The sequence below is a fragment of the Lentzea albidocapillata subsp. violacea genome (genome assembly GCF_900100275.1).
Taxonomy (GTDB): Bacteria; Actinomycetota; Actinomycetes; order Mycobacteriales; family Pseudonocardiaceae; genus Lentzea; species Lentzea violacea.
In genome coordinates this window covers 169,099-224,226 of record NZ_FNET01000003.1, presented here as the reverse complement: position 1 = coordinate 224,226, position 55,128 = coordinate 169,099, and the positions used below count along the sequence as shown (strand labels likewise).

The window sequence follows — 55,128 nt, the reverse complement described above, 5'->3', positions numbered from 1 at the left end:
GACAGTGGCTCGTCCAGCAGCATGACGTCCGGGCGAGAGCCCAGCGCCAGCGCGAGCGTCACGTGCGTGCGCTGGCCGCCGGACAGGTCACCGATCTGGAGCCTGCGCGGCACCTTGAACCGGGTGAGCCACTCGTCGGCGCGTTCGTCGTCCCAGACGTCGTTCATGCGGCGGCCGAACTGCAGCACGTCCGCGACCTTGAACGACCTGTACATCGGCTTGTGCTGCGGCACGTACGCCACCCGGCCCGCGATCGACGAGTGACCCGAGTCCGGTGGCAGGTGCCCGGCCAGCACGTTGAGCAGCGTCGACTTGCCGGAGCCGTTGGCCCCGACCATCGCCGTGACACTTCCCGGCGGCAGCTCGAAGGAGACGTTCCGCAACGCCCACTTCGACACTTCGGCCGCGACCACGCTCATTGCGCTCCCCCACTCAGCACCTCGCGCATCAGCGCGTGGATGTCCTCGTCCTCCAACCCGGCGGAGCGTGCCTCCGCGACCCACGTGGCGAGCTTGGCGCGCAACGGGTCCAGGTCCTCGGGGGCGGCGGACCCCAAGGTGGCCTTGACGAAGGTGCCGGAGCCCTGACGGGCTTCGACGAGGCCGGCGAGCTCCAGCTCGCGGTAGGCCTTGAGCACGGTGTTCGCGTTCACGCCGCTCGTGGCGACGACGTCGCGGACCGTCGGCAGCCGATCACCCGGCTGCAACCAGCCGAGCCTCAGAGCCTCCCTGACCTGCTGCCCCAGCTGCAGGTACGCGGGAAACCCGCTGCCGCGGTCAACGTGGAACTCGACCACGCACGCTCCCCAGATTGTTCTAGTGAGCTAGCACAATAGAACACTTCTGGGAGTGTTGGGAAGCGACCCCGGTGGGGACATGGGGGGAGAGCCGCCGGGCGCGGGACAGGGGGGTCAGCGCCCGAGGGAGGTGAGCAGCGCACGCGCCTCGGCGTGCGTGTCCGGCAACTGTTCGACCCAGACCTTCGCGGGCCCGACCGGCCGGACGTGGGGGTCGTCGGCGAGCCGGTCGGCCGCCAGGACCCTGAGGTTCGAGACTCTTCGGGCAAGAAGTCCGTCGCGCCGGACCAGCACCGCGGCCACGCACGGGCCGAGGGACGCCAACGTCTCGCCGCCGTCGAAAACGGTGCGCAACGCGTCCGACGCGAGTGTCATCGCGACGACACGGGACCAGCCTGACGCACGGTGCACGTCGAGCCGCAGCAGGACGAGGGCGTAGTCGAGGGAAGCGACCGGCGTCTCCCGGTACACCTCGCCCAGCCGTGTCCGCAGGTAGGCGGCAGTCGCCAGCCCGGTCAGAGGATCTTCGGCCGCGCAGTCGCCTGCCTGCTTCGTCACCACGTCCGCCCATCCCAGTGCCGTCATGCGCACCATCTGCGAAGGGAGCGCGTCGACGTCCGGCGACACGACGTGCGACACCTCTGTCAGCACGGCGTACAGCGCGGCCAGGTCCAGCAGCGTCTCGCTCAGGCCCGCTCCGGCCTCGGCGCGTGCGCGGCCCAGCCGGACCAGCGCGTCGCCGGGGTCGGCGTTGTCCAGCATCGCCGCGCACACGTCGTCGACCTCGGCGAGCGGCCAGTCTGCGGGGAACGCCCAGCCGGCGGCCATGGTGGCGGTGCGCCACCTCGACTTCAGCAGGCGTTCCGCTTGTGCGACACCCACCCGGTCTCCCTTCAGTTCGCCCGATTCCAGCTGGGAGACGCAGCCGTCGCTCATTCGTGACGCAACCCGCGCGGGGGATTGAGATGACTCCGCCAGGCGTCGTAAGTCACACTGGGCGCCGCGTGGGAGGGAAACAAAGACTGTGGCGATCGTTCCTGCAGACGTTCAGGGACCGAGCGACGCGGAACTCATCGAGTCCGTGCGCGGCGGGACCATCGACGCCTACGGCCAGTTGTACGAACGCCACGTCTCGGCGGCCTACAACCTCGCGCGCCAGCTGGCGCGCTCCCCGGCGGAAGCCGACGACCTCGTCTCCGAGGCGTTCGCGAAGGTCCTCGACACGCTCCGCGGAGGTCGCGGCCCCGACGCGGCGTTCCGCGCGTACCTGCTCACGGCGTTGCGCCACACCGCGTACGACAAGACGCGCCGCGACAAGAAGATCGACCTCACCGAGGACATGACCGACGTCGCGCCGGCCGTGCAGTTCAGCGACACCGCGGTGGCCGGGCTGGAGCGCTCGCTCGCCGCCCGCGCGTTCGCCGCACTGCCCGAGCGCTGGCAGATGGTGCTCTGGCACACCGAGATCGAGGGCCAGTCGCCCGCCGAGGTCGCCCCGTTGCTCGGGCTGACGGCCAACGGCGTGTCCGCGCTCGCCTATCGCGCCCGTGAGGGCCTCAAGCAGCAGTACCTGCAGATGCACCTGGCCGACACGGAGGGGGAGCGCTGCAGGGCGACCGTCGACCGGCTCGGCGCCTGGACCCGCGCGGGCCTGTCCAAGCGCGAGGCGACCCAGGTCGAGGCGCACCTCGACGAGTGCGGCCGGTGCCGGGCGCTGGCCGCCGAACTCGCGGACGTCAACGGCGCGCTGCGGATCTTCGTCGCCCCGCTCGTGCTGGGCGTCGGTGCCACGACGTACCTGGTGGCCGCCGGCACGACGACGGCCGTCGTCGGTGCCGGAGCGGCCGCGGGTGGTGCGGGCGCCGTGGGTGCCGCGATCCCCCGCCAGCTCGTCACGGTCGGAGGTTCCGCGGCCGCCGTGGCCGCAGCCGTGATGATCGCGCTGGCGGCCGGCGGCGAGCAGCAGGCGCCGGTGGTGCAGGCCGTCCAGCCCCCGCCGGCGCAGACGCAGGTCCAGTCGCCGAGGCCACCGGTGCCCCCGGTTCCGCCCGCTCCCGCCCCCGCTACGGAACCGCCGCCGACGACGGAGCCGCCGCCCCCGGTGCCCCCGCCCGCGCCGCCGGCACCGGCACCGGCACCCGCTCCGGAACCTCCCGCGCCCGCACCGCCGTTGCTCACGCCGACCACGCCGAGCGGGTACTCGCTGACGCCGGGCGAGGAGCCCAAGGACTTCCCGATCAGCGTCCGGAACACCGGCGGCACCGCGTCGCCGCCCGCGAACATGGTGCTGAACCTGCCGCCGGGCGTCGTGTCGACGGGCGGACCGTCGCGCTTCGGCGCCGCGCGCCTGCTGCAGCCGGACGGCTCCGCCGACCAGACCGTGAACTGCCCCGCCGGCACCGGCACGATCACGTGCGAGACGCCGCAGGGCATCGCACCGGGCGGGCAGGCGACGTTCCACTTCTGGCTGCAGGCCACCGACACCGCCGTGCCCGGCACGATCACCGGTGTCATCAGCGCGGGCACGGCGGTCACGGTCGACATCAGCGTCGAGGTCAACGTGCCGCCGGTGAACGACGACATCGACCTCTTCGTGAAGACGTGGAGCCAGGTGTGGTGGCACCACCCGCGTGCGGACGTCGTGGTGCGCAACAAGGGCCCGCGCGCCGGCACGCTGAAGCTGGACATCTCGTCGACGAAGGACCTGGTGATCTTCGCGCCCTACCGGCAGTGCACGCAGGTGGACAAGAGGTCGATCCGCTGCGTCGCCGACCTGGACAAGGGCGACAGGTTCCGGATGTCCTTCTGGGCGTTCGGACGCCACGGCGGGGACGTCACCGTGACGGCCGCGCTGGGCAACGCGACGAAGTCCGTGACCGTGCCGATGAAGGGCTGGCCGGAGCACCCGCCGGGCGAGGAACCGCCGAACCCGCCGACGTCCAGCACGACGGTGCCGCCGACGACCACGACGACGGAGCCCACGAAGCCGACGCGGCCGACCGAGTCCACGAAGCCGACCGTGCCCACCGAACCGACGAAGCCGACCGTGCCGACCCAGCCGACGGAGCCCTCGACGCCGCAGGCCCCGCCGTCGACGACGCCGCCACCGTCCCTGCCCCCGTCGACACCGCCGTCGACACCACCGACGACCACGCCGCCGCCGAGGACGGAAGCGCCGTGCGAGCCGAGGCGCGGTCTGCTGCCGCCGCTGATCCCCGATCTGCCGCGGTGGCCCTGCCCACCGGCGCGAAGTTGATCAAAAGTTGATCTTTGATCGTCACTGAACGTGCAGGTCATGCACCTCTGTGTCGCGGTATGTAACACCCGGCGGCGGGCACCGTTACCTAGATCCGTAAGCTGGCGCGGTGCTGCCAGTCGTTCGCCGCGCCATGAGCCGGCTGCCGGAACCGGTCCAGTTCCTGATGCACAAGCACCGCGAGTTGCTCCGGTTCGCGCTGGTAGGCGGCACAACGTTCATCATCGACAACGGTGTCTGGTACGCGCTCAAGCTCACCGTGCTGACCGACAAGGTCGTCACCGCCAAGGTCATCGGCGTGCTGGTGGCGATCATCGCTTCGTACGTGCTGTCGCGCGAGTGGTCCTTCCACACCCGCGGCGGCCGCGAACGCCACCATGAGGCCGCCCTGTTCTTCCTGGTGAGTGGCGTCGCCGTGGGCATCAACATCGCCCCGCTGTGGCTGTCGCGGCACCTGTTCGGCCTGCAGGCCCCGTTCGTGTCGGTCCTGACCGAGGAAATCGCGGACTTCGTCTCGGGCTCGATCCTCGGCATGCTGCTCGCGACCGGCTTCAAGTTCTGGGCGATGCGCCGCTGGGTCTTCCCCGACGCGGGCGCTCGGCCGGACCGGCGTGTTCACCCGATCTCCGTAGACTCGTCGCGTGTCCCTAGCCGAAACAGTGGTCTCGCGGTTCCCGGAACCGATCCGGTCGATCGCGCTGAAGCATCGTGAACTAGTCAAGTTCGCCCTGGTCGGGGGCACCTGCTTCGTGATCGACACGGTCCTGTTCTTCGGGATCAAGACGGTGGTCCTGCCGAACAACCCGGTGACGGCGAAGATCATCGCGACGCTGGTCGCCACGATCGTGTCGTACATCCTGAACAGGGAGTGGTCGTTCCGCACCCGCGGCGGCCGCGAGCGTCACCACGAGGCGTTGCTGTTCTTCCTGGTCAACGGCATCGGCATCGTGCTGAACTCGATCCCGCTGTACATCGCGCGGTACGCGTTCCACCTGCAGGAACCGCACGTGTCGCGGCTCACCGAGGAGATCTCGGACTTCCTGAGCGCGCAGATCATCGGCACGCTCATCGCGATGGCGTTCCGCTGGTACGGCTACAAGAACTGGGTCTTCCCCGAGGAGAACGGCCGCAAGGGCCGGTCGATCGAGGAAGAGAAGGAACTCGGCCACTCCTAGCGGGCTCGCGCCACTAACGCGGCGTGTTCGGCTGCTTCCAGGAGATCCCCACCACGTCCTGCGCCTTCGGCACCGGCAGGAACACGGCGAACGTCGCCGGCCGCGCCGTGGACAGCTCCAACCGGCCGCCGTCCGCGTCGACCAGCGCCCGTGCGAGCGCCAGGCCCACACCGGTCGAGCCGCCGCCGGAGACACCGCGCTCGAAGATGTGCGCCGCGAGCTCGTCCGGCACGCCCGCTCCGCCGTCGCTGACCTCTACGACGACGGTGCCCTCCTCGCTGCGTGCGGAGACCACGACCGACCCCTCGCCATGGCGCAGGGCGTTGTCCAGCAGCACCCCGATGGCTTCGCGAAGGCGAGCGGGGGTGGCGCGGGCCAGCAGGCCGTCCGGGACGCGGACGCGTAGCGCCCGGCCCTGGCTCTTGACCTGCTCGCGCCACTCGTCGGCGATCAGGTTCAGCGCGGGCCGCAGCTCCAGCGGCTCGGCGTCGACGGCTCGGGCCGCGCGGGCGGCGGCGAGGAGTTCGTCCAGCACGGCGGCGAGGCGTTCGGCCTGGTCCAGGGCCGCGCGCGCCTCGGCGGCCGTCTCGGGTTCCGGGTGCTCGGCGAGGGCTTCCAGGCGCAGCTGGAGGGCCGTGAGGCGGCTGCGGAGCTGGTGGGAGACGTCACCGACCAGTTCGCGTTCGCGCTGGACCAGCCTCGCCAGCGCGGTGGCGGACGTGTCGAGTGCGTCGGAGACCGCGTCGAGCTCCTGGATGTGGTAGCGCTGCTCGTCGGCGCGGAAGTCGCCGGCTCCGAGCCGGGACGCGCGGGCGGCCACGTGACCCAGCGGGCGGGCAAGCGTTTGCGCCGTCACCAGGGCGACGACGGTGCCGGTGCCGACGGAGAGCGCCAGCAGGAGCAGCACCAGGCCTGCCACCTGAGCCTGCGAGGTGTGCATCGGGCCGGAGGGGATCTCCAGGCGGACGGTGCCCTGCTGGGCGATCGGCAGTTCGACGGTCAGCGGGTCGTTGCCCGGCGAGGGACCCGTGACCTGGGTGGCGCCTGCCGACACGACGGTGAGACGGCCGTCGGTGGGGATGGCGATCCGGACGGCCTCGATGTCGAGGCTCTGCTGCTTGGCCAGCTGGTCGTCGAACGTCGTCGCGATCCGCTGGGCGCTTTCGCTCAGGTCGGCGCGGGCCGTGTCCTCGACGAGCTGCAGCGCGGTGTAGCCGAGCGGGAGGCCCAGCACGATCCCGGTGACGGCGACGGCGAGCAGGATCGCCCGCAGGATCCGGCGGCGCACTAGTCGGCGTTGAAGCGGAAGCCGCGGCCGCGCACGGTCGCGATGTGCTTCTCGGCTGAGTTCGGGGTGCCGTCGCTGAGCTTCCTGCGCAGCCACGACATGTGCATGTCGAGCGTCTTGCTGCCCTTGAGGTCCGGGTCGTTCCAGACCTCCGACAGGATCTCGTCGCGGCTCACGACCTGGCCCGCGCGCTGGATCAGCACCTTGAGCAGCTCGAACTCCTTGTTCGCGAGCTGGATCTCGCCGCCGTCGACGGTGACGCGGCGGGCGGCCAGGTCGACGCGCACGCCGTTGACCTCCAGCGTTCCCGGCGCGCGGCGACGCAGCAGCGCCCGGATGCGGGCCATCAGCTCGGCCAGGCGGAACGGCTTGGCGACATAGTCGTCCGCGCCCGCGTCGAGCCCGACCACGAAGTCGACCTCGTCGGCCCGGGCCGTGAGCATCAGCACGGGCACGCCCCTGCCGCTCTGGCGCAGCCGCCGGCACACCTCCAGCCCGTCCATGCCCGGCAGGCCGAGGTCCAGCACCAGGAGGTCGATGCCCCCGGCGATGGCGGTGTCGAAGGCACTTGGCCCGTCACTGACGACCTGCACGGAATACCCCTCCCGCGTCAACGCGCGGGAGAGAGGTTCCGCGATGGCCGGGTCGTCCTCGGCCAGCAACACCACGCTCACGGGCCCCAGCGTATTCGTGGAACGATCGCCGCGTGTCACGCCACGATGCTGATCTCGAACTCGCCCTCCGCCTCGCCGACGCCGCCGACGCGATCACCGCGACCCGGTTCCGCGCGCACGACCTCGCCGTGGAGCGCAAGCCGGACCGCACGCCCGTCACCGACGCCGACGTCGCCGTCGAGGACGCGGTCCGTGCCGTGCTGGCTGCCGAACGTCCGGACGACGTCGTCATGGGCGAGGAACGCGGCGGCACGCTGGACGCGTCCCGCGTCTGGGTGCTCGACCCGATCGACGGCACCAAGAACTTCCTGCGCGGTGTGCCGATCTGGGCGACGCTGATCGCCCTGGTCGAGGACGGCGTGCCGGTCGTGGGCGTCGTGTCCGCGCCCGCCATGGGCCGCCGCTGGTGGGCGGCCGCCGGCGGTGGCGCGTTCGCGTCGGACGCCTCCGGTGAACGCGCGATCTCCGTGTCCGGTGTGCGCTCTCTCGAAGACGCCTACGTGTCGACGACGGACATCAAGTCGTGGGTCGAGTACCACTCTCGCGAGGCGTACCTGCGTTTGGTGGACGCGACCTGGGAGAGCCGCGCGTTCGGCGACTTCTACCAGCACTGCCTGGTCGCCGAGGGCGCCATCGACCTGGCGCCCGAGTGCGTGGCGAACCCGTGGGACATCGCCCCGTTCCAGGTGCTGGTGACCGAGGCGGGTGGCCGTTTCACCTCGCTGGACGGCGAGGAGCGCTACGACGGCGGCAGCGTGCTGACGTCGAACGGCCACCTGCACGAGGCCGCGCTCAAGCTGTTGGCACGGTGAGGCTTCCGCGCGCGACCTGGGCCCAGGCCAGCCGGCCGAAGAGGTAGTGGCACGCCACGCTCTCGTCGTCGAACCGGGCCCAGTCGTAGCGGTTGCCCTGCTCCTGCCAGAACACCTCGTGACCCTTGCCGTCCTCATCGGTGAGGAGGCACCAGCGCTGGTCCGCCTCCTCGCCGATGCTGACGACGTCGTCGGGCACGCCGATCCTGGTCAGCCACTCCGGCAGCGACTCGACGTTCATGCGGTGATCTCCGTGAGGTAGCCGAGCGCGACGAGGTCCGCGACGGGGTGGGTGGTCCGGTACCGGCTGCCACCGCCGGGCTGACCGAACCAGGGCGCGCTGATCGTGCGGTGGACGGGCAGGTCCCTGGTGACGCGGTACCTGCGGTAGCCCTCGTCCGCTGCCTGGGGCGGCAGGGACCGTTGCGCGAACGGGGTACCCGCCGTGCTCAGGACGCGGCCCTCCGGCGTGCCGAACCTGTCGAGCTCGGCACCTGCCTGGAGGACTTCTGGCTGGCTGTCCTCGTAGCCGCCCTCGCGTTCCGCGGGCCAGCGCGGGGTGCCGTCCTCGTGCTGGAACAGGCTTTCCCAGTCGCGTTCGTGCATGCCCGCGAGCGGGTCGTGGCCGGCCAGGAGTTCCTGCACGACCGGGTGATCCTTGCCGAGACCGGTGCTGGCACGGACCGGCTGCGCGGTGGACGTGTCGATCGGCTGCGGGTGGTCGTCCGGGGCGAACCTCGGGACGGCCTGCTCCTCCTCCCGCGGGGGCGGCGGGAGCTGGCGGGCCGGCTTGGGGGCGAGGGACGGGGCCCGTCCGGCGCTCAGGAAGACGGCCATGAACCAGCTGCCGGCCGCGGCCGCCGTGTAGGTGTGGCGGGCGATCTCGCCGGCGATGCCGGGATTCGCCAGCGCCAGGTCGTTCCTGTTCTCGAGGCGGTCGCTCAGTGCGTGCGAGCCACCGAGGTCCACCGTCGCCAGCGGGCCCGAGGTGGTGGTCAGGGCTCCGAGGTCGACGTCGGCGCCTGGCGCGGCCGGGCCGGCGATGGTGTCGCCGACCTGGCGCTCGCCGCGTTCCTCGACGGCGTCGCCGTCCAGCAGTGCGTCCGCGGTGTCCTTCGCCAGGTCCTTGGCGGCGGCGTCCTTGGCCGTCACCGCCGCCGGCGAAGTCTGCCCCTGGGCGGAGACCTGCGTGCCGGACTGGGTGTGGCCCGGCCCCTGCGCCTGGCTCGGCTGGATTCCGGCCTGGCCGCCGAACTGGGTGGGCTGGCTCGGTACCGCACCGGGGAAACCGGTCTTGGCCGCGGCTGCCTGCGCACCCGCCTTGGCCTCGCCGGACTTGAGTTCGGCTGCCTTCGCGTCGGCCGCGGCCTTGGCGGCCTGCTGGCTCTGCTGAGCGGCCTGGCCCTGCTGACCGGGTGCCTGCGCGGCACCCTGCTGGCCCACGACCGCACCGACCTGGGACGCGGCCGCCGGAACACCACCGGCGGCGCCACCGATCGGACCGCCCACCGGGCCACCGGCCGGAGCCGCGCCCATCGCCGGGGCAGCGGGTGCGGCCGGGGCTGCGGGCGCCGCGGACTGAGGTGCGGCCGGAGCCTGGCTCGGCAGTTCGCCACCTCGGACCAGCGGCGGGTCGAGCACGGCGGCGGACGCCTGGGTCGTGCCTTCGGTGATGGGGCCGAGGGTGCCCGCGACGCTCGGGATCGCACCGGCCACCGGCTGCGCGACGGGCGCGGCGACCTGGCCCACCGCCTGGCCCACGTCGGCCACCAGGCCCTTGCCCTCGCCTCGACCGGGGCCTTCACCACGGCCGTGTCCGTCACCATTGCCCTGACCGTCACCCTGGCCCTGGCCGTCACCCCGGCCGTCGAACACCGGACCGGCGGCGTCGCGGCCACCGGGCACCGCGTCCAGCACCGGCTGCACGACTGCGGCGGCGGGTGCGGTCGCGGGAGCGGCGGCGTCGAGGACCGGCGCGGCGGCCTCGGTCACGGCACCGACGACAGGTGCGAGAGGGGCCGTCACGGCACCGACGACGGGCGCGACCGGAGCGGTCACGGCGCCGACGGCCGGGGCCACCGCTTCGGTCACGGGGGCGACCACGGCGGCGACGGGCTCGACGATCGGAGCGACCACGCCCGCCACCGGGGCAACCACGCCACCGACGAGGTTCGTGACCGGCGACAGCAGTCCACCGCCGGGCCCGTGGGCGCCGGGTGCGGTGTTGACGGGAGGCGTGCCCTGGCTCATGTCGATGCCGCTGTCCAGGCGGATCGCGGAGGTCAGCGTGTTCTGGAGGTTCGCGACGTTGGCCGCGGCACCCTTCGTCAGCGTGTCGAGGCCGAGCAGCGCGGTGGGGTTGCCGGCGCCGGCCGAGATCGTCGCGGCGTCGTTGTTCTTGGCCAGCGCCACGAGCTCGCGGACGATCTCGACCTTCGCGGCACCGACCTGCTTGGCGGCGTGGTCGAGACGGTCGGCGGCGGCGTGGCAGCCGCTGGCGGCGCGGTGGAAGTCGCCGTCCGGAGCCACGACCTTGGCCCAGCGACCGCGTGCCGCGTCACCGGTGCCACCGGTCATGCCGTCCAGTGCACGGTTCGCGGCGCCGTCGGACGTGGTGCCGAGGCTCTTGATCTTGTCGCCGGCCTCGCGCCACGCGGTGGCGCTGGAACGCATGGCGTCCTCGTCGGCCTTGGGCCACGAGACACCGGCCTTGGCCGCGACGGCGGTGAGTTCGGCGGGAAGCTCGATGCCCATGTCAGCCTTCCAACCTTCTCATCCCGGACGCGTTCTGCTCCTCGACGTGCCGGTACGTGGAGGCCGTCGCGGCGAGCTTGTCGCTCACGTCCCCCAGCGTCGTCGCCAGTCCCGACAACGCCCCGGTGGCGTCCCCGGACGGCTTGTCGTGCGAGGCGGCGAAACTCTGCCCGACCGCGTCGTCACCCCAGCAGGCACCGAACGAGGAGAGCGCCCGGTCGAGCGTCCCCGCGATCTCGCCTGCCTGCCCCGCGAACCCCTTGAGCTCGCGCGCCCCGGCGTCCAGCCGCTCGAGGTCGGCCGAGTACCCGGTCATCGGACCCTCCTGTCGATGAGCTCGGAGTCGAGCCAGCTCTCCCGCTGCTCGTTGTCCTCGTCGTCGTCCCTGCGCCCGCGAACGGGCCGGCGCCCGAGATCAACGGTCTCGGTGTCGTCCACCGCGTACTCCGAGGGCAACAGGTCGGCGGTCCCGGCGACCAGCGCGGCCGGATCCGTGGAAGCGGGCAACACAGCACTCAACGTCTGATATGTGTCCTCGGCAGCACTGGCCGCGGCCGCGGCCACGGTCCGCACGATCAACTCGGCCAGCTGCTCCGGCCGATGCCTGCGATAGGCCGACTCGGAAAGCTCCAGTCCCACGAGCTTGCCGCCGGACCCCACGGTCGCTTCGACCGTCCCGTCAGGACTGGAGGCCCGCCCGGACACAGCGGCCAGCTCGCGCTGCACCGAAGCAAGCTGCTCGCGGCTACGCCGGTAGTCAGCGAGCAACTCATCGACCTGCGCACGGTGGTCGTCCACCGAGTCCCCCTCACACGCATAGCCCTGGGCCCTAGGACGCCGTCGCACCTAGATCGGTTCCCAGCGGATTCAGTTACGTAGAATCAACGAGATGATCGCCTTCGAGGATCTGCCCGCAGGCCGCATCATCCCGCTTGGCGAGGTCATCGTCGACCGGGACGACATGCTGGACTTCGCGAAGAAGTTCGACCCGCAACCGTTCCACCTGGACGAGGAAGCGGGCAAGAACTCGATTTTCGGCGGTTTGTCCGCCTCCGGCTGGTACACGGCCTCGCTCTGGATGCGCCGCTGGGTGGACGAGGTGTTGGCCGACTCCACCTCACAGGGCTCGCCGGGCGGCCGTGAACTCTCGTGGCTCGCCCCGGTCTACCCCGGCGACAGGCTCACCTTCGAAGCCGAGGTGCTCACCGCACGACGCTCGAAGAAGCGGCCGGAACTCGGCCTGGTGGAGTTCGAGGGCAGGGCGAAGCGTGGCGACGAACTGGTCTACCGGTTCATCGCCACGGGCATGTTCACCGCACGCGGCTGAACTACTTCGACAGCGCCCGCACCACCCGCGAAGGACTGGGCCGCCCCAGTTGCTCGGCCATCCACACCGACGTCTCGACCAGCTTGTCGAGGTCGACGCCGGTCTCCACACCGAGACCGTCGAGCATCCACACCAGGTCCTCGGTAGCAAGGTTGCCGGTGGCCGACTCGGCATACGGACACCCGCCCAGCCCACCGGCGGAAGAGTCCACAGTCGTCACACCGCAACGCAAAGCGGCCAGCGTGTTCGACAACGCCTGGCCATAGGTGTCGTGGAAGTGCACGGCCAGCGGGGAAACGTCGCGGAAGCCCTCGAGGAGCGCCTCGACCTGGCCGGGGGTCGCGACGCCGATGGTGTCGCCCAGCGACAGCTGCGAGCAGCCCATCTCCAGCAGCCGCTCGCCGACGGCCACGACCTGGGACCGGGCGACCGGGCCCTCCCACGGGTCGCCGAAGCACATCGACACGTACCCGCGCACGTCCAGACCTGCTGCCAGCGCACGGGAAACGGTCGGCTCGAACATCTCGAACTGCGAGTCCAGCGTGCGGTTGAGGTTGCGCGACGCGAACGTCTCGGTGGCCGAGGCGAAGATCGCGATGTGCGTGACGCCGGCCTCCAGGGCACGGTCCAGGCCGCGCTCGTTCGGCACCAGCACGGGATAGACCACGCCCGGCCGCTGCGTGAGCCCGGCCAGCAGCTCGGCGGCGTCGGCCAGTTGCGGCACCCACTTGGGGTGCACGAAGGAGGTGGCCTCCAAAACGGACAGTCCCGCCGCGGCCAGCCGGTCCAGGAACTCCAGCTTCACCGCCACCGGCACGACGACCGACTCGTTCTGCAGTCCGTCCCGGGCGCCGACCTCCCAGATCGTCACCCGCGAGGGCAGCGATCCGGAGCCGACGACGTCCGGCAGCCCTACCTCACGCGCGCCCATCGACGGTCCCGGGGTGGAAGTCGTCATCGGGGTTGTCGTTGACCTCTCGGTACAACATCGTGTGCACCTTCTCCACGGACGGGATGTCGTCGAACTCGAGCGGCTCGTCCGAGGCCGACTCGATGATCAGGGTGCCGCAGCCGAGCAGGCGGTCCAGGAAACTGTGCTGGAAGCGGACGCTGTTCACACGAGCCAAAGGGATGTCGAGGCCTGTGCGCTTGAACACGCCCTCGCGGTACATCACGCGGTCCGACGTGATGATGAAGTGCGTCGTCCGCCAGCGCACCACCGGCGCCACCGTCAGCCACAGGATCAGCACGGCACCGACCACGGCCAGCACGATCCACACGATCGTGGCCCACGACTGGTCGCCGAGGAGCCCGGCGAGATAGGTGCCGAGCGCGACCACCACCAGCAGCCAGAACACCGGGAAGATCAGCATCTTCCAGTGGGGGTGCTTGTGGATCACGACGTGCTCGCCGGAGCTGAGCAGGTCGTCGGGATAGGCCATGGAGCAACCCTAACTACGCCGGGCGCAAATGCACCACGTCACCAGCGGACACGCCGTGCTCCACCCCGTCGGCGCCGCGCACGACCAGCGTGCCGTCGGCCTCGATGCGCTGCGCCACGCCGAGAAGCTCGACACCGGCCGAGAGTTCGACTCGAACCTGCGACCCCACGGTCGACGAGTGCTCCTCGTACTCCTCCAGCACGCCGGACTCGACCGCGTCGCCGCCGTTCTTGCGCCACACGCCTTCCAGCCCGGCCAGCTCGACCAGGAGCCGGAACGCGAGCTCGCCGCGGTCGAGCTCCGCGGCGCCCAGGTCCTCCAGCGACGTCGGCGCGAGCCCACCGGGTGCGGGCTGGACGTCGGACGGCAGCTTCGCCACGTTCAGGCCGATGCCGACCACGACCGAGCCGTCGGCGGTGATCTCGGACAGGATCCCCGCGCCCTTGCCCGGCCCGGAACCGAGCAGCAGGTCGTTCGGCCACTTCAACGTCGCCTCGACACCGGCCGACTGGGCGACGCGCACCAGGGCCAGCCCGGCGATCAGGTTCAGCCACGGCAGCCGCTCGGCGGGCACACCGGCCGGGCGGAACAGCACGCTGACGTAGAGGCCGCCCGCGGGCGACGACCAGCTGCGTCCGCGCCGGCCCTGTCCCGCGCTCTGCTCCAGCGCGATCAGCACGGTGCGGTCCGCGGCGCCGGAGGCGGCCAGGTCCGCGTTGGTGGACGCCGTGGTCTCGACGACGTCGAGAGCGGCGTACGGGCCGTTGGGTGCGACGAGCCGTGAGCGCAGCTCTTCGGCGTCGAGTGCGATGGTCATCGCGTCAGGTTATGGGAACGGAAGAGGGTACGTGCGATCGGAGATTGCCGACAGGTTGCCGTGACCTGGACAACTGCACGGGGCAGTTCAGCAATGGTCTCGTTAGGCTGCGAGCCCATGAGCAGTGCGACCGAGCCGATCGGGCACGTCCCCACCGGCGCTTCAGGCGTCCCGGACGTCCACACCACCGCGGGCAAGCTCGTTGACCTCTACCGGCGCAACGACGAGGCGGTTCACGCCGGCTCGGCACGCGCGGTCGAAAAGCAGCACGCGAAGGGCAAGAAAACAGCCCGCGAGCGCATCGACCTCCTGCTCGACCCCGGATCGTTCGTCGAGCTCGACGAACTCGCCCGGCACCGTTCCACGAACTTCGGGCAGGAGCGCAACCGCCCGTACGGCGACGGCGTGGTGACGGGCTACGGCACCGTCGACGGCCGCCCGGTGTGCGTGTTCTCCCAGGACGTCACCGTCTTCGGCGGCTCGCTCGGCGAGGTGTACGGCGAGAAGATCGTCAAGATCATGGATCTGGCGATCAAGACCGGCCGGCCGATCGTCGGCATCAACGAGGGCGGCGGTGCGCGCATCCAGGAGGGCGTAGTCTCGCTCGGCCTCTACGGCGAGATCTTCTCCCGCAACGTCAAGGCCTCCGGCGTGATCCCGCAGATCTCGCTGATCATGGGCTCGAACGCGGGCGGGCACGTCTACTCCCCCGCGCTGACCGACTTCGTGGTGATGGTCGACCAGACCTCGCACATGTTCATCACCGGCCCCGACGTCATCAAGACCGTCACCGGCGAGGACGTCACGATGGAGGAGCTCGGCGGCGGTCGCACGCACAACACCAAGTCCGGCAACGCGCACTACCTCGGCAGCGACGAGGAGGACGCGATCGCGTACGTAAAGGAACTCCTCTCGTACCTGCCGTCCAACAACCTCTCCGAGTCGCCCACGTTCGAGGGCACGCTGACGGAGGGGTCGATCTCGGACGCGATCACGGACGAGGACCGCGAGCTCGACACGTTGATCCCGGACTCCGCGAACCAGCCGTACGACATGCACGAGGTCATCAACCGCGTGCTCGACGACGGCGACTTCCTGGAGGTGCAGCCGCTGTTCGCGCCGAACATCCTCGTCGGCTTCGGCCGCGTGGACGGCCACTCCGTCGGTGTCGTCGCGAACCAGCCCACCCAGTTCGCCGGTTGCCTCGACATCAACGCCTCCGAGAAGGCCGCGCGGTTCGTCCGCACCTGCGACGCGTTCAACATCCCGGTGCTGACGTTCGTCGACGTGCCCGGCTTCCTGCCCGGCACCGACCAGGAGTGGAACGGCATCATCCGGCGCGGCGCCAAGCTGATCTACGCCTACGCCGAGGCCACCGTTCCGCTGGTCACCGTCATCACGCGCAAGGCGTACGGCGGCGCGTACGACGTCATGGGGTCCAAGCACCTCGGCGCCGACATCAACCTCGCGTGGCCCACCGCGCAGATCGCCGTCATGGGCGCGTCGGGTGCGGCGAACATCGTGCACCGCAAGACCCTCGCGGCCGCGGCTGCCAACGGCGAGGACGTCGACGCCCTGCGCGCGCAGCTGCAGCAGGAGTACGAGGACACGCTGTGCAACCCGTACGTCGCCGCTGAGCGTGGTTACGTCGACTCGGTGATCCCCCCGGCGTACACCCGCGGTTACGTGGCGCGGGCGTTGTCGATGCTGCGGGACAAGCGCGAGACGCTGCCGCCCCGCAAGCACGGGAACATCCCGCTGTGACCGCGCCGGAGGAGAAGCCGCTGCTCAAGGTCGTCAAGGGCGCGCCGGACGACTACCAGTTGGCCGCGCTGACCGCGGTCATCGCGGGGCTGGCTTCGGCCGCGCCCGCCGAGGACAAGCCTGCACCACGCTCGGAGTGGGCGAACCCGGCTCGCCGGGTCCGCCGGCCGTTGCAGCACGGACCGGGTGCCTGGCGCGCCTCCGGTTTCCCCGGCTAGGAACACTCGACTCGGCGGCTGGTCACGTTCAGGCCGACGGCGACCTCGCGACAGCGGGTCTCGCCGTCGACCTCCAGCCGCAACGTCCAGAACGCGCTGCCGTAGGCGTTGGTCCGGCGCAGCACCTGTACACCGGCGTGGTCGAGCGGCAGGTTGGCGCGCACGGCGGGCACGATCTGCGTCAGCAGCGCGTGCTCCGCGCGATCGGCGGTGTCGGCGAACGGCCAAATGGGCACTCCATAGCCGATCGGGTCACTCGCGAGCACGCTTCCAACGCCGAATGATCCGATGAGCCCGCCGAGCACGACGAGCAGTGCCGCGATCCGTCTGCGCTTGCCTTCGCGATCGGAGCCGCGTTCGGTGAGGACAAGCACCCAGCGCTTCACTCTTCCGAGAGTGCCGACCGAAGAGGTGATCGCGCATCAGCAGTACTACTCAAACGGACCGCGCGAACTGGCGGACCGTGTACGCGCTGTGCATCGGCTTCTTCATGACGCTGCTGGACACGACCATCGTCAACGTCGCGCTGCCGTCGATGATCACCGACCTGAACGCGTCCCTGAACGACGTCATCTGGGTCGTCAGCGCCTACCTGCTCGCGTTCGCGGTGCCGTTGCTGCTCACCGGACGGCTGGGCGACCGGTACGGGCCCAAGCGGCTCTACGGCATCGGGCTCGTGCTGTTCATCGGGGCGTCGCTGGCCTGCGGTCTCTCCACGAGCGCGGAGGCGCTGATCACCGCGAGGGTGTTCCAGGGCCTCGGTGCCGCGGCCATGACCCCGCAGACGATGGCGTTCATCACGCACCTGTTCCCGCCGGTCAAGCGGGGTGCGGCCCTGGGCATGTGGGGCTCGGTCGCCGGGCTCGCGACGGTCTCCGGGCCGTTGCTCGGCGGCGTGCTGGTCACGCACCTGGGCTGGGAGTGGATCTTCTTCGTGAACCTCCCGATCGGTGTGCTCGCGGTGGTGCTGCTGTTCCTGTGGGTGCCCGACCTGCGGCCGGACCGCGCGCCGAAGTTCGACGTGCTCGGCGTCGTGCTGTGCTGCCTGGGGCTCGGCCTGCTGGTGTTCGGGATCCAGAACGGTGAGCACTACCGGTGGGGCCGGGTCGCCGGACCCGTCACGATCACCGAGATCATCGCCGCCGGGGTGCTGTCCCTCGCGGGGTTCGTGCTGTGGCAGGCGTCCTCGCGCAACCCCGAGCCGCTGATGCCGCTGCGGATCTTCCGCAACCGCAACTTCTCGCTCGGCAACGTCGCGAACATCGCCATCGGCATCACCGTGACCGGGGTGTTCGTACCCCTGGCGCTGTTCCTGCAGACCGTGCCGAAGCTGTCCCCGCTGATGACGGGCCTGGTCACGGCCCCGGCGTCGCTGATGTCCGGCGTCGTCGCGATCTTCGCGGGCCGGCTGTCGAACCGGGCCGACGCCAAGTACCTGCCGATCACCGGGTTCGCCCTGATGGCGCTGGGCATCGTGGCGATGACGTTCCTGCTCGGTGACGGGTCCCAGTGGGTGCTGCTGCCGTCGATGGTCGCCCTCGGCATCGGCATGGGGCTGGTGTTCTCGCCGCTGACGAACATCTCCACACGCACGCTCGACAGGTCGCTGCTCGGTGCCGGTTCCGGCATCTACAACACCTCGCGGCAGTTCGGGAACGTGCTGGGCAGCGCCGCGACGGCGGCCGTGCTCCAGGTCGTGCTGGCGGCCACCGGCGACTTCACCTCGGCCGTGCGGGCGGCGTTCTACCTGCTGCTGGGAGTGCTTGCGGTCGGCATCGCCGCCGCGTTCGCCTTCCGCCGGGTCGCCGCGCCGGGCGTGACAGACTCGGCGCGTGCGTCTGATCCTGGCCTCCCAGTCACCCGCCCGTCTTAGTGTCCTGCGGTCCGCGGGCATCGAACCCGTGGTCCGGGTCTCCGGTGTCGACGAGGACGCGTTGGTCGAGTCGCTCGACAACCCGACGCCGGAGGAGACCGTCGTCGCGCTGTCCGCGGCCAAGGCCGAGGCGATCGAGCACGACGACGAGTGCGTGGTCGTCGGCTGCGACTCGATGCTGCTGTTCGAGGGCGAGCTCGCAGGCAAGCCCGGCACGCCCGAGGTCGCGCGCGAGCGGTGGCAGCGGGTGGCGGGCAAGAGCGGCGTGCTGATCACCGGGCACACCGTGCTGCGGGTCTCCGGAGGCGCCGTGACCGGCCGTGCCTCGGCCGCCGAGTCGACGACCGTGCGGTTCGGCACGCCGTCGGAGGAGGAGCTGGAGGCCTACATCGCGACGGGTGAGCCGTTGCACGTCGCCGGTGGCTTCACGATCGACGGGCGCGGCGGCTGGTTCATCGACGGCATCGACGGCGACCACACGTCCGTGATCGGCATCAGCCTGCCGCTCACCCGCAGGCTGCTCGGCCAGGTGGGCGTTCCCGTGTCCACCCTCTGGTAGTCCTGGTCACAGTTCACCCAATCGGGGAAGACCGCCCTCAACGCCGGCGTTGAGGGCATCGGTGAACGAGTACTTGACGCGTCGCAGGCACATCGACCTGGCACGCAGGACGAGCACGGGCTGTCGGAGCTAACCGCTCCCGACGCCCCGTTTCGCTCATCCCTGCCCAGGAGATGTTCCAGTGTCGTTCGTCCAGACATACCGCAAGCCCAAGGTCTTCGGCTTCACCGTCCTAGGCGCGCTCGTGCTCGGCGCGCTCGCCGGCTGGCTCGGCAAGGGCACGTGGCTCGCGCCCGTCCTCGCCAAGATCGGCTCCACCTTCACCGCGCTGCTGCAGCTGACCGTGATCCCGCTGGTGTTCACCGCGATCGTCGTCGGCATCGCGTCGCTGCGGAACCTCGGCGGCGGCCGCACCGCCGCCCGCCTCGGCGGCAAGACGTTCCTGTGGTTCGCCATCACGTCGTTCGTCGCGGTGCTGATCGGCATCGCGGTCGCCACGGTCCTCAAGCCCGGCGCGGGCCTGCAGATCGAACCCGCCGCGGGTGCCGTCGACAAACTCGCCAAGCGCGCGTCCGGCTCGTGGCAGACGCTGCTCGACAACCTGGTGCCCACCAACATCTTCAGCGCGTTCACCGAGGGCGAGGTGCTGCAGGTCGTGTTCGTCGCGGTGCTGGTCGGCTTCGCCGCCTACGCGCTCGGTGACAGGGCGGCGCCGTTCACGAACCTGGTGAAGTCGTTCTTCGAGATCGTCCAGAAAGTCGTCGGCTGGATCATCCTGCTGGCCCCGATCGGCATCTTCGGCCTCATCGGCAACGCCGTGGCGTCCTACGGCAACTCGTTCGTGCAGCCGCTGTTCTCGCTGATCCTCGCCGTGTACCTCGGTACCGCGCTCGTGCTGTTCGTCGTCTACCCGGTCCTGCTGAAGTTCGTCGGCAAGACCTCGCCGGTCGAGTTCTTCCGCAAGGCGGGCACGGCACTGCAGTTCGCGTTCGTGTCGCGCTCCTCGGGAGCCACGCTTCCGTTGTCCCGCAAGGCCGCGGCGGACCTCGGCGTGCCGAACGAGTACGCGAACTTCGCCGTGCCGCTGGGCACCACGACCAAGATGGACGGATGCGCCGCGGTCTACCCGGCCGTCGCGACGATCTTCATCGCGAACATGTTCGGCATCCAGCTCTCGGTGTGGCAGTACGTCGGCATCGTGCTCGTCGCCGTGTTCGGCGCGCTGGCCACGGCAGGGACGACCGGCTGGTACACGATGCTCACGCTGACCCTGAGCGTCATCGGCCTGCCGCCCGCCGTGATCGCGACCGGTGTGGCCGTGGTCTACGCGATCGACCCGATCCTCGACATGATGCGCACCGCGACCAACGTGGCCGGTCAGATCACCGTGCCGGTGCTGGTGGCGCGCAGCGAGAACCTGATCGAGGAGCCTGCGGCTTCGGCCGAGAAGGACCTCGTCAACGCCTAGTGCGCTAGCCGTTTGCGCAGGGGCGCAACTGCGACAACTTCGGCGCCGGTGCGGGCCAGCCAGCGAGCTGCTCCCGTGCCGGCGCCGGCGTCGTACAGCCGATGATCGGCCCGAGCGCCGAGAACACCTGCACGAACGAGTCGTTGCACTGACCGTCGCAGCCGCGCTGGGCCGAGACGACGTCCGCCGTGCCGTCGTCATTGACGTCGTGCAGCCCGAGGTATCCGGCACTGGAGAGATAGGCGGCCTGCGCGCGCGACCACGTGCCGTCCTTGCGGATCAACACCTCGCCGAGCGCCTTGCCGTTCTGCTCGCCGCGCACGAGGCACACGCTGATGGTCGCCTCCGAGCACAGCAACGACTTGTCGTTCACCGTCGCGCCGGACTCGGCGATGGTCATCTCGAAGACGAACGGACCCGACTCGCCGGTCACCCTGATCCGCCCGCCGCCTGTTCCGGAGAGCAGCTCGACGAGGTCCCCGCCGACCGATCTGCCGATGACGACCTGGCAGACGGTGGTACCGCAGCGCATTCCGGGATCGATGCCGGACTGACCTGAATCGGTGTTGTCAGGCCTCTGGAAATAGGCGAACACCAGCCCCGCTGCGAAGACCACGGCGGCAACGACGGCGACCACCTGCACGGACCTGGTTCCACCCACATCGCAGATTGTGCTCGATGGGCTCACGATGGGTGTGAAGTGAGGCGTCTCTCCCTCTCGGAGTTCACTGATTTCCGTAGACTGCGGCACCAGCCAGAGCCGTAATTAACCGGTCCAGCAGGAGGTACGACGCCGTGTCGCTGCGCAAGGTCCTCATCGCGAACCGCGGTGAGATCGCCGTCCGGGTCATCCGCGCCTGCCGTGACGCCGGTCTGACGAGCGTCGCCGTCTACGCCGATCCCGACCGCGACGCACCGTTCGTGCGGCTCGCCGACGAGGCGTTCGCGCTGGGTGGCAACACCCCCGGTGAGAGCTACCTGTCGTTCGAGAAGGTGCTGGCGGCCGCCGCCCAGTCCGGTGCCGACTCCGTGCACCCCGGCTACGGCTTCCTGTCCGAGAACGCCGAGTTCGCGCAGGCCGTGCTCGACGCCGGGCTGGTGTGGATCGGCCCGACCCCGCAGGCGATCCGCGACCTCGGCGACAAGGTGACGGCACGGCACATCGCGATGCGCGCGGGCGCGCCGCTGGTGCCCGGCACCAAGGACCCGGTCAACGGGCCGGACGAGATCATCGCGTTCGCCTCCGAGCACGGGCTGCCGGTCGCGATCAAGGCGGCGTTCGGCGGCGGCGGCCGTGGCCTCAAGGTCGCGCGCACCCTCGAAGAGATCCCCGAGCTGTTCGACTCCGCGGTCCGCGAGGCCGTCACGGCGTTCGGCCGCGGCGAGTGCTTCGTCGAGCGCTACCTGGACAAGCCGCGCCACGTCGAAGCGCAGGTTCTCGCCGACACCCACGGCAACGTGATCGTCGTCGGCACCCGCGACTGCTCGTTGCAGCGCCGCCACCAGAAGCTCGTCGAGGAGGCGCCCGCGCCGTTCCTGACCGACGAGCAGCGCGCCACGATCCACTCGTCGGCCCGCGCGATCTGCCTCGAGGCGGGCTACCACGGCGCCGGCACCGTCGAGTACCTCGTCGGCATGGACGGGTCGATCTCGTTCCTGGAGGTCAACACGCGCCTGCAGGTCGAACACCCGGTGTCGGAGGAGACGACGGGCCTCGACCTGGTGCGCGAGCAGTTCCGCATCGCCGCCGGCGAGAAGCTGCGTTATACCGAGGACCCGGCGCCCCGCGCGCACTCGATCGAGTTCCGCATCAACGGCGAGGACGCCGGCCGCGGCTTCCTGCCCGCGCCCGGCACCGTCACGACGTTCGTCGCGCCGTCCGGCCCCGGTGTCCGCGTTGACGCCGGTGTCGAGTCGGGTTCGGTGATCGGCGGGCAGTTCGACTCGTTGCTGGCCAAGCTGATCGTGACCGGCGAGACCCGCGAAGAGGCCCTGGCCCGCGCCCGGCGCGCGCTGGACGAGATGGTCGTCGAGGGCATGGCGACGGTGCTGCCGTTCCACCGCGTGATCGTGCGCGACGCGGCGTTCACCGCCGAGAAGCCCGAGGGCTTCACCGTCCACACGCGGTGGATCGAGACGGAGTTCGACAACCAGATCGCACCGTTCGCGGGCGCTTTCGAGACTGCGGACGAGGAGACGCCGCGCCAGACCGTCGTCGTCGAGGTCGGCGGGCGTCGCCTGGAGGTGTCGCTGCCGGGCGATCTCGCCGTCGGTTCACGGCCTGCTGCCGCCGCGAAGAAGCCGAAGTCGAAGCGCGCGGGTGGCAGCGGCGCGGCCGTGTCGGGTGACGCGGTGGCGGCGCCGATGCAGGGCACGATCGTGAAGGTGGCCGTCGAGGACGGGCAGATCGTCGAGGCGGGCGAGCTGATCGTGGTGCTGGAGGCCATGAAGATGGAGAACCCGGTGACGGCGCACAAGGCCGGCACGGTGACGGGTCTCGCGGCCGCGCCCGGCGACCCGATCACGCAGGGCACCGTGATCTGTGAGCTGAAGGACTGAGGACGCAGTTCCCTTGGGTCGTGGGACCGAGGCGACTGCCTGTGATCTGCACGCTGGACGACCGACCGGCCGGGTCGCTCACCTACGATTGATCCGTGAGCGACCCGAGCAGGGACATCCGCATCGGTGACACCGAGCGTCAGCAGGCGTTGCAGGTGCTCGGCGAGCACATGAGCGCGGGCCGCATCGACATCAACGAGTACGGCGACCGGTCCGCGAAGATCACCACCGCGAAGACGCGCGGTGAACTGATGGCGTTGTTCTACGACCTGCCGGATCCGCGGCCGCAGTTCGTCGCGCCCGTGCCGATGTTCAACGAGCCCGCCAGGGCGCCCGCGCGCCGGTGGGAGAGTGCGGTCGTGCCCGCGGTGGGCATCGCCGTGGTGATCCTGTTCTTCGCGCTGGTGAAGAACCCGCTGATCTTCCTCCTCGTCCCCGCCGTGGCGATCCTGTGGGGCCAGTGGAACGGACGCCGGCGCTGAAACCCTTGCTGTTGCTCGATCTCGACGGCGTGCTGCGGTCCTTTCCGCCGATGTCCGCCGAGCTGGCCGCGATCGCCTTCGAGCCGTCGCTGCTGCGCCGCGCGATCACCGGGGAGATCTCCGACGAGCAGTGGCGGGAGGCGGTCGGCGCGGAGTTCGCGGCCACCTCCGGTGAGGTGATCGCGGAGGCGCTGGCGTTGGTGCGGGTGGCCCGGCGGCAGTGCTTCGTGGCGTTGCTGTCCAACGCGACCACCCGGCTGGAGGCGGACCTCGCACTGCTCGGCCTCGACGTTGAGGTCGACGCGGTCTTCAACTCCTCCCGGCTCGGTCTCGCGAAGCCCGATCCCGCGATCTACCGGCGGGTGCTCGACGAACTCGGCTACGAGACGGCAGTCTTCTGCGACGACGACGCGCAGAACGCCGCCGCCGCACGTGCAGCGGGGCTGGACGGCGTGCACGTGCCGGACACGGCGGCCTTGCGGACGGCGCTGGCGGTGCGCGGGCTGATCCCGCCGACCGTCCTGCTGATCCTGCCGGACCGCGACGAGGCCGAGGGGCTCGCGACGGAGTTGCTGGAGTCCGGCTGGGGCCCGTGCGCCGTGCACAGGGACATGCTGGCGGGCGAGGACGACGCCGAAGACGTGGACTGGGTGGTCGAGCTGACGACCGCGCCGGACGGTCTGCCCGCGTCCGCTCACCGCGCCGCGCTCGACGACCTGGCCGAGCAACACGACGGTTTCACGGGCGAGGGTTAGCCTGCTGGCCGTGGAGCCAGTTGAGATCAACGCGGGTGAGTACTACCTGCGCGCCTTTCGCAGCGACGACCGCATCGACGACGTGCCGGCGCTGGCCGAGGCCTTCGCGGACGCGGAGACCAAGCGGTACATGCCCCGCCTGACCGGGCACGACGCGCCGTCCGCGGAGACGCTCGTCCTGCTGCTGACCGACGGCTGGGAGAAGGACTACCGCTGGTCGTGGGCGGTGTGCGAGGCCGTCACCGCCGAGGTGATGGCCGGGATCGTCATCCACAACGTCGACCACCACCTGCTCTCGGCCGAGGTGATGTGCTGGAGCCAGCCGCGGCACCGCGGCAAGGGCGTGCTGCCGGCGGCGCTGAACTCGGTGCTGGGCTGGGTCTACGGCGCGATGGAGATGCACCGGGTCACCTACCGGCACGCGGTCTCGAACACGGCGTCGCAGAGAGTCGCGGAGAAGTGCGGATTCACTCTTGAGGGTCGTCTTCGCGAGGAGGCGATCGTCGATGATCAGCGCGAGGACCAGTTGCTGTGGTCACGACTTGCGTCGGACCCCTTCCCAGAGCAGCTACGGTGACCGGCCATGCGGACCACCGGGCTCCTCATCGTCGCGTTGGCGCTCGCCGGGTGCACGGCGCCGCCCCAGCAGAGTGCGCTGACCACTCCGCCGCCCCCGCCGCCGTCCCCCACGACGACGCCCTCCGTGCTCGACTTCCCGCAGCGGCCGCGTGCGCTGCCGCTCGACGCGGTCGACCCGTGCGCGGTGCTCACCGCTGATCAGCGCATGTCGCTGAGCCTCGACAACCCGCCCAGCGCGTACGTCGAGCCGAGCTTCGGCAGCGCGCGGGCGTGCACGATCCGCAGCACGACGAGCGGGAACGTGGCGAGGATCGCACTCGTGCTGGTCTCCGGCGCCGACGTGTGGCTCTCGGAGAACGCTCAGGTCGACTACACCGTGAGCGCGATCGAGGGGTACACGGCGATCACTGTCCGCACACCCGACGTGAACAACGCCTGCAACGTCGAGGTGGACGTCGCCGACGGGCAGTTCCTCGACGTGATGTTCCGCGACGGCGGCAATTCCACTGCGGTGCAACAAGATCATCTTTGCCTCGGCGCCCAGCGGGTGGCAGAGGCGGCGATGGCCAGTTTGCTCAAGAAGCGCTGACCCACACGGGCGGATGTCACTGTTCGCACTCCACAGCGTTACCTTCAGTGGTTAGAGTGTCGAAGCGCTTGTAGGCACAACCGCCGGAGGTTTGACGATGCCGCCAGGGGGACGTAGCGGGGCAGACACCTCGCCACCCGGCCAGCACGAGTTGAACGTGGAGCCGGAGGCGATTCCCGCGTTGCGCAACACGTTCTCGGCCGCCTTGATCAAGCTGGACAAGCAGATCGAGATGGCGATCACCGAGTTCCGTGTGCGCCCGTGGGCGGGTGACCCGGTCAGCGCCGAGGCTGCCGAGAAGTTCAACGACCGTTCGATCGCGGACGGTGACTCGGCGCTGCAGGCCCTGCTGAACTACCAGCGCCAGCTCAAGACCGCGATGGACAACCTCAACCAGATCGAGCGGCAGTACCACCTGGTCGAGGGCGACAACACCGGCATGATGAACAAGAGCGGGTGCTGACGATGGCCGATCACCGCTGGCAGGGCTTCAGCCACAAAGAGCTGTACGAACGCATCCACGCGGGTCCCGGCGCCTCCGCGTCGTTCACGTCGATGGAGCGGTGGCAGGGCGTCTCGGCCGCGCTGTCCGAGATCAACGACGACCTGCACAAGGGCATCTCGCAGTCGGGCGCGAAGTGGCAGGGCAAGGCCGCCGACATGGCGCAGGCCGGCCTGAACCCGATCGCCGCCTGGGCGGACGGCGCGCGCACCGGCGCGGACGTCATGCGCTACTCGGCCGAACTGCAGGCCGGTTACGTCTCGAAGGCCCGCGCGGACATGCCGGCGCCGGTCAAGGTGACCGCCGAGCAGCCGGGCGCCCTCGTCACCGGCCTCACGCACCTCTTCGGCGGCCAGACCGACCACGAGAAGCAGGAGGCGGCCCAGGACGCCGCCGAGCGCCGCGCCCGTGAGGTCATGTCGACCTACGCGTCGTCCACGACGGCGAACACCTCGACGCTCGGCCAGTTCTCCCAGCCGCCGCAGCTGCAGATCAGCGGCACCGGCCCCACGCACGGTGGTAGCGCCCAGATCGGCACGGCCGCTGTCTGGGGCGTCGGCCCGCACGGAACGGGTGGCAGCGCGACGCGTGGCCGCACCTCGTCCGGCACGCGCGGCTCCACCGCCCCGCCGCCTCGCGGCGGCACGCCCGCGCCGGGTTCCACGACGAGCACCTCGGGCACCGGTACCAATACCGGCGCGGCTGCGGTGAAGGGCTCGAACACCTCGCTCTCGTCGGCAGGCACCACCGGCACCGCCGGGCCTGGCGGCACGGGCACCGCGGGCGTCGGCCTGCCGGGCCAGCGCACGGCCGGCCGTTCGGGTTCGTCCACCGGCTCCGAGGCGAAGCAGATGGAGGACGGCGCGACCGCCACCTCCAGCGCGGCCGCCATGGGCACGGTCATGCAGCAGGGCCAGGCAGCCGGTGTCTCCGGCGCGGCGGGTTCCGCGATGGGCTCGATGGGCACGGCCGGTGCCTCGAACAACGACCAGGTGCACCGCAGGGCCGTGCCGATGCCGCCGTCGTTCGACCCGTTCGGCGGCATGGGCGGAGCGCGCAAGGGAGAGGAAGAGGAGGACTTGGAACACAAGGCCGCCGACTACCTGCGCGAGCGCGACGACATCTATGGCGTGGGCAGCTACACGTTGCCCGTGATCGGGGAGAGCACGACCGACTGATGACTATGTTCGGCTTGGACGTCGGGGCGAGCGACACGCGCGACCCGGTGGTCCTCTCGACGCTGGAGTTCGACGTTCTCTGGGACCACCTGGGCCTGGAGACGATGCCACTCGTCCTGAAGGTCCCGTCACCGGGCAAGACCACCGAGGAACGCCAGGCCATCGAGGACCGCGTCTGGCTCCAGCTGGGCGCCCGCGGCCTCGGCGGCCCCCGTTCCCTGGACCCGACCCTCGAAGACCTGCTGCACGTCCTGAACCGCCCGCAACAGGAGATCGACGCCCGCATGTGGCTGCAGGAACGCAGCCTCCGCGTCCTCGCCGCCGGCAAGGGCCAGGCAGGCGTCCTGGCGATCCTCGACGGCACCCAGCTGATCCTCCGCCCAGCGGAAGCCGACGGCCTCCCCCGCGAGGCCCTGACGGCCCTCCCCACCGCCCCGGCGGGCGAGGGCCACTCCATCACCCTCCCGTCCGCGGACCTGGACGCGGCAGCAACGTCAGCGAACACCCCGGAAGAGCTGGAAGAGGCACTACGCGGCACACTCCGCACCGACGACGCCCACACACTGGCCGAGATGATCCGCGACGCCTCGAACCGAGGCCAGTTCGGCGCCGCGGCCCGCGACAAGTGGGGCAAGCGAGTCCGCCCAGACCGCGTGGTCGCGTTCTACGACACCCCGAAGGGCCGCTACCTGCAGATGCGCCGGGCAGCGGAGGGCCAGCCGCCCTGGTCGACCATCACGCCGGTCGACTACCGCCGCATGCACCACCACCTGGTGGAACTGCTGGCGGAGGCCACCGGCGCCTGACCGGTCCAGGCCCGCTCACGCTGACTGGGACGGGCAAAGCACCCGCCGTGGCAACGCTTCTACCGGCGTGTCGGCACCCCGGCGAAGCGCGACAGGCGATGGCGGAGCCGAGCCACCCTGCCGCCCAACGCAACGGCGGAGCCGAGGCATCCCTCCGCACGCGAAGGGCAACGGCGAAGCCAAGCCACCCTGCCGCCCAACGCAACGGCGGAGCCGAGGCATCCCTCCGCACGCGAAGGGCAACGGCGAAGCCAAGCCACCCTGCCGCCCAACGCAACGGCGGAGCCGAGGCATCCCTCCGCACGCGAAGGGCAACGGCGAAGCCAAGCCACCCTGCCGCCCAACGCAACGGCGGAGCCGAGGCGTCCCTCCGCACACAACGGGCAACGGCGGAGCCGAGCCGCCCTTCCGCCCACGGCGATGGCGGAGCCGAGGCGTGTGAACCTCTCCTTGCTGGTGAAGCGGTGATGACGCAACCAACCCCGGCGATTGGGGCTTTACCTTGAGTGGGCGGGATGCTCCCCTCATGGGCACGGCCGGGCGCTTTTCAGCCCGGCCTTTTCCGGCCGTCAAGCATCCCGCCAGAGGCTCAAGGTCAAGCCCCAATCGCTATCGACGCGCAGCGGCGATGACCGGCACCGGCCCGGTCCTGCCCGCCCGGCCACCCACGCACGGTGACGTGACCGCATTGGTGACCACCCCGCTGGAACCGGCGCCAGCCCAACGCAAGCCGACCCGCGCGGCCCCAACCCACCCACGCAAGGCGACCGACCGCACGGCAGGCGTCCACCCCGCTGGAACAGGAACAGGCCAAAGCCGACCCGCACGCCCCTCACCCGGCAGGCGACCACCCACCCGTCAGGGCCCGATCCCCTGACAGGGCCGTGTCCGCAAATCGTTCACATAGTCATCAGGCGCCCCAGCAGCCTCAGCGGCATCCGCGACCACCCCGATGTACCGGGCAGACGGCAACCCGCCCTCATAGGCGTCCAGCACGTAGAGCCAGGCCACCACAGACCCCTCCAGGGTCTGCACCCGCAGCCGGATCTTCTTGTAGAGCCCGAGCGCGCCCTCCCACCGGTCCAGCCGCGACTCATCGCGCGGGGACACGTCGTAAAGCACGCAGAACGTCTGGTGGTCTGGCTCCTCGACGATCGTCGCGAGGGCGCCCTCCCAGCCGAGGTCCTCGCCACCGAACGTCATGCGCCAACCAACGAGCCAGCCGGTCCCCGCGAGCGGGGAGTACGGGGCTCGCTCCATCATCTGGTTCGGATCCATGTTCGACCCGTACGCGGCATAGAGCGGCACGTCCGACAGCGTAGCGACCCTGCGATCAGCTTTCGGTACTGACGACACGGTCGATTCGGTCAACGCGTACGGTTGTGCCGGCCGACAAGCACGCGGAAGGGACTGATCGTGACCCGCATCGTCATCATGGGCGGCGGCCCCGCAGGTTACGAGGCAGCCCTGGTCGCTGCGCAGCACGGCGCCGACGTGACCGTCGTCGAGAACGACGGGGCGGGTGGCGCGTGCGTGTTGTACGACTGCGTGCCGTCCAAGACGTTCATCGCCTCCGCGGGGGCTCGCAGTGCCTTCCGCAACGCCGGTGAGCTGGGCATTCAGACTCACAACGAGCAGGCCGCCGTTGATCTGCCGGTTGTACACGGACGGGTGAAGGGTCTGGCTCTGGCCCAGTCCGCGGACGTCCGGGCGCGCCTTCAGCGCGAGGGCGTGCGGCTCATCAACGGGCGCGCGAAGTTCGTCGACGACTCGCGTGGGCTCGCCCAGCACCAGGTCGTGGCGACCGCCGCGAGCGGCGAGGAGGAGGTCCTCAACGCCGATGTGGTGCTCATCGCAACCGGTGCCACCCCGCGCGTGTTGCAGGGCGCCGAGCCCGACGGCAAGCGGGTCCTCACCTGGCGGCAGATCTACGACCTGCCCGAGCTGCCCGAACACCTCGCGGTGATCGGTTCCGGCGTCACCGGTGTCGAGTTCGCCAGCGCCTACACCGAGATGGGCGTGAAGGTGACGATGGTCTCCAGCCGGGACCGGGTGCTGCCCCACGAGGACGCCGACGCGGCCGCGGTGCTCGAGGACGTGTTCGCCGAGCGCGGCACGGCCGTCGTCAAGCACGCCCGCGCGGACAGGGTCGAGAACGTCGGCGACGGCGTCCTGATCCACCTGGAAGACGGTCGCACGATCGAGGCGTCGCACGCCCTGATGACCGTCGGTTCGGTGCCGAACACGAACGACATCGGCCTCGACAAGATCGGTATCGAGCTCGGGCGTGGCGGGTACATCCCGGTCGACCGGGTCAGCCGGACCAACGTCAGCGGCGTCTACGCGGCCGGCGACTGCACCGGCGTGTTGCTGCTCGCGTCCGTCGCCGCCATGCAGGGGCGCATCGCGATGTGGCACGCGCTGGGCGAGGGCGTCAGCCCGATCAAGCTCAAGACCGTCGCCGCGAACGTCTTCACCAACCCGGAGATCGCGAGCGTCGGCATCAGCCAGCAGGCGATCGACTCGGGTGAGGTGCCCGCGCGCACGATCATGCTGCCGCTCGCCACGAACCCCCGCGCCAAGATGGAGGGTCTGCGCCGCGGCTTCGTGAAGCTGTTCTGCCGCCCGGCCACCGGCGTCGTCATCGGCGGCGTCGTCGTGGCGCCGAACGCGAGCGAGCTCATCCTGCCGATCGCGCTGGCCCTGCAGAACCAGCTCACCGTCGAGCACCTCGCCACGACGTTCTCGGTCTACCCGTCGCTCTCGGGCTCCATCACCGAGGCCGGTCGCCAGCTCATGCGGCACGACGATCTCGATTAGGTAACGCACGGCAACGATGCCCCGGACACCGACGTGTCCGGGGCATGCGTTCGTTCTGGCGGATTCTCGTAGCGCTGGCGCTGCTGACCGGTTGCGCCGAGGCGCCCGACATCACGCTGCCCACCGCGCCGGTTCCGACCGGGCAGACCTCCACCGCACCGTCCGTTGTGGACAGAGGTCTGCCGCCGTCGGAACCGGTGGAGGTGCGCATCCCGAAGATCGGCGCGAAGTCCTCGCTCGTCCCGCTGGGGCTCAACCCGGACGAGACGATCGAGGTGCCGCCGGTCGAGCAGCCGATGCAGGCCGGCTGGTACCGGCTCGCCCGCACACCGGGTGAGGTCGGGCCCGCCGTCATCCTCGGTCACGTCGACGGCAACAAGCAGCCGGGAATCTTCTTCCGCCTCAAGGAACTCGCCGAAGGTGACGAGGTCGAGGTGTCCAGAAAGGACGGAAGCACGGCACGGTTCCGCGTGCGTGCGACCGAGCAGATCGCCAAGAGCAGCTTCCCCACCGAGGCCGTCTACGGCGACACCGGAGAACCCGAGCTGCGGCTGATCACCTGCGGGGGCGGCTACGACCAGGCCAACCGCAGCTACCGGGACAACATCATCGTCTACGCGACACTGATCTGAGGGAGGGAACAACCACATGAGAACAGCTCTGACCACCGCGATCGCATTGTCGGCGACCGTGGCGTTCACACCGCTCGCGACGGCACAGCAGGAGGGACCTGCGCTGGTGATGGAACCGACCGTGGTGAGCGGCCGGACCATCAGCGCGCTCGTCGGACCCTGCAAGGCGTACTCCGAGGTCACGTCACCCGGACTCAACGCACCGATCGTGCTCAGCCCAAGCTCGTCCGACCCCACCAAGGGATACGGCTTCGGTCGGGTCAACAGAGCGGGTACGTACACGGCGTCCGTCCAGTGCGACGGAATGACGCTCACGGCGCAGTTCACCGTGCTGCGACCGGTGATCAACTGGTACCTGTACCCGACCGAGGTCGAGCCGGGCGGCACGATCACCGCGGGCGGCGACGTGCACACCGGCTGCCAAGGGTGGGGGCCACTCGAGTCACCCGGATTCGCGGAGCCGCTGAGGTTCACCCGCGGCGGCAACTTCGGCCGCTTCAGCGGTGACACCAAGGTGATCACCACTCCCGGCACGTACGAGGTCGTCTTCCAGTGCACCGACCGCCCGGAACGCAGCGTGAAGACGTTCCGGATCCTCGGCACGCCACCGACCACGACGACACCGCCCAATCCCCAGGCGCCCAAGCCGAAGCCGAAGCCGGTCGTCAAGCCGAAGGGCGCCCCGGAGACGGGTGGTGGCGGCACCGCGCCGTAACGATGATCACGGTCTCGACCGGGCGTGCAACCAACCCACGAGATGTGCGTCAATGGGTCCGTGGGGACTCGTGTCTTGATCGCGGTGCTGTGCGTGGCGCTGGCCACCACCGCCTGTTCGCAGGGACCGGCACCGAAGCCATCGGCGGCGACGAGCGACAGCGCTCCGCCGCCGGTGGTGTCACCGCTCGGCAACTCCGACCCGATGGAACTGCGGGTCGAGCGGATCGGCGTGCGCTCGTCACTGGTCGCGCTCGGCCTCGACCAGCAGGGCGCCGTCCAGATGCCGCCCGCCAACGAGGGTATGCAGGCCGGGTGGTACCAGACCCAACCGCAGCAGTGGATCATCGTCGGCCGGATCGAGAGCAACAAGGCCAGAGGCGTCTTCTACCGCCTGAACGACCTGGCCGAGGGCGACCTGCTGGAAGTGTCCAAGAAGGACGGTTCGGTCGCCCGGTTCACCGTGACCCGCACGGAACGGATCATCCGCGACGACTTCTTCGCGGAGGCCGTCGCACGGGACAAGGACGAGCAGGGGCTGCGGCTGATCACGTGCGGCACCCGCGACAACGTGATCGTGCACGCAGCCCCCTCTCAATGACCGCCCGCGAGCCCGCGAGGTTTGCGAGTTCGCGGAGCAGCGACCAAAACTCAGTCCTCTACCCAGTCGAAGGTCTTCGTCACCGCCTTCTTCCAGTTCGCGTACTCGGACGCACGGCGGGAGTCGTCCATCTGCGGCTCCCACTGCTTGTCCTGCGCCCAGTTCTCGCGGATCTCGTCCTCGGTCTTCCAGAACCCGACCGCGAGACCGGCCGCGTAGGCGGCACCCAGTGCGGTGGTCTCCGCGACGACCGGCCGGATGACGGGAACGCCGAGGATGTCCGCCTGGAACTGCATCAGCAGTTCGTTCACGACCATGCCGCCGTCGACCTTCAACGCGGTCAGGTCCACGCCCGAGTCGGCGTTCATCGCGTCGAGCACCTCGCGGGTCTGGAAGGCGGTCGCCTCCAGCACGGCCCGCGCGAGGTGGCCCTTGTTGACGAACCTCGTGAGTCCCACGATCGCGCCACGGGCGTCGGAACGCCAGTACGGCGCGAACAGGCCGGAGAACGCGGGCACGAAGTACGCGCCGCCGTTGTCCTCCACCGTACGGGCGTGCTCCTCGATCTCGGCCGCCGAGCCGATCATGCCGAGGTTGTCCCGCAGCCACTGCACCAGCGAACCGGTGACCGCGATCGAGCCCTCCAGGGCGTAGACCGCGGGCGCCTGACCCATCTTGTAGCAGACGGTGGTGAGCAACCCGTTCTCGCTCATCACCTTCTCGGTACCGGTGTTGAGCAGCATGAAGTTGCCGGTGCCGTAGGTGTTCTTGGCTTCACCGGGCGAGAGGCAGGCCTGGCCGAACGTCGCCGCCTGCTGGTCGCCGAGGATGCCGGCGATCGGCACGCCGGCCAGCGCGCCGCGTTCGCGCACCTGGCCGTAGACCTCGGACGACGACCGGATCTCCGGCAGCATCGACATCGGAATGCCCATGTCGGCGGCGATCGACTCGTCCCACTGCAACGTGTCGAGGTCCATGAGCATGGTGCGCGAGGCGTTCGTCGGGTCGGTGACGTGCACGCCGCCGTTCGTGCCGCCCGTCATGTTCCACAGGACCCAGGTGTCCATGTTGCCGAACAGCAGGTCACCGGCCTCGGCGCGGTCCCGCGCGCCCTCGACGTTGTCGAGGATCCAGCGGACCTTGGGCCCGGAGAAGTAGGTGGCCAGGGGCAGGCCGACCTTCTGGCGGTAGCGCTCCTGACCGCCGCCCAGCGCACCCAGTTCCTGCACGATCTTGTCCGTGCGGGTGTCCTGCCACACGATGGCGTTGTAGACGGGCTCACCGGTGTTCCTGTCCCACACCAGCGCGGTCTCGCGCTGGTTGGTGATGCCGACCGCGGCGATGTCCGAAGTGGACAGATCGGCCTTCGCGAGCGCGCCTGCGGCGACCTGGCGGGCGTTCTGCCAGACCTCCTTCGGGTCGTGCTCGACCCACCCGGCCCTCGGGAAGATCTGCTCGTGCTCCTTCTGGTCGACCGCCACCACCCGTCCGGAGTGGTCGAAGATCATGCACCGGGTCGACGTCGTGCCCTGGTCGATCGCGGCCACGTACTGCGTCATTGCGAGAAGTCCTTTCAGACCGGGAGAACCAGGAAGAGCAACGCGGCCAGCGCGCCACCCACGAGCGGGCCGGCGACGGGAACCCACGAATAGCTCCAGTTGGCGTTGCCCTTGTTGCGGATCGGCATCATGAACGCGTAGGCGATGCGCGGACCGAGGTCGCGCGCCGGGTTGATGGCGTAGCCGGTCGGCCCACCAAGCGACGTGCCGATCACCAGCACGACGAACGCGACACCCGCGTACCCGAGCGCCGAGTTGCCGAACTGCGGAACCCCGTCAACCGACTCCTTCGCGCCGGGCGACAACAGGATCCAGAAAACGAGCACGAACGTGCCGATGATCTCGGTGACGAGGTTCCACGGCTTGTTCGGCACGGTCGGTCCGGTGGAGAAGATGCCGAGCGTGTTCTGCGGTTCGTCGTGCGTGTCGAACTGCAGCTTGTACGTGGCCCAGCAAAGCATCGCGCCGATGATCGCGCCGACCATCTGACCGAGGACGTACACGGGAACGTCGCCCCACGGCGTCTTGTCCGCGACCGCGAGGCCGAGCGTCACGGCGGGGTTGAGGTGCGCCCCGCTGGGGTTGGCGATGCTGGCGCCGGCGAAGACCGCGAAGGCCCAGCCGACGTTGACGAACAGGAAGCCCGTGCTGTTGCCGAGCGTGTTCTTGAGCACCTGGTTCGCGACGACACCGGTGCCCAGGAGGATGAGGACCGCGGTCCCCAGCAGCTCCCAGACGAAGATCGAGCCTGCGCTCATCGTCGACCTCCACTCGTTTGCGGCCAGGCAGGACGCGCAAACCCGAGGTCAGGGCCGCGCCGCCCGCCTGCAACGTGCTCGGACGCTATTACCGAGCTGATCAGTTGTCTACGCCGAGCACCTGCGGTCAGGCCGTTTTCGGGCCATCCGGTTCCGGCCCGCGCGCCCGTGGGCGGGAGGCGGTCGCTGAAGGTAGCGTGAAGCGCAGTCGTAGCAGGGAGGCGTCTGTCGTGGCCACGCGCAAAAACGCAGCTGTACCACCACGAACCCATGCCGAGCCGCCGATCACCGGCCGGCTCGGACCTGCCGAACGCGAGGAAGCCTGGCAGCGACTGGGGGCCGAGACGTTCGACGTCGTCGTGATCGGCGGCGGTGTCGTCGGTGTCGGCGCGGCGCTCGACGCTGCCACCCGAGGCCTGCGGGTCGCGCTCGTCGAGGCCCGTGACCTGGCGTCCGGCACGTCGAGCCGTTCCTCCAAGCTCTTCCACGGCGGCCTGCGCTACCTGGAGCAGCTCGAGTTCGGACTGGTGCGCGAGGCACTGCGCGAGCGCGAGCTGATGCTGACCCGCATCGCCCCGCACCTGGTGAAGCCGGTCGCGTTCCTCTACCCGCTGAGCAACCGCATCTGGGAACGCCCGTACTCGGCGGCCGGTCTGTTCCTGTACGACACGATGGGCGGCGCCCGGTCCGTGCCGGGGCAGAAACACCTCTCCCGAGCGGGCGCGCTCCGGCTGGTCCCCGCGTTGAAGCGCGATGCGTTGATCGGTGGCATCCGCTACTACGACGCCCAGGCCGACGACGCCCGGCACACGATGATGGTCGGTCGCACCGCCGCTCACTACGGCGCGGTGGTGCGCACGTCGACCCAGGTCGTCGGGTTCCTGCGCGAGGCGGACCGCGTGTCCGGCGTGCGGGTGCGCGACGTCGAGGACGGGCGCGAGGTCGACGTGCGGGCGCACGCGGTGATCAACGCGACCGGCGTGTGGACCGACGAGCTGCAGCGGCTCTCGGGCTCGCGCGGCCGGTTCCGGGTGCGGGCGTCGAAGGGCGTGCACATCGTCGTTCCGCGCGACCGGATCGTCGCCGAGGCCGGGATGATCCTGCGCACCGAGAAGTCCGTGCTGTTCGTCATCCCGTGGCGCAACCACTGGATCGTCGGCACCACGGACACGGACTGGAACCTCGACCTGGCACACCCCGCGGCCACCAAGCACGACATCGACTACATCCTCGAACACGTCAACTCCGTGCTCGCGACCCCGCTGACGCACGACGACATCGAGGGCGTCTACGCGGGCCTGCGGCCGTTGCTGGCGGGCGAGTCCGACTCGACGTCGAAGCTCTCCCGCGAACACGCCGTTGCGCGGGTCTCGCCGGGGCTGGTCGCGATCGCGGGCGGCAAGTACACGACGTACCGGGTGATGGGCGCGGACGCCGTGGACGCGGCGCAGGTGGACATGCCCGGTCGCATCCAGCCGTCCATCACCGACAAGGTGCCGCTGGTCGGTGCCGACGGCTACCACGCGCTGGTCAACCAGGCCGACCAGCTCGCGACCAAGCACGGCCTGCACCCGTACCGCGTCCGGCACCTGCTCGACCGCTACGGCTCGCTGGTGCACGAGGTGCTGGCACTGGCGGCGGACAACCCCGAGCTGCTGAAGCCGATCCCGGCCTCCCCCGACTACCTGCAGGTGGAGGCGGTGTACGCGGTCTCGCACGAGGGCGCCATGCACCTGGAGGACGTCCTCACCCGGCGCACCCGCATCTCCATCGAGTACGCCCACCGCGGCGTCGACTCGTCGGAGGCGGTGGCGAGGCTGGTCGCGCCGATCCTCGGGTGGGACGAGGACGCGATCAAGCGCGAGGTCGAGGTCTACAACGCGCGCGTCGAGGCCGAGCGCACGTCCCAGACTCAGAAGGACGACCAGGCGGCGGACGCGGTCAGGGCCGCCGCGCCGGAGGCACGTCCGCAGTTGACCGAGCCCGTGAGCTGACCTCCGCCAAGGCCAAAAAGGCGTCTGCAAGTACTGCCGGCGGTACTTGCAGACGCCGAAAACTCAGGCCAGGGCGGCCAGCGCCGTGTGGACCATGACGCGGACCCCGACGAGGAGCGCGCGCTCGTCCAGATCGAACGTCGGCTGGTGCAGATCGCGCTGCTTCTCCTGGCCGTTCCACACGCCGAGGCGTGCGAACGAGCCGGGCACGTGTTCCAGGTACCAGCCGAAGTCCTCACCACCGGACGACTGCTCGGTGCCCGCGAGCGCGTCGTCACCCAGGGCAGCCTCGATGCCGGCGCGCAGGATCTGGGTGGACTCGCGCTCGTTGACCACCGGCGGCACGCCGCGGCGGTGATGCAGGTCGAAGCCGACGCCGGTCGGGGCCAGCAGGCCCGTCACGAGGTCCTTGACCAGCGGCTCCAGTTCGGCCCAGATGTCCCGGTCGCCGGTGCGCAGCGTGCCGCGCACCAGGCCGTCCTGCGGGACCGCGTTCGGCGCCTCGCCCGCGTGCACCGCGCCCCACACCAGGACGGTGCCGGAGCGGGGGTCGACGCGGCGCGACAGCATCGTGGGCAGGCCGGTGATGACCGTGCCGAGGGCGTGCACCAGGTCCGCGGTGAGGTGCGGGCGCGAGGTGTGGCCGCCCGGCGAGGACAGCCGCAGCTCCAGCAGGTCGGAGGCCGACGTGATGGCGCCGATGCGCGTGCCGATGCGGCCGACCTGCAGACGTGGGTCGCAGTGCAGGCCGAAGATCCGCTCCACGCCGTCGAGCCCACCCGCGGCGAGCACGTCGAGCGCACCGCCCGGCATGACCTCCTCCGCCGGCTGGAACACCAGGCGGATGCGGCCCGGCAGTTCCGTCGCCGAAGCGAGGGCCAGCGCCGTGCCGAGCAGGACCGTCGTGTGGGCGTCGTGACCGCACGCGTGCGACACACCGTCCACAGTGGATCCGAACGGCAGGCCGGTGTTCTCGTGCAACGGCAGGGCGTCCATGTCCGCGCGGAGAGCCACGCAGCGGGAGCCGTGGCCGATGTCGCAGATCAGGCCCGTGCCGCCGGGGAGGATGCGCGGCTTGAGGCCCACCTCGCGCAGCAGCTTCGCCACGAGTTCGGTGGTGTTGTACTCGCGCCGGGAGAGCTCGGGGTGGGCGTGGATGTGGCGTCGCCAGGCGACGACGTCGGCGGCGTGCGCCTTCAGCCAGTCGTCGAGCCACGCGGGGCCGCGGCCTTCTCCGAGATCATCCACAGGAGACATGCTCACCCCGGTGGGGCCGACGAGCATCTCAGGGGACGTCTTCACAGTTGAGGAGCCCGAGGGCCGGGAGTCCAGAACCGTCATGCCGCACCTCCGCGGGCCAGCAGCCGTGCGCGCTGCTGGGAATCGGTGGCTGTCGCGATCGTCGTCCAGGCCATGGCAAGTGCTCCGTCGAGGAGCGCACGGTCGGCCGACGCCGAGGCACAGGCGGTCGCGAACTCTTGTTGGTGGTTCACCGCGTCTCCGCAGTCGATGGCGATGGTCGGGTGGATGGCGGGCAACACTCTGGTGACGTTGCCCATGTCGGTGCTCCCGATCTTCTCCCGCTGTTCCTGTTCTGGCGAGAGCGGTCGTCTGCCCAGCTCGGTGGCCGCACGCCGGTAGGCGTCCGCGAGCCACGGGTCGGGGGTCAACTCGGCGTAGATCGGTGAGACCTGCACGACCTCATGGGTGCAACCGGTCGCGAGCGCACCGGCGGAGAAGCAGTCCCGGATCCGGTTCTCCAGGCGCTGCAACGATTCCAGGTTTTCCGCCCTCACATCGAACATCGCCGATGCGCGGGCGGGTATTACGTTCGGCACGGTACCGCCGTTGGTGACGATGCCGCTGACCATCTGACCTGGCTCGAAGTGCTGCCGCAGCAGACTGATCGACATCTGCGCGATCGTCACCGCGTCCGCGGCGTTGACGCCCAGGTGCGGGGCGGCGGCCGCGTGTGACGGCTTGCCCTTGTAGTGCACCTCGAGATCGGTGATGGCGAGCGATCTGGCTGCGCAGGACTCGTACGGCGCCGGGTGCACCATCATCGAGAGCGAGACGTCGTCGAACACGCCCCGTTCCAGCATGAGCACCTTGCCGCCACCGACCTCTTCCGCCGGGGTCCCGATCACCTTCACGGTGACACCCAGCCGGTCGGCGATGTCACGCAGCGCGAGTGCGGTGCCGACGGACGCCGCCGCGATGACGTTGTGCCCGCACGCGTGCCCGACTTCGGGCAAAGCGTCGTATTCGGCACAAAGCCCCAGGACGAGCTCGCCGTCGCCGAACGTCGCGACGAACGCGGTGTCGAGGTCCGCCACACCGCGGTCGACCTCGAAACCCTCCCTGACCAGCAATGAGGTGATCTTCTCGACGCTGCGGTGCTCCTCGAAGGCCAGCTCGGGCTCGGCGTGGATCGAGTGCGACAGGTCCAGCAGCGCGTCCGAGTACCGCTCGACGGTCGAGCGTGTGCTGATCTTCAAGTCGGTACCCATTTGCCACCATCCTGCATCACCACCTGTGGGACGCGGCGCGCTGATGATGATCAACCGGACGGCCGGTCGCAGCGCTGCGCCAAGCGGCGAGCGAGTTTCGGTCTGACCGATCAACGATGACGCAGATGGCCGAGAGACACGCTTAACTTTCGCTATTCCGTCCCACCAGGTGGGACGACCTGTCTCACGCCGAACGGCCCCCGGTCAGCCCTTCTTGGCCGCCCGCTCCTTGCGCCACTTCGCCCACCGCTTCTTGTTGCGGTAGTAGACCAGCACGAACAGCAGAACGGCGATGCCGCCGATCCACAGCTTGCGCTTGGTCTCCTCACGAGCTTCAGGCGACGGCTCCTGCGGCGAGTTCACGTCGGGAGCCGGGTTCACGGTCGTCTGCTGCGCAGCCGGCACAGGCGCGTTCGCCGCCTCTTGCGCGGATGCCACCCCGGCGATCCCGAGAACGCTCATCAGCGAGAACACGCAGGCCAGCAGCAACCTCGACATGGCCTGAACTCTACCTCGAATACCACGATCGAAGGTCACCCAAACTAGTTAAGCGCTCACCGTGTGTCCGATTGGAACGCCTTGAAAATCTGCTCGGCGGCAAGGGTTGCGGTGAGCTCTCCCAGTCGGACCTTCTCTTCGAGAGAGGGGGCGAGGGAACGCACCGCGGTGCTCTCGCGCACCTGCCGCCACAGTTCGTCGCGGACCATCATCCAGGTCCAGTCGACCTGCTGACGCCGGCGGCGTTCGTCCAGTTCCCCGGCGTCGGTCAGGGCCCTGCGGTGTTCCAGCACTCGGGACCACAGCTCGTCGAGACCGGTGCCGGTGAGTCCGGAGCAGGTGAGCACGGGCGGGTGCCACAGCGCGTCCGGCGGGCGCAGGAGCTTCAACGCCCCGGCCAGTTCGCGCGCGGCCTTGCGGGCCTCCAGCTCGTGCTCGCCGTCGGCCTTGTTGACCGCGACGACGTCCGCGAGCTCCAGGATGCCCTTCTTGATGCCCTGCAGCTGGTCACCGGTGCGCGCGAGGGTCAGGAACAGCGAGCAGTCCGTCATGTTCGCGACGGCCACCTCCGACTGCCCGACGCCGACGGTCTCGACCAGTACGACGTCGAAGCCGGCGGCCTCGACCAGCACGATCGTCTCGCGGGTGGCCTGCGCGACGCCACCGAGCGTGCCGCTGGTCGGCGACGGCCTGATGAACGCGGCCTGGTTCACCGACAGCCGCTGCATCCGCGTCTTGTCGCCCAGGATGCTGCCGCCGGTGCGCGTGGAGGACGGGTCGACCGCGAGCACGGCGACCCGGTGCCCCTGCTCGGTCAGCATGGTGCCGAGGGCGTCGATGAACGTCGACTTGCCCACGCCGGGCACACCCGTGATGCCGACCCGGATCGCGTCGCCCGACTTCGGCAACAGCTCGACCAGCAGTTCCTGGGCCTTGGCCCGGTGCTCCGCGCGCGTCGACTCGACCAGCGTGATCGCCTTCGCGAGCACACCGCGGTCGCCGTCGAGGACCCCTCTGGTGTACTCGGCGACGTCGACCGCCCTAGCCATGGTGCCCGAGCTGGTCCGCGAGCTTCACCAGCAGGTCCTTGGCCGCGTCCGCGATCACGGTGCCGGGCGGGAAGATCGCCGCCGCACCCGCCGCGTACAGCTCGTCGAAGTCCTGCGACGGGATGACGCCGCCGACGACGATCATGATGTCCTCGCGGCCGAGGTTCGCGAGCTCTTCTTTGAGCGACGGGACCAGCGTGAGGTGGCCGGCGGCGAGCGAGGACACGCCGACGATGTGCACGTCGGCCTCGACGGCCTGGCGGGCGACCTCGTCCGGCGTCTGGAACAGCGGGCCGACGTCGACGTCGAAGCCGAGGTCCGCGAACGCCGTGGCGATGACCTTCTGGCCGCGGTCGTGCCCGTCCTGGCCCATCTTGGCGACCAGGATGCGCGGGCGGCGGCCTTCTTCCTCCGCGAACGCCTCGACGACCTCGCGGCAAGCGTCCACGTTGGACACCGATCCGACCTCCTGCCGGTACACGCCGGAAATGGTGCGGATCTGCGCGCTGTGCCGGCCCCACACCTTGCCCAGCGACTCGGAGATCTCGCCGACGGTGGCCTTGGCGCGGGCGGCGTCGATCGCCAGCTCCAGCAGGTTGCCCTCGCCGCTCGCCGCCTTCGTCAGGGCCTCCAGCGCACTGTCCACTTCGGACTGGTCGCGTTCCTCCCTGAGCCTGCGGAGTTTCTCGAGCTGCTGGACGCGGACACCGGCGTTGTCGACCTTGAGGACCTCGATCTTCTCGTCGGTGCCCACCAGGTACTTGTTGACGCCGATGACGGGCTGGCGTCCGGAGTCGATGCGCGCCTGCGTGCGGGCGGCGGCCTCTTCGATGCGCAGCTTCGGGATGCCCTCGTCGATCGCGCGGGCCATGCCGCCCGCCTTCTCGACCTCGGTGATGTGCTCCCAGGCCTTCGCGGCGAGTTCCGCGGTGAGGCGTTCGACGTAGGCGCTGCCGCCCCACGGGTCGATCACGCGCGTCGTGCCGGATTCCTGTTGCAGCAGCAGCTGGGTGTTGCGGGCGATGCGCGCGGAGAAGTCGGTGGGAAGCGCGAGAGCTTCGTCGAGTGCGTTGGTGTGCAACGACTGCGTGTGCCCCTGCGTCGCCGCCATCGCCTCGACGCACGTGCGCGCGACGTTGTTGAACACGTCCTGTGCGGTAAGGCTCCACCCAGACGTCTGGCAGTGCGTGCGCAGGCTGAGCGACTTCTGGCTCTTCGGTTCGAAGTCGTTGACCAGCTTCGCCCAGAGCAGGCGCGCGGCCCGCATCTTGGCGATCTCCATGAAGTAGTTCATGCCGATCGCCCAGAAGAAGCTCAGGCGTGGCGCGAACCTGTCGACGTCCAGCCCCGCCTCCCGGCCGGCGCGGATGTACTCGACGCCGTCCGCGAGCGTGTACGCCAGCTCCAGGTCGGCCGTCGCCCCGGCCTCCTGCATGTGGTAGCCGGAGATGGAGATGGAGTTGTACTTCGGCATGTGCTGGGACGTGTAGCTGAAGATGTCGGAGATGATCCGCATCGACTGCTTCGGCGGGTAGATGTAGGTGTTGCGGACCATGAACTCCTTGAGGATGTCGTTCTGGATCGTCCCCATGAGCTGCTCCGGCTTCACCCCCTGCTCCTCCGCCGCCACCACGAACAGCGCGAGGATCGGCAGCACCGCGCCGTTCATCGTCATCGACACGGACATCTTGTCCAGCGGGATGCCGTCGAACAGCGTGCGCATGTCGTAGATCGAGTCGATCGCCACACCGGCCATGCCGACGTCACCGGCGACGCGCGGGTGGTCCGAGTCGTAGCCGCGGTGCGTGGCGAGGTCGAACGCGACGCTCAGACCCTTCTGCCCGGCCGCGAGGTTGCGGCGGTAGAAGGCGTTCGACTCCTCGGCCGTCGAGAAACCCGCGTACTGGCGCACGGTCCACGGCTGGTTGACGTACATCGTCGGGTAGGGGCCGCGGAGGAACGGCGCCACGCCGGGATAGGTCCGCAGGAAGTCCAGACCCTCCACATCGGACGGACCGTAGACCGGCTTGACCGCGATGCCCTCCGGCGTCTCCCACGACGGCAGATCGGTCTCGTACTTCGCCTGCGGGAGAGGGCCGAGGTCGATGTCCGCGAAGTTGGGGATCATCGCTCCACTCCCAAAAATGCGTAAGTGCTGTTCAGGATTTCCAGCGCCGGGCAGCCCGTGAAGACGAAGCCGTCCACGTCCGCGTCGGTCTTCTTGCCCGCCAGGAGTACCCGCTCGGCGCCGGCCTGACGCAGGGCCTCGACGGTGGCGACCGCCTGGTCGGCGTAGCTGGAGTCGCTGCCGCACAGGACGGCGACCTTCGCGCCGGACTCCCTGAACTTCCGTGCCACGTCCTCGGCGGTCCTGGTCGGGCCCGCGTTCGGAGTGGCGAAACCACCGGCGTTGAAGAGGTTCGCGGCGAAGGTGGCCCTGGCGGTGTGGGCGGCGACCGGGCCGAGGGTGGCCAGGAAGACCTGGGGGCGTTCGGGCTGGGCGTCGGCGAGGTCGCGCAGCTCTTCGAAGGCCTGGGCGTAACGGACCCGCGGCAAGCCGCTCGTGACATCAGGAGCAGGGTCGCGGACGACCGGCTTCTCGGCGAGGTTCGGGAACTCGCTCACCCCCGTGATCGGGTCGCTGCGATCCGCGAGCCGAGCCGACCGGGCCGCCCAGGTGGCAGCGATCCGCGAGGCGACCAACTCCCCAGCCGAGTCGATCCCACCCGCCCGTTCGATCTCCTGGAACCACGCCCAGGCCTCGACGGCGAGGGCGTCCGTCAGCTTCTCGACGTACCACGACCCGGCGGCCGGGTCGATCACCTCACCGAGGTGCGACTCCTCCAGCAGCAGGTTCTGCGTGTTGCGCGCGACGCGCCGGGCGAACTCGTCCGGCAGGCCGATGGCCGCGTCGAACGGCTGCACGGTCACCGAATCAGCCCCGCCAAGACCGGCGGACAGACACGCCACCGTCGTACGCAGCATGTTCACCCACGGGTCGCGGCGGGTCATCATCGCGGACGACGTCACGGCGTGCTGGACCTGCACGGCCTCGACACCGGACACCTCGGCGACCCGTGCCCACAGCCGGCGAGCGGCCCGCAGCTTGGCGATCGTCATGAACTGGTCGGCCGTCGCGGCGTACCGGAACTCCAGTTGCGCGAAGGCCTCCGCGTCCGAAAGGCCGGCAACGGTCAGCGCTCGCAGGTACGAGACCGCCAGTGCGAGGGAGGCACCCAGTTCCTCGGAGTCGGAGCCGCCGGCGTCGTGGAACGGCAACGCGTCCACCACGACGGTCCGCAGTCCAGGGAACTGCGCGCGGGCCTGCTTGATGACGTCGAGAGCTTCACCCGAAGGTGTCAGAGCGAGGTTGCCGCGCACGTCGGAGGCCAGCAGCGGCGCCTGGTCGTAGATCCGCAGCATCGCTCGCGCGGCCTCGACGGAACCGTCGAGCACGATCGGCGCGAGGTCGAGGTAGACGCCGTCCAGCAGGCGCTCCAGCGACGAGGCCGGCACGGCGAGCCACAGCGAGGTGACGCCGCCCTCCAGGTCGTTCATCACAGCGACCGGGTCGGCGACGGCGTGGCGCTGGCGGATGTCCCAGCCCTGCTTCACCGGCGCGAGCGCGTACGGCTCCAGGGCGTCGTCGAGGGTGTAGAGCGGCTGGAGTTCGATGCCGTCGTACGTCTTCGTGACCAGCGAGTCGAAGCTCGCTCCGGTCTTGGAGAGGACAGCGTCTACCAGCTCACGCCATTGTTCCCTCGACGCGGCGGGGAACTCGTTCGGGCGGAATTCGGCGGGCAAGGCCAACTCCATCATGCGTTGCAGTGTTACCGACTGGTACCGGCACGGCTATGTGAGGTTCACCGCCGTTAACGATGCAGTCAGTGTGTCAGGAACAATCGAGACGTGGACAAGGCTGACCTGAAGCGCCTGATCGCGGAGCGGTATCAGTTGCTGCACGTGCTCGGCCAGGGCTCGATGGGCACGGTGTGGGCCGCCCGCGACGAGGTGCTGGGCAGGCAGGTGGCCGTGAAGGGCATCCTGCACACCCCGGGCATGCCCGACGTCGAGGCCGCGCAGCTGCGGGAACGGACCATGCGCGAGGCGCGTGCCGTCGCCGCGCTGTCCCACCCGAACCTCGTGACGCTCTACGACGTCGTCCAGCACGACGGCGACCCGTACGTGGTGATGGAACTGGTGCCGTCGCGCAGTCTCGGCGAGGTGTTGCAGGAACAGGGCTGCCTTACCGAGAAGCAGGGCGCGGCGGTGCTGGACGCGATCGCGGCGGCGCTGGAGTCGGCGCATCGGGCCGGCATCACGCATCGGGACGTGAAGCCCGGCAACGTGCTCATCGCCGACGACGGGCGGGTCAAGCTCACCGACTTCGGCATCGCGCGCAACGTCGCCGAGGCCACCATGACCGCGCGCGGCATCACGCTCGGCACTCCCGCCTACATCGCGCCCGAGGTGGCGCAGGGCGGTGACGTGTCGGCGGCCGCGGACAGGTGGTCGCTCGGCGCGACGATGTGGGCCGCGATGGCCGGCGAGCCGCCCTACGTGGGCAAGAACGTCATGCAGACGATCAACGCGGTGATCAACGGCGACGTGCCGGTACCGGCCGGTGCCGGTCGGCTCGCGCCGGTGATCAGCGGGTTGATGCGCAAGGAGCCGGCCGAACGCCTGTCGCTCGTCGACGTCCGCAAGCAGGTCTACCAGCTGCTGCCGGAGCCCGGCACGGACGCGTTCGAGGTCCGTGCGGCGGTGCAGCCGCCGATCGTCGTGCGGCCCAAGCCCAGGATCGAGCCGGACGCGCCGCTGGCCGACGACCCCGGCCCGCTGCCGTTCCTCGTCACGAGGCCGTTCGGTGCCCCGCGCCGGCGCGGGCGGCTGACCTCGGCGTTCGTGCTGGTCGTGGCCGTGCTGCTGTTCGTCGCGGGTTCCGGCGGGGGGTTCGCGCTGACCAGGTTCGCCGCGGGGGCCTCGCTGCTGCCGCCGACCGAGCAGACGCTGCCCACCCTGCCGACCCTGCCCACGTCGGCGACGCTGCAGCCCCGCACCGCGTCGGCCGTGCTGGCGAACGGCGACCAGGGCGGCAAGTTCGCGCTGCACGTCGAGCAGAGCTGGTCGGCCTACGCCGAGCAACGGGCCGGCAACCAGCGGCTGCCGGCCTCGGCGATGGTGCACTTCGTGTCCGGGAGCGGCGCCTACGAGACGACGGTGCAGCGGTTCCCCGAGTACTACCCGAAGCGCGACATCAAGATGTACGTCGCCGGGGTGCAGGCGCGCTGGCCCGGCAGGTTCTTCGGTGGCGAGATGGTGCCGACGCCGGACCTGGCGGGGCCGCGCAGAGAGGCCAGCGTCCAGTTCATCTACCGGACGGTCGAGGGTGACGAGCCGAACGCGCTGCGGAGGTCGCACTTCTCGCGCGTGCTGCCGTACGGCAACGACCTGTGGGTGGTCGAGGTCGTGGTGCCGACCGAGCAGGAGGACGAGGCGCGCGTGCGGCTGTTCGACGCGATCGCCTCGACGTTCGCCCCGGTGTGAGCCGTCTCCCCGGCAGACGGCTTAAGCTCTCGCGGTGACTCCAGAAGAGCTGGCCGGCAAGGCCGCGGAAGAGATCCAGAGCCGCACCGGCAACACGAAGCACGACATCGCCATCGTGCTCGGCTCCGGCTGGCGACCCGCCGCCGACGTGATCGGCGAGCCGGTCACCGAGATTCCGGTGGGCGAGCTGACGGGCTTCGAGGCGCCGACCGCGCTCGGCCACGGCGGCACCATCCGTTCCGTCGAGGTCGGCGGCAAGAAGGTCCTCGTCGTGCTCGGCCGCACCCACGGCTACGAGGGCAAGGGCGTCCAGAAGGTCGTGCACGCCGTGCGCACCGTCGCCGCCGCAGGTGTGTCGACGGTCGTGCTGACCAACGCCGCCGGTGGCCTGCGGCAGGGCATGGCCGTCGGGCAGCCGGTGCTGATCTCCGACCACCTCAACCTGACCACGCTGTCGCCGCTCGTCGGCGCGCGGTTCGTCGACCTCACGGACCTGTACTCGCCGCGGCTGCGCAAGCTCGCGCAGGAGATCGACCCGTCCCTGGAGGAGGGCGTGTACGCGGGGCTGCCCGGCCCGCACTTCGAGACGCCCGCCGAGATCCGGATGCTGCGCACGATGGGCGCGGACCTGGTCGGCATGTCGACGGTGCACGAGGCGATCGCCGCGCGCGCCGAGGGCGTCGAGGTGTTCGGCCTGTCGCTGGTCACGAACCTCGCGGCGGGCATCACCGGTGAGCCGTTGAACCACCAGGAGGTGCTGGAGGCCGGTGCCGCCGCCGCTCAGCGCATGGGCACGCTGCTGCGTGAGCTGGTGGACCGGGCATGAGCCTGACGCCGGCACTGCGTGACGCGACGTTCCGGTGGATCGCCGACGACCCGTCCGACGCGACTCGCGCCGAGTTGCAGGGCGTGCTGGCGCGGGCGATGGGCGGCGACCCCGCCGCGGCGGAGGACCTCCAGGACCGCATGGCCGGTCCGCTGACGTTCGGCACCGCCGGACTGCGCGGGCCGGTGCGGGCGGGCACGAACGGCATGAACGTGGCCACGGTCGTCCGCACGACGGCCGGCCTGGCGTCGTGGCTCGGCGGACCCGGCCTGGTGTTCGTCGGGCGCGACGCGCGGCACGGCTCGGAGGAGTTCGCCACCGCCGCCGCCGAGGTGATGGCGGCGGCCGGTTTCGACGTGCGGGTGCTGCCGGAACCGTTGCCCACGCCGGTGCTGGCGTACCTGGTGCGCGCACATGGTGCGGTGGCGGGAATTCAGATCACCGCGTCGCACAACCCACCTGCGGACAACGGGTACAAGCTCTACCTGACCGGTGGTGCGCAGATCGTGCCGCCCTCGGACGGCGAGATCGAGAAGGCGATCGAGGCGGTTCCGGCCGCGGTCTCCGTGCCGCGCAACGCCACGTACACCACGGTCTCGGACGCCGAGGTCGACGCGTACCTGGAGCGGGTCGCGTCGTTGCCGACCGGTCAGGCGCGTTCGCTGAAGATCGCGCTGACGCCGATGCACGGCGTGGGTGGCGCGTTCGCCGTGGAAGCGTTGCGGCGCGCGGGTTTCACCGACGTGCACGTGGTGCGGTCGCAGGCGGTGCCGGACCCGGACTTCCCGACCGTGGTGTTCCCGAACCCCGAGGAGCCGGGCGCGTCCGACGAGCTGCTTTCCCTTGCGGCGTCGGTGAACGCGGACCTGGCCATCGCGCTGGACCCGGACGCGGACCGGTGCGCGCTGGGCGTCGACGACGGCGGGACGTGGCGGATGCTGCGCGGCGACGAGACGGGCGTGCTGCTCGGCTCGCTCGTGTTGTCGACCACCGAGTCCACGGATCCGTTGGTGGCGACGACGATCGTGTCGTCGTCGCTGCTCAGGTCGATCGCGGCCGCGCACGGCGCCCGGTACGCGGAGACGCTGACGGGCTTCAAATGGCTGGCGCGCGCGGGCGAGGGCCTGGTGTTCGCCTATGAGGAAGCGCTGGGCAACTGCGTCGATCCCGCGCACGTCGCGGACAAGGACGGCATCTCTGCCGCCGTCGTCGCCGCTGACCTGGCCGCCGGCCTGAAGGCGTCCGGCCGCACGTTGCTGGACGCGCTGGACCAGCTCGCGGCGGACCACGGCCTGCACCTGACCGACCAGGTCTCCCTGCGCTACACCGATCTGAGCCTGATCGGCGCGACGATGGCCCGGCTGCGCTCTTCGCCGCCTGCCGGCTTCGAGTCGGAGGACCTGCTGCCCGGCGCGGACGTGCTGCGCTGGACGGCGGACGGCGTGCGGGTGATCGTGCGCCCGTCCGGCACCGAGCCGAAGCTCAAGGCGTACCTGGAAGTCGTCGAGCCGGTCACGGACGGACTGGAGTCCGCCCGTGCGTCAGGCCAGGCCCGGATGGCTGAACTGCGGGAACGGGTGACCGGGCTCGTCAGCTAGCTGTTCGTCGCCAACGCGAGCGTCAACGCGAGCGCGGCCAGGACAAAACCCCCGCCGGCCACGAGGTAGGCCCTTCTGGTCGGCGGGGCCACCGCGTTGCGGCGTCCCTCGGTGACCGCCGCGACGGCGATCCGCCCGAAGATGTACGCGATCGCGCAGAGCCCCACGCCGAGTCCGAACAACATCGTGTTGATGTCCCACGGGCTGTGGTCGAACCCCGGCCACACCGACGCGAACAGGGGCCCGATCCCGATCATCCCGATGCTGACCGCAAGGCCGAAACCCCAGGTGATGCGGCGCTGACGAGGACTGGTGTGCATTAGGGCGGTGGTCTTCATGGTCCCTCCTGTGTACACCCTTCAGGACGCGCTTCCGGCTGCGGGGTTCCGTTTGCCGAGCAACAGGAACGCCTGCGGCCCGCCTTCGTCCACACCCTTCTGACGTTGCAACCGTGCCACTTCGTTGAACCCGGCCTCGGTCGCGTTCGTCACGGTCTCGTCGATGTCGTGCCAGTGGACGTGGAGGTCGACGTCGTGGCCGTACGCGTGGGTGAGATGCCCCTTCCGGTTACCCAGTTTGAAGGCGTGCAGGAGGTACCCGCCAGGTTTGACGACCCGGTGCAGTTCCCGCCACGGCACCTCGCTCGCCGGCATGTGGACCGTGGAGTACCAGACGACGGCGCCGCCGAGGCTGTCGTCCGCGAGGTCGAGCCTCGTCATGTCGCCCTGGGTGAACGTGAGGCGCGGGTCGAGCTTCCTCGCCTGTTCGAGTATGCCGTCGGACAGGTCGAGGCCGAACGCGTCGAGGCCCAGTTCGTACAGGTGTTGCGTGATGCGGCCGGTACCGCAGCCGATGTCGCCCACGGGGCCTTCGGTGAGCTCGGCGAACGCGCGCATGATCGCGGCGTCGAGCGGGCGGCCGTCGTGCGCGTCCGGGATGAGCCGGGCGTAGCTCGCGGCGACGATGTCGTAGGAGGCTCGGGTCACGAACGTCTATGTTGCTCGACGTGTCCAGGCTTTTGATCGTCCACCACACGCCGTCGCCCGCCCTGCAGGCGATGTTCGAGGCCGTCGTCGCCGGCGCGTCCACCCCCGAGATCGAGGGCGTCGAACTCGTGCGCAGAGCCGCGTTGTCCACAACCGCGGTGGATGTCCTGGAGGCCGACGGCTACCTGCTGGGCACGCCCGCGAACCTCGGCTACATGAGCGGTGCGCTGAAGCACTTTTTCGACACCGTCTACTACCCGTGTCTCGACTCCACGCGTGGCAGGCCGTTCGGGCTTTACGTACACGGCAACAACGACACGACCGGCGCGGTGCGCAGCGTGGAGACGGCCACGACCGGGTTGGGCTGGGAGAAGGCGGCGCAGCACGTCGTCGTCACCGGCGAGCCGTCGAAGGCCGACCTGGAGGCGTGCTGGGAGCTCGGGGCCACCGTCGCGGCCCAGTTGTCCACATGAACCCAGGGTTGTCCACAGCCTGTTGTCCCCAACCTGTGGACAACCCTGGGGATACATTCGAACGTATGTTCTAGCGGCCGATCGAGCTCATGTCGGGATACCGGTCCCCTGCCACGGCGGACGCCGGCACAGCGGCCTCGATCGCGGCCAGATCGGCTTCCGACAGCTCCAGGGCAGCCGCCGCCACGTTCTCCTCCAGGTACCTGATCCGCTTGGTCCCCGGGATCGGCACGACGTCCGAACCGCGGTGCTGGACCCAGGCCAGCGCGAGCTGACCGGCGGTCACGCCGCGGGCCTCGGCCAGGGCGCGGAGCTCGGCGACCATCTTCAGGTTCGCGTCGAGGTTCGCGCCGGAGAAGCGCGGGCTCACGGACCGGAAGTCGCCCTCGCCGAAGTCGGCGGACGACGCGAAACGCCCGGTCAGCACGCCGCGGCCCAGCGGTGAGTACGGCACGAGGCCGATGCCCAGCTCACGTGCGGTGGGCACGATCTCGGCCTCGATGTCGCGTGACCACAGCGACCACTCGCTCTGCAGCGCCGTGATCGGATGCACGGCGTGGGCTCGGCGCAGCGTCTGAGCGCCCGCCTCGGACAGACCGAGGAACCGCACCTTGCCCTCGGTGACCAGCTCGGCCATCGCGCCGACGGTCTCCTCGATGGGCGTGTCCGCCGGCACCCGGTGCAGGTAGTACAGGTCGATCACGTCGGTGCCGAGCCTCTTCAGCGAACCTTCGACCGCGGACCGCACGTACTCGCGATCGCCGCGCACGGCACGACGTTCGCCGTCCCGCACGATGCCGAACTTCGTGGCCAGCACCACATCGGAACGACGGCCCGCGATCGCGCGGCCCACCAGTTCCTCGTTCAGGTGAGGCCCGTACATGTCGGCCGTGTCGAGCAGCGTGACGCCGAGCTCCAGGGCCCGGTGGATCACCGCGACCGACTCCGCCTCGTCGCCGGCGCCGTAGAACTCCGACATTCCCATGCAGCCGAGACCCTGCGGCCCGACCTGCAACGATCCCAATGAACGGCTCACGCCGTCGCCTCCAAGTCACGCTCGACCACCGCGTAGTGGTCGATCTTGTAGTCGAGCACCTCCAGGCACGTCTGCAGCTCCGCGATGCGGGCGCGGACGTCGGTGCGGTGCTCGACGAGGATCTGCTTGCGGCGGCCTGCCGTCAGGTCGCCGTGGTGCCTGAGCTGCGCGAACTCGCGCATCATGCGGATCGGCATGCCGGTCGTGCGCAGGCGCGTCACGAAGGCCAGCCAGCCGAGGTCCTCCTCCGAGTAGCTGCGACGCCCGCCCGAGTCCCGTGCGGGCGGGTCGACGAGCCCGATTCGTTCGTAGTAGCGCAAGGTGTCGATGGACAACCCACTGCGCTGCGCGGCTTGGGCTATCGAGTAACTCACGGACTCGACGCTATGACCTGGAGTGCGCTCTAGGTCAAGCGGAATCCTTCGAGATGCCCCACGCTTCGAGATGGCCGGCCATCTCCGGCACGTCGATCTTGTCGCGGCCGAGGGAGCGGACGAGGTCCAGCGCGTCGTCCTCGGCGGCGTCGATCCAGTAACCGTTGATGTCGCACATCGTGACGGCGGCGATCCAGGCGAGCCGCCAGTTGCCCTCCACGAGAGGGCGGGTCCGGACGATCGAGTCGAGCAGGGCGGAGGACTTCAGCCACAGCGTGTCGTAGGCCTCCACGCCGAGCACGGTGGCGCGGGGACGGTAGGCCGCCGTGTCCAGCAGGCCGATGTCCCTGACGAGGAGATCGCCTCCGGTCACGGCCGTGGCCAGCACTAAGAGGTCCCCGGCGTCGAGGTAGGAGATCACGGCATCCAGTTGATCACAGAGGTCTGACAGTTTCAGGAAGATCCGAGCCTATCCAAAAGACCTCGGTACTTGGGCAGGACTCGCCCGAGTACCTCGCCGAGCTTCTCCTCCTGCTGCATGCGCTGGTAACGATCCGCGATCGCCAGCCGCACGACCTCCTGCTTGGAGCGCCCCTCGGACTGCGCCAGTTCGGCGAGCCGCAGGTTCTCCTCCTCGGTCAACCGCAAGGTCATCGCCATGCAGTGACGGTATCAACCTGATACCACCCAGGCCAGCGGCCGTTAGGATTGCGTGATGCCCAGGCCCAAGACCCACGACGACGCTCTGCGACGGCGGCTGCTCGAACGGGCGGGCGAGTTGCTCAGCACCGAGGGCCCCGCCGCGGTGAGCCTGCGCAAGATCGCCACCGACGTCAACACCTCGACGACGGCGGTCTATTCCCTCTTCGGCGGAAAACCGGCGCTGCTCGAGGCGCTCTACGAGGAGGCGTTCACGCGGTTCGGGACGAGCCTCGCGGCGGTCCCGGTCACCGACGACCCGGCGGAGGACCTGCTGCAGATCGGGCTCGCGTACCGGCGCAGCGCGCTGCGGGACCCGCAGTTCTACTCGGTGCTCTACTCGAAGGTCGTCGAGCACACGTCGGAGATGAGCCGCGCGGCGGGCAGGACGTTCGCGCCGGTGATCAACGCGGTGCGGCGCGCGGTGGAGCAGGGGGTCTATCTCGCGGAGGACCCCGAGCAGATCGCGATGTCCATGTGGGGCATCGCGCACGGCCTGGTGAGCCTGGAGCTCAACGGGAACCTGCCGCCCGGCGTCAACGCGGCCGCCACCTACGAACTGGCGTTGCGCGCGCACGGCAGGGGCTGGCGCACGGAAACCGGGAAATCCCTTTGAACACCACGGAATCCGGGGAGGCGGCCGCCGCGAAACCTCCCCGGACCCGCTGAACTGTCCGGTTAGGACAGTCCGTCTCGGTGGTGCGGCCTTACTTCAGGGCTCCGTCGAGCGCCTTGATCAGTTCGCCCTGCGGCGTGTCACCGTCGAGCGACCAGATCATCGCGCCGCCGAGCCTGCGGTCGTTGATGTAGCGAGCCTTCCGCTTCATCTCGGTCGCGTCGTCGTAGGTCCACCAGGTCCTGCCGTCGTAGATCCACGCGAAGCCGGCCTTCCCGTCGCGGTAGATCTTGTACGCGCTGCCGGGCTCGGAGAGCTTCGCCTTGATGCGGTGGAAGTCCTCGTAGCCGGCCTCGTACTTCGCGGGCGCCGGCACACCGGTGCCGAACAGGCCGTTGCGCGTGCCGGGGGCGACGCCGTCCCAGCCGCGGCCGTAGAACGGCACACCGAGCACGGCCTTCGACCGCGGGGCACCGCGCGAAAGCCACGCGTTGACCGTCACCTCGGAGCTGAACTCGAACTCCGACGGGTCACCCTTCGGCACCCGCAGCGCGGACTGCTGGTTCGCCTCAGCGTCCCAGGCACCGTGGTAGTCGTAGCCCTGCAACGTGCCGAAAGTGAGGTAGCAGAACACCTTCCTGACCTCGAAGCCCGCGTCGACCTGCTTCGGGTCGGCCGGCAGGAACGCGGTCAGGTCGCGGTTCCAGCCCATCTGCCTGCGGTACTCGGCGAGCAGCTTGGTGAAGTTCTGCTTGTCCTCGGGACGCACGACGTTGGGCGGAGCCATGTTGCCGTTGCTGCCGGGCCACTCCCAGTCGAGGTCGATGCCGTCGAAGACGCCCTTCGCGGCGCCTTCCGGCAGGCCGGGCAGGTTACCCTTGATCCACATGTCGGTGCACGACTTGACGTGCGCGGCACGCGACTCAGGCGTCAGCGCGGCGTTCGAGAAGTAGCGCGAGCCCGTCCAGCCGCCCAGCGAGATGTTGATCCTCAGCTTGGGGTATTTGGCCTTGAGCTGCTTGAGCTGGTTCAGGTTGCCCGCCAGGACCTGGCCGGGCTCGTCCGCCTTGCCGTTCACGGACTGCTCGGCGGTGTGCGGCATCTGCCAGTCGGCCCACGGGTCGGCGCTGACGCACTTGCCGGCCTCGTCGAGGAAGCCGAAGGCGTAGTTCAGGTGCGTGAGCCGGGCGGCGGCCCCGCTGTCCACGAGGTTCTTGACCCGGAAGTTCCGGTCGTACACGCCCCACTGGATGAAGTACCCGACGGTGCGGGTCTTCGAGTAACCGTGGTGCCCATTGGTCTCGACGTCGGCGTTCGCGGGCGCAACGGCCAGCGACGCGGACAGGGCGCCGACCGCGAGAGCGGCGACACCCCATCTCCGTCCGGACATAAAAATGAGCCTCCTAGTTCACGGCGCCAATTTCTGGCGAGCAGCGGCGAGTGTGGTCCACAGCACGATAGGCCTGAGGTCTAGACCACTGCTACGTCCGATCGGAGGTATGTCCTAAACCGCTCCGTACAGACGGTCACCGGCGTCGCCCAGCCCGGGCACGATGAAGCCGGAGTCGTTCAACCGCTCGTCGACCGAGGCCGTGACCAGACGGCACGGGAGCGTCGAGTCCTCGAGGTGGTTGATCCCCTCGGGCGCCGCGAGCACGCAGATCGCCGTCACGTCGGTCGCGCCGCGCTGGGTCAGCAGGCGGATCGTGTACGCCATCGAACCGCCGGTGGCGAGCATCGGGTCGAGCACGAACACAGGGCGTCCGGCGAGGTTCTCCGGCAACGACTCCATGTACGGCGTCGGCAGCAACGTCTCCTCGTCGCGTGCCAGGCCCACGAACCCCATCTGGGCGTCCGGGATCAGCCTCTGCGCCTGGTCCGCCATCCCCAGCCCGGCCCGCAGCACGGGGACGAGCAACGGCGGGTTCGCGAGCTTGTAGCCGGTGGTACGAGCTACCGGGGTGTGCGTGCGGTCCTCCTTCAGCGGCGCCTCGCGCATCGCTTCGTAGACCAGCATCACGGTCAGTTCCTGCAGCGCGGCACGGAATGCGGCATTGTCCGTGCGCGCGTCACGCATCGTTGTGAGTCTCGCCTTGGCGAGTGGATGATCGACGACCAGGACGTCCATGCTCGACACCGTAACCGCTTGGCGCCGCGAGCTGGGG

The 55,128-nt window shown here is 69.9% G+C and carries 59 protein-coding genes (1 of these 59 only partly in view); 28 read left to right on the top strand and 31 right to left on the bottom strand.

The window, feature by feature from the left end:
• The 3 genes from BLR21_RS08995 to BLR21_RS08985 form a co-directional block, all read right to left on the bottom strand.
• A protein-coding gene (locus BLR21_RS08995; RefSeq protein ID WP_090005348.1) for an ATP-binding cassette domain-containing protein crosses the window boundary here: on the bottom strand, positions 1–419 show its 5' portion. The gene continues 376 nt to the left of window position 1, outside the view; 419 of the gene's 795 nt are visible here — the first part of the coding sequence; its start codon is at positions 417–419; the stop codon falls past the left edge of the window.
• Positions 416–796 carry a GntR family transcriptional regulator gene (locus BLR21_RS08990; RefSeq protein ID WP_090005347.1) on the bottom strand — a complete coding sequence of 127 codons (381 nt, stop codon included), beginning with the start codon at positions 794–796 and terminating at the stop codon, positions 416–418. The genes BLR21_RS08995 and BLR21_RS08990 overlap by 4 nt, the downstream gene beginning before the upstream one ends.
• A gap of 114 nt (positions 797–910) precedes the next feature.
• A complete protein-coding gene (locus BLR21_RS08985) occupies positions 911–1,678 on the bottom strand; it encodes a GGDEF domain-containing protein (protein WP_256334571.1) in 768 nt (255 codons plus the stop codon).
• 142 nt (positions 1,679–1,820) lie between these two features.
• On the opposite strand from BLR21_RS08985, the gene BLR21_RS08980 reads away from it, so the two are divergent.
• The 3 genes from BLR21_RS08980 (at position 1,821) to BLR21_RS08970 (ending at position 5,227) form a co-directional block, all read left to right on the top strand.
• Positions 1,821–4,052 carry a sigma-70 family RNA polymerase sigma factor gene (locus BLR21_RS08980; RefSeq protein WP_090005346.1) on the top strand — a complete coding sequence of 744 codons (2,232 nt, stop codon included), beginning with the start codon at positions 1,821–1,823 and terminating at the stop codon, positions 4,050–4,052.
• Positions 4,053–4,164: 112 nt separating this feature from the next.
• On the top strand, positions 4,165–4,764 hold the full coding sequence (locus tag BLR21_RS08975; protein ID WP_420843870.1) for a GtrA family protein: 600 nt from the start codon (positions 4,165–4,167) through the stop codon (positions 4,762–4,764).
• Positions 4,694–5,227 (top strand): GtrA family protein, encoded by a 534-nt coding sequence (locus BLR21_RS08970; protein WP_090005344.1) that lies wholly within the window; start codon positions 4,694–4,696, stop codon positions 5,225–5,227. Before BLR21_RS08975 ends, BLR21_RS08970 begins: the two co-directional genes overlap by 71 nt.
• Before the next feature lie 13 nt (positions 5,228–5,240).
• On the opposite strand, the gene BLR21_RS08965 is transcribed toward BLR21_RS08970, so the two are convergent.
• Both BLR21_RS08965 and BLR21_RS08960 read right to left on the bottom strand, forming a co-directional pair.
• Complete coding sequence (locus BLR21_RS08965) at positions 5,241–6,515, bottom strand: ATP-binding protein (RefSeq protein ID WP_090005343.1); 1,275 nt, start codon at positions 6,513–6,515, stop codon at positions 5,241–5,243.
• Positions 6,515–7,189, bottom strand: a complete 675-nt coding sequence (locus BLR21_RS08960; RefSeq protein WP_090005342.1) for a response regulator transcription factor — start codon at positions 7,187–7,189, stop codon at positions 6,515–6,517. Before BLR21_RS08960 ends, BLR21_RS08965 begins: the two co-directional genes overlap by 1 nt.
• A gap of 32 nt (positions 7,190–7,221) precedes the next feature.
• Between BLR21_RS08960 and hisN the strand changes: the two genes are divergently transcribed.
• A complete protein-coding gene (gene hisN, locus BLR21_RS08955; RefSeq protein ID WP_090005341.1) occupies positions 7,222–8,001 on the top strand; it encodes a histidinol-phosphatase in 780 nt (259 codons plus the stop codon).
• On the opposite strand, the gene BLR21_RS08950 is transcribed toward hisN, so the two are convergent.
• From BLR21_RS08950 to BLR21_RS08935, 4 genes are read right to left on the bottom strand one after another with little or no spacing between them, the layout of a single operon-like run.
• Complete coding sequence (locus tag BLR21_RS08950) at positions 7,982–8,242, bottom strand: hypothetical protein (RefSeq protein ID WP_090005340.1); 261 nt, start codon at positions 8,240–8,242, stop codon at positions 7,982–7,984. The genes hisN and BLR21_RS08950 overlap by 20 nt on opposite strands.
• A complete protein-coding gene (locus BLR21_RS08945) occupies positions 8,239–10,755 on the bottom strand; it encodes a TNT domain-containing protein (protein ID WP_090005339.1) in 2,517 nt (838 codons plus the stop codon). Before BLR21_RS08945 ends, BLR21_RS08950 begins: the two co-directional genes overlap by 4 nt.
• A gap of 1 nt (position 10,756) precedes the next feature.
• On the bottom strand, positions 10,757–11,071 hold the full coding sequence (locus tag BLR21_RS08940) for a WXG100 family type VII secretion target (RefSeq protein WP_090005338.1): 315 nt from the start codon (positions 11,069–11,071) through the stop codon (positions 10,757–10,759).
• On the bottom strand, positions 11,068–11,553 hold the full coding sequence (locus BLR21_RS08935; RefSeq protein WP_090005337.1) for a YbaB/EbfC family nucleoid-associated protein: 486 nt from the start codon (positions 11,551–11,553) through the stop codon (positions 11,068–11,070). Before BLR21_RS08935 ends, BLR21_RS08940 begins: the two co-directional genes overlap by 4 nt.
• 91 nt (positions 11,554–11,644) lie before the next feature.
• Here BLR21_RS08935 and BLR21_RS08930 point away from each other — a divergent pair, with 91 nt between their 5' ends.
• Positions 11,645–12,082: a MaoC family dehydratase gene (locus BLR21_RS08930; protein ID WP_090005336.1), complete on the top strand. Its 438-nt coding sequence runs from the start codon at positions 11,645–11,647 to the stop codon at positions 12,080–12,082.
• A gap of 1 nt (position 12,083) precedes the next feature.
• Here the strand turns inward: BLR21_RS08930 and BLR21_RS08925 are convergent, their stop codons facing one another.
• The 3 genes from BLR21_RS08925 to BLR21_RS08915 are packed head-to-tail and all read right to left on the bottom strand — an operon-like array spanning position 12,084 to position 14,341.
• On the bottom strand, positions 12,084–13,013 hold the full coding sequence (locus BLR21_RS08925; RefSeq protein ID WP_090005335.1) for a hydroxymethylglutaryl-CoA lyase: 930 nt from the start codon (positions 13,011–13,013) through the stop codon (positions 12,084–12,086).
• Positions 13,000–13,524 carry a PH domain-containing protein gene (locus tag BLR21_RS08920; RefSeq protein ID WP_090005334.1) on the bottom strand — a complete coding sequence of 175 codons (525 nt, stop codon included), beginning with the start codon at positions 13,522–13,524 and terminating at the stop codon, positions 13,000–13,002. Before BLR21_RS08920 ends, BLR21_RS08925 begins: the two co-directional genes overlap by 14 nt.
• 13 nt (positions 13,525–13,537) lie before the next feature.
• A complete protein-coding gene (locus BLR21_RS08915; protein ID WP_090005333.1) occupies positions 13,538–14,341 on the bottom strand; it encodes a biotin--[acetyl-CoA-carboxylase] ligase in 804 nt (267 codons plus the stop codon).
• Positions 14,342–14,458: 117 nt separating this feature from the next.
• On the opposite strand from BLR21_RS08915, the gene BLR21_RS08910 reads away from it, so the two are divergent.
• Together BLR21_RS08910 and BLR21_RS08905 are read left to right on the top strand one after the other, a co-directional pair.
• On the top strand, positions 14,459–16,105 hold the full coding sequence (locus tag BLR21_RS08910) for an acyl-CoA carboxylase subunit beta (protein WP_090005332.1): 1,647 nt from the start codon (positions 14,459–14,461) through the stop codon (positions 16,103–16,105).
• On the top strand, positions 16,102–16,323 hold the full coding sequence (locus BLR21_RS08905; protein ID WP_090005331.1) for an acyl-CoA carboxylase subunit epsilon: 222 nt from the start codon (positions 16,102–16,104) through the stop codon (positions 16,321–16,323). Before BLR21_RS08910 ends, BLR21_RS08905 begins: the two co-directional genes overlap by 4 nt.
• On the opposite strand, the gene BLR21_RS08900 is transcribed toward BLR21_RS08905, so the two are convergent.
• A complete protein-coding gene (locus BLR21_RS08900) occupies positions 16,320–16,709 on the bottom strand; it encodes a hypothetical protein (protein WP_090005330.1) in 390 nt (129 codons plus the stop codon). The two genes, BLR21_RS08905 and BLR21_RS08900, sit on opposite strands and share 4 nt — an antisense overlap.
• A gap of 77 nt (positions 16,710–16,786) precedes the next feature.
• Here BLR21_RS08900 and BLR21_RS08895 point away from each other — a divergent pair, with 77 nt between their 5' ends.
• The 3 genes from BLR21_RS08895 (at position 16,787) to BLR21_RS08885 (ending at position 20,223) form a co-directional block, all read left to right on the top strand.
• Positions 16,787–18,196 carry an MFS transporter gene (locus BLR21_RS08895; protein WP_256334570.1) on the top strand — a complete coding sequence of 470 codons (1,410 nt, stop codon included), beginning with the start codon at positions 16,787–16,789 and terminating at the stop codon, positions 18,194–18,196.
• Entirely contained in the window at positions 18,156–18,755 is a 600-nt protein-coding gene (locus BLR21_RS08890; protein ID WP_090005329.1) for a Maf family protein, read from the top strand. Before BLR21_RS08895 ends, BLR21_RS08890 begins: the two co-directional genes overlap by 41 nt.
• Before the next feature lie 181 nt (positions 18,756–18,936).
• Positions 18,937–20,223: a dicarboxylate/amino acid:cation symporter gene (locus BLR21_RS08885; RefSeq protein WP_090005328.1), complete on the top strand. Its 1,287-nt coding sequence runs from the start codon at positions 18,937–18,939 to the stop codon at positions 20,221–20,223.
• Between the two features lie 4 nt (positions 20,224–20,227).
• On the opposite strand, the gene BLR21_RS08880 is transcribed toward BLR21_RS08885, so the two are convergent.
• The gene (locus BLR21_RS08880) at positions 20,228–20,884 is read right to left on the bottom strand and encodes a hypothetical protein (protein WP_030476478.1); all 657 of its coding nucleotides are present in this window, start codon (positions 20,882–20,884) and stop codon (positions 20,228–20,230) included.
• Positions 20,885–21,018: 134 nt separating this feature from the next.
• On the opposite strand from BLR21_RS08880, the gene BLR21_RS08875 reads away from it, so the two are divergent.
• From BLR21_RS08875 to BLR21_RS08840, 8 genes are all read left to right on the top strand, one after another.
• The gene (locus BLR21_RS08875) at positions 21,019–22,782 is read left to right on the top strand and encodes an acetyl/propionyl/methylcrotonyl-CoA carboxylase subunit alpha (RefSeq protein ID WP_090005327.1); all 1,764 of its coding nucleotides are present in this window, start codon (positions 21,019–21,021) and stop codon (positions 22,780–22,782) included.
• Between the two features lie 95 nt (positions 22,783–22,877).
• A complete protein-coding gene (locus BLR21_RS08870; protein ID WP_090005326.1) occupies positions 22,878–23,264 on the top strand; it encodes a DUF1707 SHOCT-like domain-containing protein in 387 nt (128 codons plus the stop codon).
• On the top strand, positions 23,243–24,019 hold the full coding sequence (locus BLR21_RS43635; protein WP_090005325.1) for an HAD-IA family hydrolase: 777 nt from the start codon (positions 23,243–23,245) through the stop codon (positions 24,017–24,019). Before BLR21_RS08870 ends, BLR21_RS43635 begins: the two co-directional genes overlap by 22 nt.
• 10 nt (positions 24,020–24,029) lie before the next feature.
• Positions 24,030–24,596 (top strand): GNAT family N-acetyltransferase, encoded by a 567-nt coding sequence (locus BLR21_RS08860; RefSeq protein WP_176929544.1) that lies wholly within the window; start codon positions 24,030–24,032, stop codon positions 24,594–24,596.
• A 6-nt stretch (positions 24,597–24,602) separates the two neighbouring features.
• Positions 24,603–25,187: a DUF3558 domain-containing protein gene (locus BLR21_RS08855; RefSeq protein ID WP_090005323.1), complete on the top strand. Its 585-nt coding sequence runs from the start codon at positions 24,603–24,605 to the stop codon at positions 25,185–25,187.
• A gap of 157 nt (positions 25,188–25,344) precedes the next feature.
• Positions 25,345–25,650 carry a transcriptional regulator gene (locus BLR21_RS08850; RefSeq protein WP_256334569.1) on the top strand — a complete coding sequence of 102 codons (306 nt, stop codon included), beginning with the start codon at positions 25,345–25,347 and terminating at the stop codon, positions 25,648–25,650.
• A gap of 2 nt (positions 25,651–25,652) precedes the next feature.
• Positions 25,653–26,867, top strand: coding sequence for a PPE domain-containing protein (locus BLR21_RS08845; protein WP_090005613.1), 1,215 nt, complete (start codon positions 25,653–25,655; stop codon positions 26,865–26,867).
• A complete protein-coding gene (locus BLR21_RS08840) occupies positions 26,867–27,673 on the top strand; it encodes an ESX secretion-associated protein EspG (RefSeq protein ID WP_090005321.1) in 807 nt (268 codons plus the stop codon). Before BLR21_RS08845 ends, BLR21_RS08840 begins: the two co-directional genes overlap by 1 nt.
• An 858-nt stretch (positions 27,674–28,531) precedes the next feature.
• On the opposite strand, the gene BLR21_RS08835 is transcribed toward BLR21_RS08840, so the two are convergent.
• Positions 28,532–28,981, bottom strand: coding sequence for a gamma-glutamylcyclotransferase family protein (locus tag BLR21_RS08835; protein WP_030478530.1), 450 nt, complete (start codon positions 28,979–28,981; stop codon positions 28,532–28,534).
• A 108-nt stretch (positions 28,982–29,089) separates the two neighbouring features.
• On the opposite strand from BLR21_RS08835, the gene BLR21_RS08830 reads away from it, so the two are divergent.
• The 4 genes from BLR21_RS08830 to BLR21_RS08815 are packed head-to-tail and all read left to right on the top strand — an operon-like array spanning position 29,090 to position 32,440.
• On the top strand, positions 29,090–30,493 hold the full coding sequence (locus tag BLR21_RS08830; RefSeq protein ID WP_030478529.1) for an NAD(P)H-quinone dehydrogenase: 1,404 nt from the start codon (positions 29,090–29,092) through the stop codon (positions 30,491–30,493).
• 44 nt (positions 30,494–30,537) lie between these two features.
• On the top strand, positions 30,538–31,125 hold the full coding sequence (locus BLR21_RS08825) for a class F sortase (RefSeq protein ID WP_090005320.1): 588 nt from the start codon (positions 30,538–30,540) through the stop codon (positions 31,123–31,125).
• 16 nt (positions 31,126–31,141) lie between these two features.
• The gene (locus BLR21_RS08820; protein WP_090005319.1) at positions 31,142–31,840 is read left to right on the top strand and encodes a hypothetical protein; all 699 of its coding nucleotides are present in this window, start codon (positions 31,142–31,144) and stop codon (positions 31,838–31,840) included.
• A 60-nt stretch (positions 31,841–31,900) separates the two neighbouring features.
• Positions 31,901–32,440 (top strand): sortase domain-containing protein, encoded by a 540-nt coding sequence (locus tag BLR21_RS08815; RefSeq protein ID WP_176929543.1) that lies wholly within the window; start codon positions 31,901–31,903, stop codon positions 32,438–32,440.
• 50 nt (positions 32,441–32,490) lie between these two features.
• Here BLR21_RS08815 and glpK read toward each other — a convergent pair whose 3' ends face one another.
• Positions 32,491–33,999 carry a glycerol kinase GlpK gene (gene glpK / locus BLR21_RS08810; protein ID WP_090005317.1) on the bottom strand — a complete coding sequence of 503 codons (1,509 nt, stop codon included), beginning with the start codon at positions 33,997–33,999 and terminating at the stop codon, positions 32,491–32,493.
• 14 nt (positions 34,000–34,013) lie between these two features.
• Positions 34,014–34,757, bottom strand: a complete 744-nt coding sequence (locus BLR21_RS08805; RefSeq protein WP_090005316.1) for an MIP/aquaporin family protein — start codon at positions 34,755–34,757, stop codon at positions 34,014–34,016.
• Positions 34,758–35,041: 284 nt separating this feature from the next.
• On the opposite strand from BLR21_RS08805, the gene BLR21_RS08800 reads away from it, so the two are divergent.
• On the top strand, positions 35,042–36,751 hold the full coding sequence (locus tag BLR21_RS08800) for a glycerol-3-phosphate dehydrogenase/oxidase (RefSeq protein ID WP_090005612.1): 1,710 nt from the start codon (positions 35,042–35,044) through the stop codon (positions 36,749–36,751).
• Positions 36,752–36,814: 63 nt separating this feature from the next.
• Here BLR21_RS08800 and BLR21_RS08795 read toward each other — a convergent pair whose 3' ends face one another.
• The 6 genes from BLR21_RS08795 to BLR21_RS08770 form a co-directional block, all read right to left on the bottom strand.
• Complete coding sequence (locus tag BLR21_RS08795) at positions 36,815–38,092, bottom strand: M20 family metallopeptidase (RefSeq protein ID WP_030478522.1); 1,278 nt, start codon at positions 38,090–38,092, stop codon at positions 36,815–36,817.
• Positions 38,089–39,261 (bottom strand): M20 family metallopeptidase, encoded by a 1,173-nt coding sequence (locus BLR21_RS08790; RefSeq protein WP_090005315.1) that lies wholly within the window; start codon positions 39,259–39,261, stop codon positions 38,089–38,091. The genes BLR21_RS08795 and BLR21_RS08790 overlap by 4 nt, the downstream gene beginning before the upstream one ends.
• A gap of 204 nt (positions 39,262–39,465) precedes the next feature.
• Positions 39,466–39,759, bottom strand: coding sequence for a hypothetical protein (locus BLR21_RS08785; RefSeq protein ID WP_090005314.1), 294 nt, complete (start codon positions 39,757–39,759; stop codon positions 39,466–39,468).
• 56 nt (positions 39,760–39,815) lie between these two features.
• Entirely contained in the window at positions 39,816–40,808 is a 993-nt protein-coding gene (gene meaB / locus BLR21_RS08780; protein ID WP_090005313.1) for a methylmalonyl Co-A mutase-associated GTPase MeaB, read from the bottom strand.
• A complete protein-coding gene (gene scpA / locus BLR21_RS08775; protein ID WP_090005312.1) occupies positions 40,801–42,936 on the bottom strand; it encodes a methylmalonyl-CoA mutase in 2,136 nt (711 codons plus the stop codon). Before scpA ends, meaB begins: the two co-directional genes overlap by 8 nt.
• A complete protein-coding gene (locus tag BLR21_RS08770) occupies positions 42,933–44,627 on the bottom strand; it encodes a methylmalonyl-CoA mutase family protein (protein ID WP_090005311.1) in 1,695 nt (564 codons plus the stop codon). Before BLR21_RS08770 ends, scpA begins: the two co-directional genes overlap by 4 nt.
• Positions 44,628–44,717: 90 nt before the next feature.
• Here BLR21_RS08770 and BLR21_RS08765 point away from each other — a divergent pair, with 90 nt between their 5' ends.
• The 3 genes from BLR21_RS08765 to BLR21_RS08755 are packed head-to-tail and all read left to right on the top strand — an operon-like array spanning position 44,718 to position 48,779.
• Positions 44,718–46,355, top strand: a complete 1,638-nt coding sequence (locus BLR21_RS08765; RefSeq protein WP_090005310.1) for a serine/threonine-protein kinase — start codon at positions 44,718–44,720, stop codon at positions 46,353–46,355.
• A 34-nt stretch (positions 46,356–46,389) separates the two neighbouring features.
• Positions 46,390–47,181, top strand: coding sequence for a purine-nucleoside phosphorylase (locus tag BLR21_RS08760; protein WP_090005309.1), 792 nt, complete (start codon positions 46,390–46,392; stop codon positions 47,179–47,181).
• Positions 47,178–48,779 (top strand): phospho-sugar mutase, encoded by a 1,602-nt coding sequence (locus BLR21_RS08755; RefSeq protein ID WP_090005308.1) that lies wholly within the window; start codon positions 47,178–47,180, stop codon positions 48,777–48,779. The genes BLR21_RS08760 and BLR21_RS08755 overlap by 4 nt, the downstream gene beginning before the upstream one ends.
• Here BLR21_RS08755 and BLR21_RS08750 read toward each other — a convergent pair.
• Both BLR21_RS08750 and BLR21_RS08745 read right to left on the bottom strand, forming a co-directional pair.
• Positions 48,776–49,117: a hypothetical protein gene (locus BLR21_RS08750; protein WP_256334568.1), complete on the bottom strand. Its 342-nt coding sequence runs from the start codon at positions 49,115–49,117 to the stop codon at positions 48,776–48,778. The two genes, BLR21_RS08755 and BLR21_RS08750, sit on opposite strands and share 4 nt — an antisense overlap.
• A gap of 21 nt (positions 49,118–49,138) precedes the next feature.
• On the bottom strand, positions 49,139–49,765 hold the full coding sequence (locus BLR21_RS08745) for a class I SAM-dependent methyltransferase (protein ID WP_256334567.1): 627 nt from the start codon (positions 49,763–49,765) through the stop codon (positions 49,139–49,141).
• 20 nt (positions 49,766–49,785) lie between these two features.
• On the opposite strand from BLR21_RS08745, the gene BLR21_RS08740 reads away from it, so the two are divergent.
• Positions 49,786–50,238, top strand: coding sequence for a flavodoxin family protein (locus tag BLR21_RS08740; protein WP_090005610.1), 453 nt, complete (start codon positions 49,786–49,788; stop codon positions 50,236–50,238).
• Between the two features lie 70 nt (positions 50,239–50,308).
• Here BLR21_RS08740 and BLR21_RS08735 read toward each other — a convergent pair whose 3' ends face one another.
• From BLR21_RS08735 to BLR21_RS08720, 4 genes are read right to left on the bottom strand one after another with little or no spacing between them, the layout of a single operon-like run.
• Positions 50,309–51,223, bottom strand: coding sequence for an aldo/keto reductase (locus BLR21_RS08735; RefSeq protein ID WP_090005306.1), 915 nt, complete (start codon positions 51,221–51,223; stop codon positions 50,309–50,311).
• A gap of 47 nt (positions 51,224–51,270) precedes the next feature.
• Positions 51,271–51,648, bottom strand: a complete 378-nt coding sequence (locus BLR21_RS08730; protein WP_030478508.1) for a MerR family transcriptional regulator — start codon at positions 51,646–51,648, stop codon at positions 51,271–51,273.
• A gap of 34 nt (positions 51,649–51,682) precedes the next feature.
• Positions 51,683–52,069, bottom strand: a complete 387-nt coding sequence (locus tag BLR21_RS08725; protein WP_030478507.1) for a type II toxin-antitoxin system death-on-curing family toxin — start codon at positions 52,067–52,069, stop codon at positions 51,683–51,685.
• Positions 52,070–52,101: 32 nt separating this feature from the next.
• On the bottom strand, positions 52,102–52,308 hold the full coding sequence (locus BLR21_RS08720) for a ribbon-helix-helix protein, CopG family (protein WP_030478506.1): 207 nt from the start codon (positions 52,306–52,308) through the stop codon (positions 52,102–52,104).
• A gap of 55 nt (positions 52,309–52,363) precedes the next feature.
• Between BLR21_RS08720 and BLR21_RS08715 the strand changes: the two genes are divergently transcribed.
• Complete coding sequence (locus BLR21_RS08715) at positions 52,364–52,963, top strand: TetR/AcrR family transcriptional regulator (RefSeq protein WP_090005305.1); 600 nt, start codon at positions 52,364–52,366, stop codon at positions 52,961–52,963.
• 91 nt (positions 52,964–53,054) lie between these two features.
• Here BLR21_RS08715 and BLR21_RS08710 read toward each other — a convergent pair whose 3' ends face one another.
• Positions 53,055–54,353: a glycoside hydrolase family 18 protein gene (locus BLR21_RS08710; protein ID WP_090005304.1), complete on the bottom strand. Its 1,299-nt coding sequence runs from the start codon at positions 54,351–54,353 to the stop codon at positions 53,055–53,057.
• Between the two features lie 114 nt (positions 54,354–54,467).
• Positions 54,468–55,091 (bottom strand): uracil phosphoribosyltransferase, encoded by a 624-nt coding sequence (gene upp, locus BLR21_RS08705; protein ID WP_090005303.1) that lies wholly within the window; start codon positions 55,089–55,091, stop codon positions 54,468–54,470.
• Positions 55,092–55,128: the final 37 nt, after the last annotated feature.

What these genes read in the sequence shown, in the direction of transcription:
- BLR21_RS08715 (WP_090005305.1), top strand. Translation starts at nt 52,364, where the DNA reads ATGCCCAGGCCCAAGACCCACGACGACGCTCTGCGACGGCGGCTGCTC.
- BLR21_RS08950 (WP_090005340.1), bottom strand. Translation starts at nt 8,242, where the DNA reads ATGAACGTCGAGTCGCTGCCGGAGTGGCTGACCAGGATCGGCGTGCCC.
- BLR21_RS08795 (WP_030478522.1), bottom strand. Translation starts at nt 38,092, where the DNA reads ATGACGGTTCTGGACTCCCGGCCCTCGGGCTCCTCAACTGTGAAGACG.
- BLR21_RS08945 (WP_090005339.1), bottom strand. Translation starts at nt 10,755, where the DNA reads ATGGGCATCGAGCTTCCCGCCGAACTCACCGCCGTCGCGGCCAAGGCC.
- BLR21_RS08840 (WP_090005321.1), top strand. Translation starts at nt 26,867, where the DNA reads ATGACTATGTTCGGCTTGGACGTCGGGGCGAGCGACACGCGCGACCCG.
- BLR21_RS08910 (WP_090005332.1), top strand. Translation starts at nt 14,459, where the DNA reads ATGAGCAGTGCGACCGAGCCGATCGGGCACGTCCCCACCGGCGCTTCA.
- upp (WP_090005303.1), bottom strand. Translation starts at nt 55,091, where the DNA reads ATGGACGTCCTGGTCGTCGATCATCCACTCGCCAAGGCGAGACTCACA.
- BLR21_RS08930 (WP_090005336.1), top strand. Translation starts at nt 11,645, where the DNA reads ATGATCGCCTTCGAGGATCTGCCCGCAGGCCGCATCATCCCGCTTGGC.
- BLR21_RS08925 (WP_090005335.1), bottom strand. Translation starts at nt 13,013, where the DNA reads ATGGGCGCGCGTGAGGTAGGGCTGCCGGACGTCGTCGGCTCCGGATCG.
- BLR21_RS08805 (WP_090005316.1), bottom strand. Translation starts at nt 34,757, where the DNA reads ATGAGCGCAGGCTCGATCTTCGTCTGGGAGCTGCTGGGGACCGCGGTC.
- BLR21_RS08710 (WP_090005304.1), bottom strand. Translation starts at nt 54,353, where the DNA reads ATGTCCGGACGGAGATGGGGTGTCGCCGCTCTCGCGGTCGGCGCCCTG.
- glpK (WP_090005317.1), bottom strand. Translation starts at nt 33,999, where the DNA reads ATGACGCAGTACGTGGCCGCGATCGACCAGGGCACGACGTCGACCCGG.
- meaB (WP_090005313.1), bottom strand. Translation starts at nt 40,808, where the DNA reads ATGGCTAGGGCGGTCGACGTCGCCGAGTACACCAGAGGGGTCCTCGAC.
- BLR21_RS08790 (WP_090005315.1), bottom strand. Translation starts at nt 39,261, where the DNA reads ATGGGTACCGACTTGAAGATCAGCACACGCTCGACCGTCGAGCGGTAC.
- BLR21_RS08750 (WP_256334568.1), bottom strand. Translation starts at nt 49,117, where the DNA reads ATGAAGACCACCGCCCTAATGCACACCAGTCCTCGTCAGCGCCGCATC.
- BLR21_RS08770 (WP_090005311.1), bottom strand. Translation starts at nt 44,627, where the DNA reads ATGATGGAGTTGGCCTTGCCCGCCGAATTCCGCCCGAACGAGTTCCCC.
- BLR21_RS08785 (WP_090005314.1), bottom strand. Translation starts at nt 39,759, where the DNA reads ATGTCGAGGTTGCTGCTGGCCTGCGTGTTCTCGCTGATGAGCGTTCTC.
- BLR21_RS08755 (WP_090005308.1), top strand. Translation starts at nt 47,178, where the DNA reads ATGAGCCTGACGCCGGCACTGCGTGACGCGACGTTCCGGTGGATCGCC.
- BLR21_RS08720 (WP_030478506.1), bottom strand. Translation starts at nt 52,308, where the DNA reads ATGGCGATGACCTTGCGGTTGACCGAGGAGGAGAACCTGCGGCTCGCC.
- BLR21_RS08920 (WP_090005334.1), bottom strand. Translation starts at nt 13,524, where the DNA reads ATGGCCTATCCCGACGACCTGCTCAGCTCCGGCGAGCACGTCGTGATC.
- scpA (WP_090005312.1), bottom strand. Translation starts at nt 42,936, where the DNA reads ATGATCCCCAACTTCGCGGACATCGACCTCGGCCCTCTCCCGCAGGCG.
- BLR21_RS08820 (WP_090005319.1), top strand. Translation starts at nt 31,142, where the DNA reads ATGAGAACAGCTCTGACCACCGCGATCGCATTGTCGGCGACCGTGGCG.
- BLR21_RS08855 (WP_090005323.1), top strand. Translation starts at nt 24,603, where the DNA reads ATGCGGACCACCGGGCTCCTCATCGTCGCGTTGGCGCTCGCCGGGTGC.
- BLR21_RS08825 (WP_090005320.1), top strand. Translation starts at nt 30,538, where the DNA reads ATGCGTTCGTTCTGGCGGATTCTCGTAGCGCTGGCGCTGCTGACCGGT.
- BLR21_RS08940 (WP_090005338.1), bottom strand. Translation starts at nt 11,071, where the DNA reads ATGACCGGGTACTCGGCCGACCTCGAGCGGCTGGACGCCGGGGCGCGC.
- BLR21_RS08735 (WP_090005306.1), bottom strand. Translation starts at nt 51,223, where the DNA reads ATGGGAATGTCGGAGTTCTACGGCGCCGGCGACGAGGCGGAGTCGGTC.
- BLR21_RS08845 (WP_090005613.1), top strand. Translation starts at nt 25,653, where the DNA reads ATGGCCGATCACCGCTGGCAGGGCTTCAGCCACAAAGAGCTGTACGAA.
- BLR21_RS08915 (WP_090005333.1), bottom strand. Translation starts at nt 14,341, where the DNA reads ATGACCATCGCACTCGACGCCGAAGAGCTGCGCTCACGGCTCGTCGCA.